General features: G+C 65.0%; 44 protein-coding genes and 1 pseudogene. 25 read left to right on the top strand and 20 right to left on the bottom strand.

The annotated features are described in order from the left end of the window. Nucleotides 1-139 precede the first annotated feature (139 nt). Both BRC58_05925 and BRC58_05920 read right to left on the bottom strand, forming a co-directional pair. Entirely contained in the window at nucleotides 140-556 is a 417-nt protein-coding gene (locus BRC58_05925) for a hypothetical protein (protein PSP17609.1), read from the bottom strand. Then, nucleotides 553-4,224 carry a 5-oxoprolinase gene (locus BRC58_05920; protein PSP17608.1) on the bottom strand — a complete coding sequence of 1,224 codons (3,672 nt, stop codon included), beginning with the start codon at nucleotides 4,222-4,224 and terminating at the stop codon, nucleotides 553-555. Before BRC58_05920 ends, BRC58_05925 begins: the two co-directional genes overlap by 4 nt. 122 nt (nucleotides 4,225-4,346) lie before the next feature. Between BRC58_05920 and BRC58_05915 the strand changes: the two genes are divergently transcribed. Both BRC58_05915 and BRC58_05910 read left to right on the top strand, forming a co-directional pair. After that, nucleotides 4,347-4,811 (top strand): hypothetical protein, encoded by a 465-nt coding sequence (locus BRC58_05915; protein PSP17607.1) that lies wholly within the window; start codon nucleotides 4,347-4,349, stop codon nucleotides 4,809-4,811. A 50-nt stretch (nucleotides 4,812-4,861) separates the two neighbouring features. Continuing rightward, on the top strand, nucleotides 4,862-6,145 hold the full coding sequence (locus BRC58_05910) for a hypothetical protein (GenBank protein ID PSP17614.1): 1,284 nt from the start codon (nucleotides 4,862-4,864) through the stop codon (nucleotides 6,143-6,145). A gap of 44 nt (nucleotides 6,146-6,189) precedes the next feature. Here BRC58_05910 and psbC read toward each other — a convergent pair whose 3' ends face one another. Next, entirely contained in the window at nucleotides 6,190-7,578 is a 1,389-nt protein-coding gene (gene psbC / locus BRC58_05905; protein PSP17606.1) for a photosystem II 44 kDa subunit reaction center protein, read from the bottom strand. Nucleotides 7,579-7,855: 277 nt separating this feature from the next. Between psbC and BRC58_05900 the strand changes: the two genes are divergently transcribed. The 5 genes from BRC58_05900 to purH all read left to right on the top strand — a co-directional run bounded on the left by BRC58_05900 (nucleotide 7,856) and on the right by purH (nucleotide 13,493). Next, nucleotides 7,856-8,422, top strand: a complete 567-nt coding sequence (locus BRC58_05900; protein ID PSP17605.1) for a photosystem I assembly protein Ycf4 — start codon at nucleotides 7,856-7,858, stop codon at nucleotides 8,420-8,422. Between the two features lie 82 nt (nucleotides 8,423-8,504). Next, complete coding sequence (locus BRC58_05895; protein PSP17613.1) at nucleotides 8,505-9,164, top strand: peptidylprolyl isomerase; 660 nt, start codon at nucleotides 8,505-8,507, stop codon at nucleotides 9,162-9,164. Between the two features lie 7 nt (nucleotides 9,165-9,171). Then, nucleotides 9,172-10,305, top strand: coding sequence for a 3-oxoacyl-ACP synthase (locus BRC58_05890; protein PSP17604.1), 1,134 nt, complete (start codon nucleotides 9,172-9,174; stop codon nucleotides 10,303-10,305). Nucleotides 10,306-10,332: 27 nt separating this feature from the next. Next, entirely contained in the window at nucleotides 10,333-11,886 is a 1,554-nt protein-coding gene (locus tag BRC58_05885) for an FAD-dependent oxidoreductase (GenBank protein PSP17603.1), read from the top strand. A 56-nt stretch (nucleotides 11,887-11,942) separates the two neighbouring features. Beyond that, nucleotides 11,943-13,493: a bifunctional phosphoribosylaminoimidazolecarboxamide formyltransferase/inosine monophosphate cyclohydrolase gene (purH, locus tag BRC58_05880; protein ID PSP17612.1), complete on the top strand. Its 1,551-nt coding sequence runs from the start codon at nucleotides 11,943-11,945 to the stop codon at nucleotides 13,491-13,493. Here purH and BRC58_05875 read toward each other — a convergent pair. The 3 genes from BRC58_05875 to BRC58_05865 form a co-directional block, all read right to left on the bottom strand. After that, on the bottom strand, nucleotides 13,490-14,269 hold the full coding sequence (locus BRC58_05875) for a glutathione S-transferase (GenBank protein PSP17602.1): 780 nt from the start codon (nucleotides 14,267-14,269) through the stop codon (nucleotides 13,490-13,492). The two genes, purH and BRC58_05875, sit on opposite strands and share 4 nt — an antisense overlap. A gap of 228 nt (nucleotides 14,270-14,497) precedes the next feature. Further along, nucleotides 14,498-14,791 carry a hypothetical protein gene (locus tag BRC58_05870; GenBank protein ID PSP17601.1) on the bottom strand — a complete coding sequence of 98 codons (294 nt, stop codon included), beginning with the start codon at nucleotides 14,789-14,791 and terminating at the stop codon, nucleotides 14,498-14,500. An 87-nt stretch (nucleotides 14,792-14,878) separates the two neighbouring features. Continuing rightward, the gene (locus BRC58_05865; protein ID PSP17600.1) at nucleotides 14,879-15,370 is read right to left on the bottom strand and encodes a crossover junction endodeoxyribonuclease RuvC; all 492 of its coding nucleotides are present in this window, start codon (nucleotides 15,368-15,370) and stop codon (nucleotides 14,879-14,881) included. Between the two features lie 130 nt (nucleotides 15,371-15,500). Here BRC58_05865 and BRC58_05860 point away from each other — a divergent pair, with 130 nt between their 5' ends. From BRC58_05860 to BRC58_05840, 5 genes are all read left to right on the top strand, one after another. Then, nucleotides 15,501-16,913, top strand: a complete 1,413-nt coding sequence (locus BRC58_05860; protein PSP17599.1) for a hypothetical protein — start codon at nucleotides 15,501-15,503, stop codon at nucleotides 16,911-16,913. After that, nucleotides 16,882-17,358, top strand: coding sequence for a tRNA (adenosine(37)-N6)-threonylcarbamoyltransferase complex ATPase subunit type 1 TsaE (locus BRC58_05855; protein PSP17598.1), 477 nt, complete (start codon nucleotides 16,882-16,884; stop codon nucleotides 17,356-17,358). The genes BRC58_05860 and BRC58_05855 overlap by 32 nt, the downstream gene beginning before the upstream one ends. Nucleotides 17,359-17,469: 111 nt before the next feature. Continuing rightward, complete coding sequence (locus tag BRC58_05850) at nucleotides 17,470-18,666, top strand: hypothetical protein (GenBank protein PSP17597.1); 1,197 nt, start codon at nucleotides 17,470-17,472, stop codon at nucleotides 18,664-18,666. Nucleotides 18,667-18,687: 21 nt separating this feature from the next. Next, nucleotides 18,688-21,408, top strand: coding sequence for a glycoside hydrolase (locus BRC58_05845; protein ID PSP17596.1), 2,721 nt, complete (start codon nucleotides 18,688-18,690; stop codon nucleotides 21,406-21,408). A 149-nt stretch (nucleotides 21,409-21,557) separates the two neighbouring features. Next, on the top strand, nucleotides 21,558-24,464 hold the full coding sequence (locus tag BRC58_05840) for a DNA polymerase I (GenBank protein PSP17595.1): 2,907 nt from the start codon (nucleotides 21,558-21,560) through the stop codon (nucleotides 24,462-24,464). 14 nt (nucleotides 24,465-24,478) lie between these two features. Here the strand turns inward: BRC58_05840 and BRC58_05835 are convergent, their stop codons facing one another. Together BRC58_05835 and BRC58_05830 are read right to left on the bottom strand one after the other, a co-directional pair. Next, entirely contained in the window at nucleotides 24,479-25,522 is a 1,044-nt protein-coding gene (locus BRC58_05835; protein PSP17594.1) for a rod shape-determining protein, read from the bottom strand. Between the two features lie 97 nt (nucleotides 25,523-25,619). Then, nucleotides 25,620-26,930, bottom strand: a complete 1,311-nt coding sequence (locus BRC58_05830; GenBank protein ID PSP17593.1) for a peptidase S41 — start codon at nucleotides 26,928-26,930, stop codon at nucleotides 25,620-25,622. 209 nt (nucleotides 26,931-27,139) lie between these two features. Here BRC58_05830 and BRC58_05825 point away from each other — a divergent pair, with 209 nt between their 5' ends. The 4 genes from BRC58_05825 (at nucleotide 27,140) to BRC58_05810 (ending at nucleotide 31,189) form a co-directional block, all read left to right on the top strand. Further along, the gene (locus BRC58_05825; protein PSP17592.1) at nucleotides 27,140-27,946 is read left to right on the top strand and encodes a cell division protein FtsQ; all 807 of its coding nucleotides are present in this window, start codon (nucleotides 27,140-27,142) and stop codon (nucleotides 27,944-27,946) included. Between the two features lie 136 nt (nucleotides 27,947-28,082). Then, nucleotides 28,083-29,342, top strand: a complete 1,260-nt coding sequence (locus tag BRC58_05820) for a cell division protein FtsZ (GenBank protein PSP17591.1) — start codon at nucleotides 28,083-28,085, stop codon at nucleotides 29,340-29,342. Nucleotides 29,343-29,378: 36 nt separating this feature from the next. Next, nucleotides 29,379-29,855 (top strand): hypothetical protein, encoded by a 477-nt coding sequence (locus BRC58_05815; GenBank protein PSP17590.1) that lies wholly within the window; start codon nucleotides 29,379-29,381, stop codon nucleotides 29,853-29,855. A gap of 59 nt (nucleotides 29,856-29,914) precedes the next feature. After that, nucleotides 29,915-31,189 (top strand): histidine--tRNA ligase, encoded by a 1,275-nt coding sequence (locus tag BRC58_05810; GenBank protein PSP17611.1) that lies wholly within the window; start codon nucleotides 29,915-29,917, stop codon nucleotides 31,187-31,189. Nucleotides 31,190-31,224: 35 nt separating this feature from the next. Here the strand turns inward: BRC58_05810 and BRC58_05805 are convergent, their stop codons facing one another. From BRC58_05805 to BRC58_05780, 6 genes are all read right to left on the bottom strand, one after another. Next, on the bottom strand, nucleotides 31,225-31,341 hold the full coding sequence (locus tag BRC58_05805) for a photosystem II reaction center protein J (GenBank protein ID PSP17589.1): 117 nt from the start codon (nucleotides 31,339-31,341) through the stop codon (nucleotides 31,225-31,227). A 42-nt stretch (nucleotides 31,342-31,383) separates the two neighbouring features. Beyond that, entirely contained in the window at nucleotides 31,384-31,509 is a 126-nt protein-coding gene (locus BRC58_05800; protein ID PSP17588.1) for a photosystem II reaction center protein L, read from the bottom strand. Nucleotides 31,510-31,517: 8 nt separating this feature from the next. Continuing rightward, nucleotides 31,518-31,655 (bottom strand): cytochrome b559 subunit beta, encoded by a 138-nt coding sequence (locus tag BRC58_05795; protein PSP17587.1) that lies wholly within the window; start codon nucleotides 31,653-31,655, stop codon nucleotides 31,518-31,520. 21 nt (nucleotides 31,656-31,676) lie between these two features. Further along, nucleotides 31,677-31,919, bottom strand: coding sequence for a cytochrome b559 subunit alpha (gene psbE, locus BRC58_05790; GenBank protein ID PSP17586.1), 243 nt, complete (start codon nucleotides 31,917-31,919; stop codon nucleotides 31,677-31,679). Nucleotides 31,920-32,006: 87 nt separating this feature from the next. Further along, nucleotides 32,007-33,020, bottom strand: a complete 1,014-nt coding sequence (locus tag BRC58_05785) for a photosystem II assembly protein (protein ID PSP17585.1) — start codon at nucleotides 33,018-33,020, stop codon at nucleotides 32,007-32,009. Nucleotides 33,021-33,055: 35 nt separating this feature from the next. Beyond that, the gene (locus tag BRC58_05780) at nucleotides 33,056-33,403 is read right to left on the bottom strand and encodes a rubredoxin (GenBank protein PSP17584.1); all 348 of its coding nucleotides are present in this window, start codon (nucleotides 33,401-33,403) and stop codon (nucleotides 33,056-33,058) included. Nucleotides 33,404-33,545: 142 nt separating this feature from the next. On the opposite strand from BRC58_05780, the gene BRC58_05775 reads away from it, so the two are divergent. From BRC58_05775 to BRC58_05765, 3 genes are read left to right on the top strand one after another with little or no spacing between them, the layout of a single operon-like run. Beyond that, entirely contained in the window at nucleotides 33,546-33,908 is a 363-nt protein-coding gene (locus BRC58_05775) for an NAD(P)H-quinone oxidoreductase subunit 3 (GenBank protein ID PSP17583.1), read from the top strand. After that, the gene (locus tag BRC58_05770; protein ID PSP17582.1) at nucleotides 33,899-34,660 is read left to right on the top strand and encodes an NADH-quinone oxidoreductase subunit B; all 762 of its coding nucleotides are present in this window, start codon (nucleotides 33,899-33,901) and stop codon (nucleotides 34,658-34,660) included. Before BRC58_05775 ends, BRC58_05770 begins: the two co-directional genes overlap by 10 nt. Then, a complete protein-coding gene (locus BRC58_05765; protein PSP17581.1) occupies nucleotides 34,653-35,210 on the top strand; it encodes an NADH-quinone oxidoreductase subunit C in 558 nt (185 codons plus the stop codon). Before BRC58_05770 ends, BRC58_05765 begins: the two co-directional genes overlap by 8 nt. On the opposite strand, the pseudogene cax reads toward BRC58_05765, so the two are convergent. Further along, a pseudogene (gene cax, locus BRC58_05760) lies at nucleotides 35,207-36,272 on the bottom strand (calcium/proton exchanger). The gene BRC58_05765 and the pseudogene cax sit on opposite strands and share 4 nt — an antisense overlap. A gap of 36 nt (nucleotides 36,273-36,308) precedes the next feature. On the opposite strand from cax, the gene BRC58_05755 reads away from it, so the two are divergent. Continuing rightward, entirely contained in the window at nucleotides 36,309-38,123 is a 1,815-nt protein-coding gene (locus BRC58_05755; protein PSP17580.1) for a LuxR family transcriptional regulator, read from the top strand. A gap of 4 nt (nucleotides 38,124-38,127) precedes the next feature. Here the strand turns inward: BRC58_05755 and BRC58_05750 are convergent, their stop codons facing one another. After that, on the bottom strand, nucleotides 38,128-38,508 hold the full coding sequence (locus BRC58_05750; GenBank protein PSP17579.1) for a hypothetical protein: 381 nt from the start codon (nucleotides 38,506-38,508) through the stop codon (nucleotides 38,128-38,130). Nucleotides 38,509-38,620: 112 nt separating this feature from the next. Between BRC58_05750 and BRC58_05745 the strand changes: the two genes are divergently transcribed. Together BRC58_05745 and BRC58_05740 are read left to right on the top strand one after the other, a co-directional pair. After that, on the top strand, nucleotides 38,621-39,520 hold the full coding sequence (locus BRC58_05745) for an Hsp33 family molecular chaperone HslO (GenBank protein PSP17578.1): 900 nt from the start codon (nucleotides 38,621-38,623) through the stop codon (nucleotides 39,518-39,520). Nucleotides 39,521-39,569: 49 nt separating this feature from the next. Beyond that, the gene (locus BRC58_05740) at nucleotides 39,570-41,528 is read left to right on the top strand and encodes a hypothetical protein (GenBank protein PSP17577.1); all 1,959 of its coding nucleotides are present in this window, start codon (nucleotides 39,570-39,572) and stop codon (nucleotides 41,526-41,528) included. Here BRC58_05740 and ppnK read toward each other — a convergent pair. After that, on the bottom strand, nucleotides 41,525-42,445 hold the full coding sequence (ppnK, locus tag BRC58_05735; GenBank protein ID PSP17576.1) for an NAD(+) kinase: 921 nt from the start codon (nucleotides 42,443-42,445) through the stop codon (nucleotides 41,525-41,527). The genes BRC58_05740 and ppnK overlap by 4 nt on opposite strands. A gap of 49 nt (nucleotides 42,446-42,494) precedes the next feature. Then, complete coding sequence (locus BRC58_05730; GenBank protein PSP17575.1) at nucleotides 42,495-43,244, bottom strand: DNA/RNA nuclease SfsA; 750 nt, start codon at nucleotides 43,242-43,244, stop codon at nucleotides 42,495-42,497. A 43-nt stretch (nucleotides 43,245-43,287) separates the two neighbouring features. Between BRC58_05730 and mviN the strand changes: the two genes are divergently transcribed. Next, nucleotides 43,288-44,907: a murein biosynthesis integral membrane protein MurJ gene (gene mviN / locus BRC58_05725; protein PSP17574.1), complete on the top strand. Its 1,620-nt coding sequence runs from the start codon at nucleotides 43,288-43,290 to the stop codon at nucleotides 44,905-44,907. A 204-nt stretch (nucleotides 44,908-45,111) separates the two neighbouring features. Then, a complete protein-coding gene (locus BRC58_05720; GenBank protein ID PSP17573.1) occupies nucleotides 45,112-49,131 on the top strand; it encodes a magnesium chelatase subunit H in 4,020 nt (1,339 codons plus the stop codon). Between the two features lie 15 nt (nucleotides 49,132-49,146). Here the strand turns inward: BRC58_05720 and BRC58_05715 are convergent, their stop codons facing one another. Continuing rightward, a complete protein-coding gene (locus BRC58_05715) occupies nucleotides 49,147-49,611 on the bottom strand; it encodes a RecX family transcriptional regulator (protein ID PSP17572.1) in 465 nt (154 codons plus the stop codon). Between the two features lie 184 nt (nucleotides 49,612-49,795). On the opposite strand from BRC58_05715, the gene BRC58_05710 reads away from it, so the two are divergent. Next, nucleotides 49,796-50,479 (top strand): transcriptional regulator, encoded by a 684-nt coding sequence (locus tag BRC58_05710; GenBank protein PSP17610.1) that lies wholly within the window; start codon nucleotides 49,796-49,798, stop codon nucleotides 50,477-50,479. On the opposite strand, the gene BRC58_05705 is transcribed toward BRC58_05710, so the two are convergent. Continuing rightward, complete coding sequence (locus BRC58_05705) at nucleotides 50,476-51,663, bottom strand: hypothetical protein (protein ID PSP17571.1); 1,188 nt, start codon at nucleotides 51,661-51,663, stop codon at nucleotides 50,476-50,478. The genes BRC58_05710 and BRC58_05705 overlap by 4 nt on opposite strands. Between the last annotated feature and the right edge of the window lie 531 nt (nucleotides 51,664-52,194).

The raw sequence follows: 52,194 nt of genomic DNA, 5'->3' as shown, positions 1-52,194 counted from the left end.
GGGTAGGCTGGGGTGGTAGCTTCCATGGCTTGTCCTCCTTGTTCTCCAGTAGGACAGCCTATGCCATGGAGGCTCCCTGACTTTTAAAACACCCTCTGAGAAGTACGCCGCGGCCGGCATCTGATCGAGCTAGCGATCACTAGGTCTCCACCGAATTGGCATTCATCATGCCTAGCATCAGCACTTGCAAGGCTTGGTTGATGGCTTGCTGGTCTAGCGCCTCGCAGTCATTGAGCAGCTGCTGGGGAACTCCTGGGGGCAAGTCAGCGTACTCGGCTAGGACAAAATACAGCGTCTGGGCCCCTTCGCGGCCTAGGTAGCAGTGGTAGAGCAGCAGCGAGGCATAGAAGTAGCTGTCAACGAGTTCCTCGCTTTGGCCGTCTGCGCTCTTGCGGACCTTGATATAGGCCTCGGCCGAGGGATGGATGAACTTGCCGGCGTCGAGGTCGCTATCAAAGCTTTCCTCAGCCAGCCCGCCCACGCGCCGGTCGAGTTTGTCGAGGCGCATGGCGGCGCCGGATAGTTCTGCGTTGGGGTCGAGCTCGTAGCGTTTCACGGTTGCGCTCCTTGGGACGTTGCCTCGGATGGGTCACCGTAGCCGCCGCCACCGGGGGTTGCAATGATGATGGCATCGCCAGGGGCCACGGCTACAGTAGCCGTACTGCCCAGAATCGCGCTCGTGCCGTCGCTACGCTCGAGGCGGTTTTGACCGGTGGCGCCAGCTTCGCCACCGTACAATCCAAACGGTGCAATCTGGCGCCGCCCAGAGAGGATCCCAGCTTCCATTGCTTCCAGGAACTGGATGCGGCGAATGGCCCCGTTGCCCCCGCAATGCCGCCCGCGGCCGCCGCTCTGGGGCCGAATGCCAAAGTGCTCCAGCAGCACAGGAAAGCGCCACTCCAGCACTTCGGGATCGGTGAGGCGCGAGTTCGTCATGTGGGTCTGCACGGCATCCGTCCCGTCAAAATCGGGCCCGGCGCCCGAACCGCCGCCAATGGTTTCGTAGTACTGGTAGCGCGCGCTGCCAAAGGTGAGGTTGTTCATGGTGCCTTGGGCGGCTGCCATGACCCCCAGTGCCCCGTAGAGCGCATCGACCACGGTCTGCGAAGTCTCGACATTGCCGGCAACTACGGCTGCCGGCGGATCGGGATTGAGCAGCGAACCGGCGGGAATGGCGATCTCGAGCGGCTTGAGGCAGCCTTCGTTGAGCGGAATGTCGTCTTCGACCAGGGTGCGGAAGACGTACAGCACCGCTGCCTGGCAAACGGCGGCCGGCGCATTGAAGTTGCTGGCCTGCTGCGCCGATGTGCCGGCGAAGTCAATGCGGGCGCTACGGCTGTGGCGATCGATGTCGATAGCAACTTCAATGCAAGCGCCACCATCCAGCTCGCAACGGAAGCGGCCCGGTCGGAGCGCCTCGATCGCGCGCCGCACTGAGGCCTCGGCATTGGCTTGCACGTGGCCCATGTAGGCCTGCACGGTAGCCAGCCCAAATTGCTCGACCAGCCGTTGCAGCTCGCGGATGCCGCGCTCGTTGGCAGCCAACTGCGCTTGCAAGTCAGCCAGGTTTTGCTGGGGGTTGCGGGCCGGATGCGCGCCAGCTGCCAGCAGCTCCCGAAACTCGCGCTCGCGCAAGCGCCCCTGCGCCAGCAGCCGAACGTTATCCAGCAGGATGCCTTCTTGCTCGACATGGGTGCTGTTGGGCGGCATGGAACCGGGGGTCATGCCGCCAATGTCGGCGTGGTGGCCGCGCGAGGCCAGATAGAACGCCGGCTGGTTCTGATTGAGGAAAACGGGCGTGACGACCGTGACATCGGGCAAGTGGGTTCCCCCGTTGTAGGGGTTGTTAAGCGCGTAGGCATCGCCCGGCTGGAGGCGATCGCCGCAGGCAGCGATCAGGCTGCGCACGCTGGCGCTCATCGAGCCCAAATGCACCGGAATGTGGGGGGCATTGGCCACCAGCTGCCCGTTGCCATCGAACAGGGCGCAGGAGAAATCCAGGCGCTCTTTAATGTTGACCGAGTAGCTGGTGTTGCGCAGCGTTGCGCCCATGCGCTCGGCGACCGAGCGGAAGGCGTTGTTGAAGATCTCCAGCGCCACCGGATCGGGGACTGTGCCAGGCTGAGCCTGTGCCAGCTGGGGTTGGCCGGCGCGCTCGCGCTGCCGCTTGAGCAGCAGGTGCGCCTGGGGGGTAACCTCAGCCACCCAGCCGGGTTCGATGACATTGGTGCCGGTGGCCTCGATCGCCAGCGCGGGGCCAACCAGGCGATCGCCGGGTTGCAAGCGATCGCGCGCGTAGAGCGGCGCCTGGTGCCATGCTCCGGCGGTATAAACCGGCACCGTTTTGAGTGGTTGCGGCGGCCCCTGGCGCTGCGGTGCCGCCGCTGCCTCCTCCGGTGTCTCGGTCGGGCAGACCAGCTCGATGGCGATGGCTTCGACCACCAGCGCTTTCTCGGGGGCGGCAAAGCCGTAGCGCTGCCGGTGTGCGGTCTCGAATTGCTGCCGCATGGCAGCGGCGCCATTGAAGGCCACGCTCAGCGGCGAGTTGGTCCCCTCGTAGCGCACGCGTACCTGGCGCCGGACGGTCGCAGCCGCCGAGTCGGCCGCTGCCTGGGCATCCAGCTCGGCGCGGCCGTCGGCGATTAGCGCCTCCAGCCGCTCCTCGAGCTGGGCAATAAGGCCTTCGTGCAGCGGCGCTTCGACCGCCTCTTCGCGCAGCACCCGGATGTCAGCCAGCCCAATGCCGTAGGCCGACAGGACGCCCGCATAGGGATGGATCAGCACGCGCTCGATGCCCAACGCATCCGCAATCGCGCAGGCATGCTGCCCGCCGGCCCCGCCAAAGCAGCACAGGGCGTATTGGGAAGCGTCGTAGCCGCGCGCCAGCGAAATTTGCTCGATTGCGCTGGCCATGGTCTCGACGGCAATGGCCAAAAACCCCGATGCGATCGCTTCAGGAGGGCGCCCGTCCCCAATTTGTTCGCGCAGTCGTGCAAAGCGCTCGCGCACGGCACCCGCATCGAGCGGGGCATCGCCGTTGGGGCCAAAGGCGTGCGGGAAAAACTCGGGGCGCAGCTTGCCCGCCATGACGTTGCAGTCCGTCACGGTGAGCGGACCGCCCTTGCCGTAGGCCGCCGGTCCCGGATCGGCCCCGGCCGATTGCGGCCCCACGCGGTAGCGCAGCCCGTCGAAGCGCGCGATGGACCCCCCGCCCGCGGCGACGGTGTGGATGGCCATCATGGGCGCTTGCAGCCGGACGCCGGCGATCTCGGTCTCATAGTCGCGCTCGTACTCGCCGGCGTAATGGGCGACATCGGTGGAGGTGCCGCCCATATCGAAGCTGATGATGCGATCGAAGCCGGCAATGGCACTGGTTTTAACCGCCCCAACGATGCCGCCGGCGGGGCCGGAGAGAATGCTGTCTTTGCCGCGAAAGGCGCGCGCGTCGGTGAGCCCCCCGTGGGACTGCATGAACAGGATGCGGATGGCCGCTGCCTCGCCCTCGCCGGCTGCTTCGCCGGCGCGATAGCCGGCCAGTTGGCTCGCCACGCGGTGGACGTAGCGCTGCAGCAGCGGCGACAGGTAGGCATCGACGACCGTGGTATCGGCGCGGCTGACCAGCTTCATCAGCGGGTTGACCGCGTGCGAGGCCGAGACGTGCTCGAAGCCCACTTGCCGGGCGATCTCGGCTACCGCCTGCTCGTGCTTCGGGTAGCGGTAGCCGTGAACCAGCGCGATCGCGCAGCTGCGAATGCCCGCATCGCGAGCGGCTTGCAGCGCCTGGCGCACGCTGTCGCGATCGAGCGGTACGCGCACGTTGCCAGCGGCATCCAAACGCTCGTCCACCTCGATGGTGCGCGCCTGCAGTTGCTCGGGCCGAGTGATGCGGCGGGCAAAAATATCGGGCCGGTGCTGGTAGCCGATGCGCAGTGCATCCCGGAACCCACGCGTAATGGCCAGCACCGTGCGCTCGCCGGTCCGCTCGAGCAGCGCGTTGGTGGCGATCGTGGTCCCCATTTTGATGGTGTCGATGTCCCGGGCGGACAGCGGCCGCTCGGGCGGGACGTCCATGAGCTGCCGAATGCCGCGCACTGGGGCGTCCTGAACGGCTCCGGCATCGTCCGAGAGCACTTTGCGGATGGCAAACTGCCCGTCCGGCCGCTTGGCGACAACGTCGGTAAACGTCCCGCCGCGATCGATCCAAAACTGCCACTTTGCCGCCATAGGGAGGCTGATGCCTGCTCGGCCGTTTTGTATTTTGGCACCCGCGCGCGCAGCGGCGATCGCCCTTGCAGCCCGTGTTAGCGTCTGGCTGCTACATCCATGCTTCCGGCAACAGGGACACCATGGCTGCACAGCAGTGGACCAACCGGCTATCGCTGGCATTTGCTGCCGGCAGCTTGGGCGGTCTGGCCAACAGCCTTATCGTTTGGGGCGCGGGTAAGGCGGGCCTGACGGCTGCCTTGGGGGTCAGTATTGTCCCCCAGTTCACCCCTGATTGGCTCTATCCCCGTCTGGTGTGGGGCGGCTTGTGGGGATTTTTGTTCCTGCTGCCTTGGCCGGGTCGCAATTTTCTGCCTTGGTTTCGGCGCAATCGCGCCCTGTTCCGCGGCCTGACCTACAGCCTGCTCCCCAGTGCCGTTCAGTTGTTTTACGTTTTCCCCATCCGAGCCGATCGCGGCATGCTGGGGGTGAGCTTGGGGGCACTGACGCCGCTGTTGGTCTTAGCATTTAATGCCGTTTGGGGCGTTGTGGCGGTTTGGTGGTGGCAAAAGGGCCAGAGTGCGGTCAGAAAGCGCTGGTTGAGGTGATGCCCCAGCCCGCGGATGGGCCTGAAGCCATCCCGCAGCGCGAGCGAGGCATGAAGCTACTTTGCCTCAGTAACGGTCACGGGGAAGACGCGATCGCGGCTCGAGTCCTGACGCAATTGCAGGCGCAAGCAGCGGCACCGGCGATCGCGGCGCTACCCATCGTTGGCGAAGGGGAAGCCTACCGCCGCGCGGGCATCTCCCGCATCGGCCCCATCCAACCCATGCCCTCGGGCGGATTTATCTATATGGACCAGCGGCAACTGTGGCGCGACTTGCGCGGTGGCCTGATCGGGCTGGCGCTGCGCCAGTACCGAGCCGTTCGCCGCTGGGCGCAGGGCGCGAGCGCTCGCGATCCCCGGGCCGTTTTGGCAGTGGGGGATGTGGTGCCGTTGCTGCTGGCCTGGTCGAGCGGGTTGCCCTACGCCTTTATCGGAACGGCAAAATCGGAGTACTACCTGCGGGACGAGGCCCAGTGGTTGCCGCAAACCTCGCGCCTGGAGCGATGCGTGGGGTCAGTGTACTGGCCGTGGGAGCGCTGGTTGATGCGCCACCGGCGCTGCCGGGGCACGTTCCCGCGCGATGCGCTGACGGCCGAGCGCCTGCAGCAGTACGGCGTTCCGGCATTCGATCTGGGTAACCCCATGATGGACGGCCTCGGCGCCGAGCGCGCGCCCGCAGCCCAACGGCGGGCGGCCCTCTGCGTGCTGCTGCTACCGGGCTCGCGAGCGCCAGAAGCCTATCGCAATTGGCAGTCGCTACTGCAGGCAGCAGCAGCCGTTGAAACAACGCTCGCGGACTGGCCGGTGCAGTTTCTGGCCGCGATCGCGCCTGGGTTGGCTGACGGGCCGCTGCACGACTGCCTGCGCGAGCAGGGCTGGCAGGCCCAATCGCAGCCAGCTGTCCCGGCCCCTATTGATGACCCCGAAGACCAACTGTTTGCCAGTCAGCACGCCACGCTGGTGCTATCGCGCAACGCCTACAGCCAATGTTTGCACGCTGCCGATTTGGCTTTGGCCACCGCCGGCACGGCAACCGAGCAGTTTGTCGGCTTGGGCAAGCCCGCGATCACCATTCCGGGCCAAGGGCCGCAGTTTACACCGGCGTTTGCCGAGGCGCAATCGCGCTTGCTGGGCCCCTCACTGCAAGTGGCAGCCGGCGCTCGCGAGGCTGCCGAGCGCGTCCGCTCGTTGCTGCAAGACCCGGACCGGCTGCACCTCATCGCCCAAAACGGACGGCGGCGCATGGGCGAGCCGGGCGCTGCCGCACGCATTGCCGGTTGCCTGCAACAACGGCTGCTGGCTTCTTGGCGTCCCACTAAAAAGCGGAGCGCCTAGCCACTCCGGCAGGCGCCCCAACTTAAACGCTCGCTAGGCTCGGCTCAGTCCAGATCGGGCATGGACATGGCCGGCTCGGTTTCGCGGTTGATGCCTTTTTCAAAGCCGGCAGCCGCCGCGCGGGCGCGACCGGCGTGCCAGAGGTGGCCCACCAGGAAGAAAAAGGCCAACACAAAGTGGGAGGTTGACAGCCAGGCGCGCGGCGAGACGTAGTTGAAGGAGTTGATCTCGGTTGCCACGCCGCCGACGGCGTTAATGGAGCCCAGCGGGGCGTGCGTCATGTACTCAGCCGCCCGGCGGGCTTGCCACGGCTGGATGTCGTTGCGGATCTTGTCCAGATCCAAGCCATTGGGACCGCGCAGCGGTTCCAGCCACGGACCGCGGAAGTCCCAGAAGCGCATGGTCTCGCCGCCGAAGATGATCTCACCAGTGGGCGAGCGCATCAGGTATTTGCCCAGACCGGTCGGCCCTTGTGCGGCACCGACGTTAGCGCCCAGGCGCTGGTCGCGAATCAAAAAGGTCAGGGCCTGAGCTTGCGAAGCTTCCGGCCCGGTCGGCCCGTAGAACTCGCTCGGGTAGGCGGTGTTGTTGAACCAGACCATGAACGAGGCCACAAAACCCATTAACGAGAGGGCACCCAAGCTGTAGGACAGATAGGCCTCGCCGGACCAGATGAAGGCACGCCGCACCCAGCCAAAGGGCTTGGTCAGGATGTGCCAGATACCGCCGGCAATGCAGAGAATGCCGACCCAGATGTGGCCGCCGATGATGTCTTCCATGTTGTCGACACCAACGATCCAGCCGCTGCCGCCAAAGGGCGATCCCACAACATAGCCAAAGATATCGACGGGATTGAGGGTGGGGTTATTGATAGCGCGCACGTCACCGCCCCCCGGCGCCCACGTGTCGTAGACGCCGCCAAAGAACATGGCTTTAAACACCAACAGCAGGGCTCCAATCCCCAGCACGATGAGGTGGAAGCCCAGGATGGTGGTCATTTTGTTTTTGTCCTTCCAGTCGTAGCCGAAGAAGGAATAGTATTCTTCCAGCGTCTCCGGGCCGCGCAGGGCGTGATAGAGACCGCCTATGCCCAGAACGGCGGACGAGATCAAATGCAGTACGCCAGTCACAAAGTAGGGGAAGGTATCCACCACTTCCCCACCCGGTCCGACACCCCAGCCGAGCGTCGCTAGGTGGGGCAGTAAGATGAGCCCCTGCTCGTACATGGGCTTTTCGGGGACAAAGTGGGCAACTTCAAACAGCGTCATTGCCCCAGCCCACAAGACAATCAGGCCGGCGTGAGCGACGTGAGCGCCCAAAAGCTTGCCGGAGAGGTTGATCAGGCGCGCGTTACCAGCCCACCAGGCAAAGCCCGAGGACTGTAAGTCGCGGCCGCTGCCTGCAACCATTGAGGTATTTGAGGCCGATACCACGGGATTTACCTCCTTACGTCAACGCTTGCCAACGCGTTATTGCCTCGCTTGCCTAAATTATCGCTATTGATGCGGTGACAATTCCAGCGCTACCGGCCGGTAGCTGCAAGCGGCCCCACTGCGGAACTCCCGCATGAGAGCCCTTTTACGTTTCTTAAAACTAGCACAGACGCTGCGTTTTTTCGAGCCCCGTTGGGACCCCAAGGTTAGTCTGGGTGCTTGCTAGCGTACCGCGTGGCAGAATGGAGCGGCAGTCCCTCTAGACCGGGCCGTTTCGATGGCAGCAGAGGCTAAAGCGCAACAGGACCGGGTTCTGCGGCAGAGCGTTCTGGGCTCGCGGCGCTTGAGCAACTACGTGTGGGCTGTGGTCTCGAGCATTGGGGGCGTGGGGTTTTTATTAGCCGGGCTCTCCAGCTACTTTAAGGTAAACTTGGTCGTTGTCAGCGACCCCACTGACCTGCAATTTATCCCGCAGGGCGTTGCGCTGGCATTTTATGGGGTTGCCGGGAGCCTAGTGGCTGCTTACCTTTGGCTGGCAGTCGCGCTGGATGTAGGCGGTGGCTACAACGAGTTCGACAAAGACAGCGGCTCGCTCAAGATCTTTCGCTGGGGCTTCCCTGGCAAAAACCGCCGCATCGAGATCGAGGGTAGCCTCGATGACGTCCAGTCCGTACGTGCCGAGATTAAAGAAGGCCTCAACCCCAAGCGCGCGCTTTATCTTCGCCTCAACGAGAGGCGCGACATCCCCCTGACGCGGGTGGGTGAGCCGCTATCGCTATCGGAGTTGGAAAATCAAGGGGCAGAGCTGGCTCGGTTTTTGCAAGTCCCGCTCGAAGGGCTGTAGGGCGCGCTCGCGCGTTGCGTTTTAATAGGGGCTGCACTGGCAGCTGAGGCATGCCATGCTGAGCCGCTACTGGGCCATCGGGATGTGTTGGGCTTTTGCCACCTTGGCCATCGCGTTGGGGGGGTGCGAGCGCATGGAGGCGCCCCAAATTGAGGCCGGCGAAAGACCGGCGGCAATGGGGGGCTCGCAAACGGAGATCAATGCGCTGCCCCAGCTCGATGGGGAAGCAACCGTGGTGCTGACCGTCGGCGGTCGGTCCATCACCATCCAGGTGAATGGCAACAAAGCGCCGGTCACGGCCGGGAACTTTGTCGATCTGGTCGATCGCGGTTTCTACGAGGGCTTGACCTTCCATCGGGTCGTGCGCGATCCCAGGCCGCTGCTGGTCCAGGGGGGCGAGCCTCCCAGTCAGGAGGCCATCCGGCGCCACGTTCCGCTTGAGCTGCTGCCCCAAGGCGCGGATGGCCCCATTTACGGCGAAACCTTCGAGCAAGCCGGCATCTCGGCCCCACCGGCGCTGCCCCACGAGCGCGGGACCGTCTCCATGGCACGCTCGCAAATGCCCAACTCGGCCTCCTCAGAGTTTTTCATTGCCTTGGCCGATCTGCCCTTTCTCGACGGTCACTACGCGGCCTTCGGTCGCGTCACCGAGGGGATGGCGGCTGTTGAGGCGATCGAGCCTGGCGATCACATTCAATCGAGCGAGGTCGTTCGGGGCTTGGAACGCTTGCAACGCCCGTAAGCGAGCTGTGGAGGTCGCCGTTACGGGGATGGGCTTGCAGAGCGCGCTCGGCGGGTTGGCGCGCGCCTGGCAGCGCTTGCTAGCCGGCCAAAGCGGGATTGCGCGGCGCCAACCCTTCGCTGCTTTGCCGCCGCGCCCCATGGGGCAAATCGGCGAGCGGCCGGCGCGCTTGGCGGCGCTCGCTCAAGAGGCAACCGCAGCCGCTCTCACCGATGCGGCGCTGGCGGCCCCACGCCCGGATAGCGGCGTCGCCTTGGGCTCCAGCCGCGGGCATCAGGGGGAGTGCGAGCAGCTCGCCCAAGCGCGAGCGCAGGGGCAGGCGCACGAGTTGGCGCACTGGCCGGCGCTGCTCCCCAATGCGGCCGCGACGGCCGCCGCGCAGCAGCTGGGAGCAACCGGCCCGGTGCTGGCGCCCATGGCCGCTTGCTCGAGCGGCCTCTGGGCGATCGCCCAGGGGGGCGAGCTCCTGCAAGCGCAGCAGTGCCAGCTGGCGATCGCGGGCGGGATGGAGGCCTCCCTGACGCCGCTAACCCTAGCCGGCTTCGAGCGCATGGGCGCTCTGGCAACGACCGGGTGCTATCCCTTCGACCGGCAGCGGGAGGGCTTGGTCCCAGCCGAAGGCGGCGCCGCGTTGGTGCTGGAGCCAGCCTCGGCCGCTCGAGCTCGCGGCACCGCACCCTACGGTTACCTGCTGGGCGCCGGGTTCAGCTGCGATGCGTACCATCCCAGCCATCCCCGCCCGGGGGGCGGCAGTGCTGCCCTCGCCATCGAGCAGTGCCTAGCGCGCAGCAGGCTGGCCCCAGCGGATATCGATGCCATTCACGCCCACGGCACGGGTACTCCCCTTAACGACTGGCACGAAGCCGAGCTCATCAGCACGCGGTTCCGCGATAGCGTTCCCGTCAGCGCGACCAAGGGGGCAACGGGCCACGCACTAGGCGGCTCGGGCGCCTTGAGCGTCGCTTTTAGCCTGCTTGCCCTGCAGCAGCAGACGCTACCACCCTGCGTGGGGCTAACCGATCCGGCCTTTGCACTCGATTGCGTCACGGCCGCACGGCCGGCCCGCTTGCGCTACTTGCTGTGCCTCAACTTTGGCTTTGGCGGGCAGAATGCGGCCCTTGTTCTGGCTGCGGCTCTTTAAGATAGAGCTGCCCCCAATAGCCCTACCATGCGCACCACCGAAGCGATCCTGTCGCAGCTGCCGGGGGACATCCTGGGTGGGCTGCGCCGCACCGACCGCCAGTGGCAAGCCCTGCGCGAGGGCACGCTGGCAGTTCCCCAACCCATTAGCGAGCGCCAGACCCGGCTGGGACAGCACGATTGCGATGTTGCCGTTGCGGGCGGCACCTTGGGCATTCTGGTGGCCGCTGCGCTGCAGCAGCGCGGCTGGCAAGTTGCGGTGCTCGAGCGCGGCCTCTTGCGCGGCCGGGAGCAAGAGTGGAATATCTCGCGCGAGGAGGTGCAAGCGCTGGTCGAGCTGGGCCTGCTCGAGCCATCAGAACTCGAAGCCGCGATCGCCACCGAATACAACCCGGCCCGCGTCACCTTCCGCGGTGGCCCCGAGTTGTGGGTGGAGAACGTGCTCAACATCGGCATCGACCCGGTCGTTTTGATCGCCACCCTCAAGCGCAAGTTCGTTGCCACCGGCGGCTGGCTGCTGGAGAATGCGCCGTTTGGCGGGGCCACCATCCATCCCGACGGTGCCTGCGTGGAGGCAGGCGGGCAACAGCTCAACGCGCGGCTGCTGGTCGATGCCATGGGACACTTTTCCCCCATCGCCCGGCAAGCGCGCAACGGGGCCAAACCGGATGGGGCCTGCGTCGTTGTGGGCGGCTGCGCCCGCGGCTTCCCCAACAACGCAACCGGCGACCTGCTGGCCTCGTTCACGCCCCTCCAAAACCAGTGCCAGTACTTTTGGGAGGCGTTTCCGGCCAAAGACGGCCGCACGACTTACCTGTTTAGCTATCTGGACGCGCATCCGCAGCGCCCCAGCCTGGAATTTTTCTTGGACGAATACTTTCGCCTGCTGCCGCAGTACCAGCAGGTCGCGCTCGAGCAGCTGCAGTTCCAGCGCGTGCTGTTTGGCGTGTTTCCGGCCTATCGCCAGAGCCCGCTGCGGGTTCCCTGGGATCGGGTGCTGCCGGTGGGCGATAGCAGCGGCATGCAATCGCCGCTGAGCTTTGGCGGCTTCGGGGCAGCCATCCGCCACCTCAAGCGGCTGAGCTGTGGCATTGACGAGGCGCTGCAAGCCGATGCCCTCGGGCAGCGCGATTTGGCGCTGCTGCAACCCTACCAGCCCAACATTGCCGTCACGTGGCTGTTCCAGCGCGCGATGCGCGCCGGCATCGACCAGCAGCTGCCGCCCGATCGCGTCAATGCGCTGCTCAATGGGGTCTTTGGGGCCATGGCCGAGCTGGGCGAGGACGTGCTGCGGCCGTTTTTGCAGGACGTGATTCAGTTTGGGGCGCTCACCCAAGCGCTGGCGCGCACGACGGTAACGCGCCCGGCGCTCATCCCCCCGGTTGTGTCTCAGGTCGGCCTGCAGCCGCTGCTGGCGTGGCTGCGGGATTACGCCAACTTGGGACTCTACAGCAGCCTCTCCCCCCTGGGCCGGTCGCTGGCACCGCTGGCCGAGCGCTTGCCGCCGGGGCAACGCTATGCCTACCGCCGCTGGTTGGAGGCTTGGCAGTACGGCGCCGGCCGAGACTACGGGGCAACTTGAGCGCTGCGCGATCGCTGCGGATAATGCTCTGGCCCACCGACGCAACGAGCGATCCCATGCAACGCTTGGCCCTACTGAGCGTCTCCGACAAAACCGGCATCGTCGAGCTGGCCCGCGCCCTGGCCAATGAGTTTGGCTTCGAGCTGGTGGCCAGCGGCGGAACGGCCCGCACCCTAGAGCAAGCCGGCCTAACCGTGACCCTAGTATCGGCGCATACCGGCGCCGCCGAAATCCTCAACGGGCGGGTCAAAACGCTCCATCCGGCCATTCACGGCGGCATTCTGGCGCGCCGCGACGATCCCCAGGACCGGCAAGAGCTAGAGACCCACGGCATTCGCCCCATCGATCTGGTTGCGGTCAACTTGTATCCGTTCGAGCGCGCGATCGCCCAACCGGGGGCCAGTGAGGAGCAGGCCATCGAGTACATCGACATTGGCGGCCCCACGCTGTTGCGCGCTGCGGCCAAAAACCATGCCCACCTCACGGTTTTGTGCGAGCCCGAGCGCTACGGCGCGTACTTGCAGGAGCTGCGCGCAACGGCCGGCAGCCCCTCGCATGCGTTTCGGCGCGCCCGAGCGGCCGAGGCCTTTGCTCAAACGGCCGCCTACGATCGCGCCATTGCGGCTTACTTCCAACAGCAGGCGGCGGATGGGACGGCCTTGCCGACCCAGTGGGGGTGGGCCGGAACGCAGCAACAAGCCCTGCGCTATGGAGAGAACCCGCACCAGTCGGCCGCTTGGTACCGCACGGGCGCAACGCAGGCGGGCTGGGCGGCTGCCACGCAGTTGCAGGGCAAGGCCCTGAGCTACAACAACTTGGTCGATCTGGAAGCCGCGCGCGGCGCCATCGCCGAATTCGCGCGCGCTAGCGAACCAGCCGCGGTGGTAGTCAAGCACACTAACCCCTGCGGCATCGCCTTGGGCGAGACCCTAGAGCAGGCCTACGAGCGCGCCTTCAATGCCGATTCGGTTTCGGCCTTTGGCGGCATTGTGGCGCTCAATCGCGCCATTGACGTTGCCACTGCCCGGCAGCTGACCGGCACGTTCCTCGAGTGCGTGGTGGCCCCCGGCTCCGAGCCGGCAGCCCGCGAGGTGCTGGCGCAAAAGTCCAAGCTGCGGGTGCTACTGCTGCCCGAGCTGGACTGCGGCCCGAGCCATACGGTCAAGGCCATTGCAGGGGGCTTTCTGGCCCAATCCGCCGATGCCCCCGGCCCCAACCCGGGCGATTGGCAGGCCGTTACCGAGCGCGCCCCGAGCGACAGCCAGTGGGCTGAGATGGCCTTTGCCTGGCGCGCGGTCAAGCACCTCAAATCCAACGCCATTGCCATTACCTGCAACCGGGTCACGCTGGGGATGGGCGCAGGCCAGATGAACCGCGTGGGCGCGGCCCGCCTCGCCCTGGAACAAGCCGGTGATCGCGCCCAGGGCGCAACCCTGGCCAGCGATGGCTTTTTCCCCTTCGACGATACGGTCCGGCTGGCGGCCGAAGCCGGGGTGGAGGCCATCATTCAACCGGGCGGCTCGCAACGCGATCGCGACGCCATTCAAGCGGCGGATGAGGGCGGTCTGGCCATGGTGCTAACGGGCGTGCGCCACTTTTTGCACTAGCACCACCCTCGCTGGTAGCGGTACAGGTTGAGCGCGAACTGACCGGCTGGGGTGGCCCGCCACTGCCGGACGGCAGTTGCCATTGCCGCAGGCAGCCGATCGGATAGCGGTGGCATCACGGGATGGCACTCGGGCAGCAGGACGGGTGCCGCGAGGGCGGCAAAGGTGAGATCGGCTGCCGATGGGGTCTCACCGCCCAGGTAGGGACCGCTGCCGTTGAGGCGCTCGCCGACCGTTTCGAACGTCGATTGGATGCAATCGCGGGCCGCGCTCGCGCCGGCTGGCGTGGGCCGATAGGCCCGGCGGACGAGCTCGCACATGAGCGGGAATCCTAACTCAAAGCCAACGCGCTCCCAGCGCGGTGTCCCCATGCACCACGCCTGCCGCAAGGTGGCGTGATCGCCCAATTGGTAGTAATATGCCCAGCGGCGCGCTGCCGGGCCCAGCTCGCGATCGAACCAGGCTTCGAGTGCTGCCACCTCGCGGGCCCGTTCGGGATCGCGCGGGTAAAGCGCTCGCTCGCTGCTGGCCCTGGCATCCAGATAGTGGAGGATGTCGCGCGAGTCGGTGAGGCTCCCTTCCGCAGCAACCAGTACCGGAACGCTCGTGCCGCCGCTTGCGCGCGTTGCCAGGCGGTGGAATAGCGGAACGTGCGGCCGCTCCTCGTAAGCGAGTCCCACCCAATCCAGCGCCCAGCGGGTTTTCTCGCAAAAATGGCTCACCGGAATGGTGAGCAGTTGCGGGCGCGATCGAGCGCGATCAGTTTGATTCGGCATGGTGGGCTAACGCTGTCCCTGGGTTGGCAATAGGTGAGATGGGCAAGAGTGGCGTTTCGATTGGGGCGAGCGGCTGGCATCCTCGGCTTGTTGGTTTGCCGCGCCAGTGTTGGCGCGTTCCGCTGGACGGACCGGCTCGGGCGCTTCCAACAGCGAGCGGTATCCCAGCCACTCTTGTTTGTGCCCTTCCTGCTCGGGTTTGCGACCGGCCAGATCCGGATGGCTGGCTCAAAACAACGCGTAGGCAACCTCAGCCAGCGTCCCGCTATAGCGGACGCTGCAATCGCTGCCAGACTCGAGGTTGGCCGCAACTACACAGCGGACGCCCCGAAACGCCTCGATTAGGTTTGGGGGGACATCGCGCGGTGCCAGGTGGTCCCAGGTGCGCTCGGGGTAGAGATCGCTCCAGAGCTGGGTGGTTAAGGCGTCGATCGCCCAAGCGCGTGCCTGCGGGCTCAACTGGCAATCGCTGCCAGCTTGAGCTTGGGCCGGAAGCGGGGCAGCGGCCAGCAAACACCCCATCGCGGCGAGGGCCCTGCGCATGCAATCCGACTCCTCAATCGTCGTGCCAGCTTGCCATCCAATTTAGCCTGTAGCGGCTTGGGGACCTCACGAACGTGCTTGCAAGCATGCGGTAAGCGCAACAGCGAGGGCATCGGCGGCATCGTCCGGTCGCGGGATTTGGCCCAAATTGAGCTCGCGCGCCACGGCCTGCTGCACCTCGGTTTTATCGGCGTTGCCGTGGCCCGTGAGCGCCTGCTTGACCTGGGCGGGCGTGAGCTCGATGTGCGGAATGTTGTGCTGGGCCAGCACTAGCAGGAGTACCCCGCGCGCTTGAGCGACGGTAATGGTGGTGCTCATGCGATAGAAAAACAGTTTTTCGATTGCGACCCGATCGGGCTGCATCTCCTGCAGCAGCGCATGCAAGTCGTCGTACACCGTGGCCAGGCGTTGGCCCATGGCCGTTCGGGCTGGGGTCTCGATAATGCCAAAATCCAGCAGTCGCGCCGCTGGAGTCGCCCGCTGCGCCGTCGGCATCTCAATGGCGCCAAAGCCCAAAATGGCCAGGCCGGGATCGAGTCCTAAAATCCGCTCGGACATCGCTGCGATTGCCATGGGGGAGCGCGCTGCGCCCTTAAGCTACAGTTAAAGCGAACGACGCGTCGCCTGCCCGCTGCAGGGCCGTGCCTTGCCAGGCTCCCAGCCACCTGCAACCGCCAGTTGAGCCGTCATGGCCCATCGCGACCGCCTGCATCCCCGCAATACCGCCCAAACGGGCCGTCGCCTCCGGCAGCGCCTCTCGTCTCGGACAGGGCACGCCATCAAGTGGTTGGTGCCGGGGCTGTTTGTCAAGCGCTGGCTGCTACTCAGCACGTTGGGGATCGTTTTGACGATCCTAGGGATTGCCATCTGGGTCGATCTGACCCCGATTTACTATTTGCTGCAGTTTGTCTCCGATACCCTAGGCGCGATCGCGACGGTCATTCCCAACCATGTCTCTGGCCCCATTGCCATTGCGCTCGGCCTACTTTTGATCGTCTGGGGACAAACGCGCACGGTGGGCTCGATCGCCGATGTCCTCAAACCCGAAGACGACGAAGAGCTCGTCGATGTGCTGCTGGCGCACCGCCGCCGCAACCGCGGCCCCAAGATCGTGGCGGTTGGCGGCGGAACGGGGCTGTCCGCGCTCCTGCGCGGGCTCAAAACCTACAGCGCCAACATTACCGCTATCGTCACGGTCGCCGACGACGGCGGTTCCTCCGGGCAACTGCGGCGCGAAAACAACATTCCCCCACCCGGCGACATCCGCAGCTGCTTGGCTGCCCTAGCGGATGAAGAGAAGTTGCTAACCGAGCTGTTTCAGTACCGCTTTAGCGCCGGAAGCAGCCTCACCGGCCACAGCTTCGGCAACTTGTTCCTGACCGCCATGAACGACATCGCCGGCGACCTGGAGCGCGCGATTGATGCTAGCTCGCGGGTTCTGGCGGTTCGCGGGCGCGTCGTGCCAGCCACATTCAGCGACATGACGCTGTGGGCGCGAATGGCCGACGGGCGCTACGTGGAAGGCGAATCCAATATTACCCACGCCCAGGGCACGATCGCGCGCTTTGGCTGCACCCCTAGCGACCCGCCAGCCCAACCGGCGGTCCTACGCGCGATCAAAGGGGCCGACTGCATTGCCATCGGGCCTGGAAGCCTCTATACTAGCGTTATCCCCAACCTGCTGGTGCCCGAGATCCGAACGGCCCTGGCGACAGCCTCAGCCCCGCGCGTCTACATCTGCAACATCATGACCCAACCCGGCGAGACGGATGGCTATAGCGTTGCCGACCACGTGCGCGCGATCGACTGCATTTGCGGCGAACGCCTCTTCGATGCGGTCTTGGTGCACCGGCAAACGCCCTCCCAGCAGAGCTTGCAGCGCTACGCCCAGCAGAATGCCTACCCCGTCGAGCTCGATCGCGAGGAGCTAGCCAAATTGGGGCGGTGGCTGGTGCTAGCCAATGTCATGGACGAAGATCCCCAAACCGGTTACGTGCGCCACAATCCGCAGCGCGTCGCGCGGGCCCTGCTGCGCTGGTACACGCGCGCGGCCAAAGCCAAACAGCCCCATGGCCGAGCGATCGCTAACGGTACCCGATGAAGGCGCGACCCAGCAGCTAGGCGAGCGGCTGGGGCGCGTGCTAGAGGCTGGCAGCGTTGTATTGCTGCGCGGCGACTTGGGAGCGGGCAAAACCACCCTTATCCGCGGCATTGGGGCAGCGCTGGGCGTCCGCGAGCCCATCGTGAGCCCCACCTTTACCCTCATCAACGAATACCCGCAGGGCCGGCTGCCGCTCTATCACCTGGATCTGTACCGCCTGCAGCCTGCCGAGGTCGCCGAGCTCGAGCCGGACCGCTACTGGGAGAGCACGGAAGTGCCGCCCGGAATTGCTGCCGTTGAGTGGGCGGAGCGGTTGCCCGAGCGTCCGCCTAGCTACCTCGAGATCTGGCTGACGCTGGCCTCGGGCGAGGCGCGCTGGGCGCGGTTGCAGGCAGCAGGCGCGATTGACGAGCGTGCCATCGTGCAAGTTGCCAGCGGGCTATAGGCAGTCGCGACCCTGGGGGGAGCGAAGCGGTCGATCGACCCGTGCCGTGCTTCGGCCCGTGCCGTGCTAGAGTCGATCCGTTTCGAGCTCGGTCATGGGGAATCAGCTGGCATGCGATTGAAGTTTCCGTTCTCGCGCCGGCAGCGGCGTTGGCTGGCCGGGTTGTTGGTGCCTGCGGTCGCCGCCGTGATCGTGGCGAGCGCCGCGCCTGCCACGTTGGGCCAGTCTGCCCCAGACACCGAAATCCGCGGCACCTGGCTGACCAACGTCGATAGCGATGTGCTGTTTTCCTCGCAAGCGCTGCGTAAGGGGCTCAACCGCCTCTCAGCAACCAACTTCAACACCATCTATCCCACGGTCTGGCAGGGCGGGCGCACCCTCTATCGCAGCGAGGTGGCCGAGCGCACCTTCGGCCTCGCCCTCGATCCCGAGCTGGACGGGCGCGATGCCCTGCGCGACGCAATCCAGCAAGGCCACCAGAAAGGCATGGCCGTCATTCCTTGGTTCGAGTTTGGCTTCATGGCCCCGCCCAACTCGCGCTTGGCGCAGCAGCACCCAGATTGGCTGACACAGCGCCGCGACGGCACCAAGGTAGAGGGCAGCGGCGATCGCGCCCGGGTTTGGCTCAACCCCTTCCATCCCCAACTCCAGCAGTTCATCCTGGATCTGGTCACCGAAGTTGTCGCGAACTACGACATCGATGGCATTCAGCTCGACGATCACTTCAGCTTGCCGGTCGAGTTTGGCTACGACGAGCGCACGGCCCGCGCCTACCGCCGCGACACGGGCAAACTTCCCCCCGCCGACCCCCATCGGCAACAGTGGGTGAGCTGGCGTGCGGACCGCATCACGGAGTTTGTCGGCCGCTTGGTCGATGAAGTCAAGCGCATCGACCCGGACTGCATCGTTTCGGTCTCGCCGGCGCCACAGGAATTCGCCCGCTCCAAGCACCTGCAAGACTGGTCGCGCTGGCGGGAGCGCGGCTATATCGACGAGCTAGTGCTGCAGCTCTACCGCTCGGATGTCAGTCGCTTTCGCTCAGAACTCGGGAGCGAGCCGCTCCAGCAGGCCAAAGCTGACATTCCGGTTGCCATCGGCATCATAAGCGGGCTCAAGCAGGATACGACCCCGCTTCCCAAGCTCCAAGCGCAAGCCAGCGCCGCCCGCCAAGAAGGCTTCGACGGAATCTCGTTTTTCTTTTACGAGAGCCTATGGGTATGGGGCAATGCCCCCGAGCTGTCGCGCATGCGGGCGTTGCACCAGTTGTTTCCGCAACCGGCCCAACGGCCGTCGCTGCCGGCTTCATAGCGCCGTTCCAAGTCCCACGCGATGGTTTCGCCCGCGCAATCCCCACCGAGCCAGGCTGCCAACGCGCCCTACCGCGGCATTGTGGTCTCGCACACGCACTGGGATCGGGCCTGGTACCTGCCCTTTCAGGCCTTTCGCTTGCGGCTCGTTCGCACCGTCGATCGCTTGATCGAGCTGCTCGAGCGCGACGAGCACTTTCGTGCTTTTACGCTAGATGGGCAAACCGTGCTGCTAGAGGACTACCTCGAGATTCGGCCCGAGCGGCAGGAGCGGCTGCGCGCCCTAACGCAATCGGGGCGCTTGGCCCTGGGGCCGTGGTACGTCCTGCCGGATCTGTTTTTAGTCAGCGGCGAAGCGATCGTGCGCAACTTGCAGCTGGGGCGCGAGCAGGGGGAGGCGTTTGGCAACTACACGCCGGTGGGCTACGTGCCCGATCCCTTCGGTCACTGTGCCCAGCTGCCCCAGCTCCTGCGCAGCTTTGGGATCGATAGCTACATTTTTATGCGCGGGCTGGATGCCCAGACCAAAAAGACCCACGGCGCCGTCTTCGACTGGCAAGCGCCGGATGGGTCCGAGGTGCTGGCGGTCTACCAGCGCGAGGGCTACTTTCCGGTAGCGGCACTGGGCCATCCCCACGTTATCGGCCGCTTTGAAGGCCGCGAGCCGGATGGGGGGCTAGCCCGGGAGCGCCTTCAGGCAGCAGTGTCCTCGCTGGGCGCGCTCCAGCAGGAGCGCACGCTGCTGCTGGGCAACGGTTTCGATCACATGCCCGCTCAGCCCGAGCTGCCCGAGCTGCTGGCCCAACTAGAGGGGGAACTAGAAGAAGTCCAGCTCGAGCACGGCACGCTGCCCGAGTTCGTGGCTGCCCTCCAAGCCGAGCAGCAGCCGCACCACCGCTATCGAGGCGATCTGCTCGGCAACGCCGACCACCCCATCCTTTCCAGCGTTTACTCGACTCGGCTCTATCTCAAGCAGCAAAACCACGGCGCGCAAGCATGGTTGGCGCGCTACGCCGAGCCGCTCAGCGCCTGGCTGGAGGCCTGCGGGCGCGGCGAAGACACCCGCCCGTTCCTGCGCTACGCCTGGCGCCTGCTGCTGCGCAATCACCCCCACGACGACATCTGCGGCTGCAGCGCGGATGCCGTGCATCGGGACAACGAAGCCCGCTTTCGGCAGGTGGACCAGATTGCCGAGGCGATCACGACCGAGGGCTTGGAGCACCTGGTGCAAGCGGGCTTTGAAGCAGCGGCCGATCCCAGCGGCCACGGCACGGAGGTGTGGGCGTTCAACCCCCATCCGTGGCCGCAGGCGTACCGCCTGGAGGCCCGCCTTCACTTGCCACACCCGTATGGCGAAGGCGGCGAGCCCCTGCCGCAGCGATCGCTGCTGGGTTGCGATGCCGGGGGCCGCGAGGTCCCGGTTGCCGTCCGGCGCAGCGAGCCCAATGCCGTGCGCTCGCGCTTTCTGCAAACGACCTGGGCGCGGCAGTACGATGTTGCCTTCGAGCTCACCCTGCCACCGCTGGGGTACCAGCTAGTGCGCATCCGCGAAGGCGGCGAGCCCGAAGCCGCGCCCGAGCGAGTGCCGCTGGCGCTCGAGAACGAGCACTATCGCGCGGAAGTGGCCGACGGCGGGTTGACCTTGACGGAAAAGGCAACCGGCGTCCGGTTTGAGTCGGTGCTGCGCTTGGAGTACCAGCTCGATGCCGGCGATACCTATACCTTTGGCCCCGTCCCCAATTGGGGCCCGTGGTGGGCCGAGCTTGCCGTCGCCGAGCGGCATCCCGAGCGCCGCGAGGCGCTGCGCCTGCACTATCGGCTGCAAGTGCCGGCTGGCTACGATCGCGCGCGCGGTCCCTACGGCGAAGCAACGCTGCTCGTCACGGCCGATGTCTCGCTCGATCCGAGCCGCGCGCTGGCCATCGAGCTCCGCTACGACAACACGGCCCGCAACGGGCGCCTGCGCGCCGTGCTGCCGGTCGGTTTTGCCGCGCGCCACGCGCTGGCGGACGGCCACTTCCGCCTGGCGCCGCGCACCAAGCCGCACCTGCGCACCCCCGAGAGCGATCCCGAGCGCTACGGGACCTACCCCGGCGAGCTGGATTACCCCACGCACCATCAAGGCGATTTTGTCCTGCTCGAGGGCGAGGCCTATCGGGTCTGGATAGCCAACCGCGGACTGCCGGAGTACGAGTTGCTCGAGCCAGAGGGCGATACGGCCGTTGCCGTAACGCTGCACCGCGCTGTGGATTATCTGTCGGTGAGCGGCGGACGCATTCGCCCCTGTCAGGCCGGGCCATCCGTGCCCACCCCCGAGGCACAGTGCCAGCGGCCCATCCGGGCGGAGCTAGCCTATGGCCTAGGGGCGCTCTCGCGCACCGCGATCGCGCGCTGTGCCTACGCCTTCGCCCATCCCGGCTGGGCGCAAGAGCTACCCGATTTGCCCTACGCCCATGGCCGAGCCGAGCTGCCCCGCCAAGCCAGCTTGCTAAGCATCAACAATCCGGCTGTGGTCCTGTCGGCCCTCAAACCGGGGCGCGAGGCCGGCACGCGCGCGCTGCGCCTCTACAACCTCACCGGCGAGCCCCAACCGGCCCAGCTCGAGCTGGGGCTACCGGCCGAGCGGTGGTGTCCGGCAAAGCTGTGGGAGGCCTGGGACGAGGGCGCTGCCCAGGCAATCGAGGATGGCGCGATCGCCGTGACGCTCGCACCGCACCAAATCCGCACGTTGCTGCTGCGCTAGCCGCCCATGGGGATAGCCCACTGCCACCTGCACGGGCAGCGCTTCGCGCTCGACAGCGAGCCTACCCTAGGAGATGTCCTGCCCGCCATTTGGCAAGCTATCCGGCGGTTTTGTCGCTTGCCCGCGCGCGAGTCCCGCGCGCCCTCGCCATGAGCGCCGATGCTGCCCCCCTGTTGTTGTTGGTCGATGGCCATTCGCTGGCCTTTCGGGCCTACTACGCCTTTGCCAACAGTCGGGAAGGGGGATTGCGCAACTCAGCAGGCACGCCCACCAGCATCTGCTTTGGGTTCCTCCACTCCCTGCTGCAGGTCATTGAGGCCCAGCAACCGCAGCTGGTGGCAGTCGCCTTTGACCTGGCCATGCCCACCTTCCGCCACGAAGCGGATGAGGCCTACAAAGCCGATCGCGAGGAACCGCCGGACGACTTTGCCCCCGATCTGGAGAACCTGAAAGCGCTGCTAGCTGCGCTCAACTTGCAGGTGGTGACGGCCGCTGGCTACGAGGCCGATGACCTGCTGGCAACGCTGGCACACCGCGGCAGCAACGCTGGTTACCGCGTCCGGATCCTGACCGGCGATCGGGATCTGTTTCAGCTGGTCGATGCCGAGCGCCAAATCGCGGTTTTGTACTCGGATCGCAGCGCCCTGCGGGGCAACTCAGAAGCCACTATCTCAGAAGTTGGCCCTGAGGCAGTGCGCGAGCAGCTCCAGATCGCGCCCGAGCAGGTGGTCGACTACAAAGCCCTTTGCGGCGACAAATCCGACAACGTTCCCGGGGTTGAGGGCATTGGTCCCAAAACCGTGGTCAAGCTGCTGCAGGCCTATGGCGACCTGGACGGCATCTACCAGAACCTCGAGCGCATCAAAGGCACAACCCGCACCAAGCTCGAGGCCGGGCAACAGGCCGCACAGCACTCGCGCTACATGGTCCAACTCCAGGCCGATGCCCCCTGCGAGCTACCGCTGGCGGCGTTTCGCTTGCAGGGCTTCGAGGCGAGCGAGCTGCGCCCGCTGTTGGCCGAGCTCGAGCTCAATACGTTCTTGCGGCGCCTCGACCGGCTCCAGCAGCAGTTAGGGGGGCCACCCAGCGCGGATGCCGATGGCAGCGCCAGTGCCGATGCTGAGGATCTGGCCTTTTTTAGCCCGGAAGAGACTGATCGACACCAACAGGCCCAAGCGCAGTACGCCCCCAATCCCCACATCATCGACACGCCCGAGCGACTGGAAGCGCTAGTGGCCCACCTCCAGACCTTGACCGAGGGCGATTCGCCCGTGGCTTGGGATACCGAGACCACTGCGCTCAAGCCCCGCAAGGCCCAACTGGTGGGATTGGGCTGCTGCTGGGGCCCTCAGCCAGATCAGATTGCCTACATCCCGCTCGGGCACAGTCAGGGCGGCAACCTCGACTGCGCCCGCGCCCTGGAGCAGCTGCGCCCCCTGCTCGAGAGTCGCGAGTATCCCAAAGCCCTCCAGCACGCCAAATTCGACCGGCTGGTGTTGTGGCATCACGGCATTGCGCTGCGCGGCGTCACCTTCGACACGCTGCTGGCTAGCTATCTGCTCCGGCCCGAGACGACCCACAACCTCAAAGATTTGGTAGCGCGCCACTTGCCGGCAGCGCTCGTCCCCGACAGCTACCAAGATTTGGCCATTCCCAAAGGGCAAACCATCGCCGATCTCGAGGTGGCTGCAGTCGCCCACTACTGCGGCATGGATGCCTATGCCACGTTTTTGCTCGTGCCGCCATTGCGCGATGCCCTAGCGGCCAATCCCGCGCTCCAAACGCTGTTCGAGACCGTGGAGCTGCCGCTGGAGTCGGTTTTGGCGGATATGGAGTACTGCGGCATCCGCATCGATACCGACTACCTCAACCAACTCTCGCGCGAGCTGGCCGAGCAACTGCAGCAGATCGAGCAGGCAGCGTTTGAAGCGGCCGGGGAGCAGTTCAATCTGGACTCGCCCAAGCAGCTCAGTGCCCTGCTGTTCGAGCGGCTCAACCTCGACCGGCGCAAGGCGCGCAAAACCAAAACCGGTCGCTCCACCGACCATGCGACGCTGGAGCGCTTGCAAGGGGACCACCCGGTAATCGATGCCATTCTGCGCTACCGCAGCTTGGCCAAGCTCAAATCCACCTACATCGACACCCTCCCGTCGCTCGCCGATCCGCAGACGCAGCGCGTCTACGCCGATTTCAATCAAACCATTACCACCACCGGCCGGCTCTCCTCCTCCAATCCCAACCTGCAAAACATCCCGGTCCGGACCGAGTTCTCGCGCCAAATCCGCAAGGCCTTCGTGCCGGCGCCAGGGTGGCTGCTGGTCTCGGCAGACTACTCCCAGATCGAGCTGCGCATTCTGGCCCACTTCAGCCAGGACCCCATCCTGGTGGAGGCTTACCGCAACAACCGTGACGTCCATACGGTCACTGCCCAACTGCTGTTCGATAAGGAACCGGGCGAGGTGACAGCCGAAGAGCGCCGGCTGGGTAAGGTCATCAACTTTGGCGTCATCTATGGCATGGGCGCGCAGCGCTTTGCCCGCGAAGCCGGGGTGAGCGCCGAGCGCGGGCAAGCTTTTATCGATCGCTACCGGGAGCGCTACCCGCAGGTCTTTGCCTTTTTGGACGGCTGCAAACAAGCCGCGATCGCGCGCGGTTACGTCGAAACAGTGCTGGGGCGGCAGCGCTACTTTGACTGGCGCGGCGATCGCCTGCGCCAGCTGCGAGGGGCTGCCGAGGAAACCATCGATCTGGCGGCGTTGCGCCCCGCGCGCGAGGACGCCGAGACCTTGCGCGCTGCGGCCAATGCCCCCATCCAGGGCTCAAGCGCCGACATTATCAAAGTGGCCATGGTGCAGCTATCCGACTGGCTGCAAGCTCACCAGTACCGGGCGCGCTTGCTGCTGCAGGTCCACGACGAGCTCGTATTGGAGGTGCCGCGCGAGGAGTGGGCGGAGCTGCAGCCCCACATCCAGGCCATTATGGAGGGGGCCGTTGAGCTGAGCGTTCCGCTGTCGGTTGAGGCCTGCGCCGGCCCCAATTGGCTGGAGGCCAAATAGGGCCGAGGGGCCGGCTAGCCCTCGCGGACGCGCTCGCTAAAGAGGCGGTTGAGCTGGGCCTCGCCGAAGCGATCGAGCACCCGAGAGGTCCCCAGGACAACGCAGCGCAGCGGATCGCTGGCAACGTGGGTGACGACGCCGGTTTCGTGGCTGATGAGCGTATCCAGGCCATCCAGGAGCGCGCCGCCGCCAGTCAGGACGATGCCGTGGTTGATGATGTCGGCTGAGAGCTCGGGCGGGATTCGCTCTAGGGTGCGCTTGACGGCCTCGACGATCGCGGTCAGCGGCTCCGACAGGCTCTCGCGGATCTCGGGGGCCTTGAGGGTGACATTGCGCGGCAACCCCGAGAGCAGATGCAATCCCCGAACGGCCATCTCCCGCTCGCTGTCGCCGTCGCTGGGATAGGCCGACCCGAGCTGGATCTTGATGTCCTCGGCAGTGCGCTCGCCCACCACCAAGTTGTGGACTTTTTTCAAGTACTGCGCGATCGCTTCGCTCAGATCGTCGCCTGCTACCCGGACCGACTCGCTCAGGACGGTCCCCTGCAGGCTCAAGACGGTGACCTCGGTGGTCCCGCCGCCAATATCGACTACCAAGTGCCCCACGGGCTCCTCCACGGGCAAGCCAGCGCCGATCGCGGCAGCCACCGGTTCGTCGATTGCATAAACCTCGCGGGCGCCCGCTTGTGAAGCTGCTTCCAGGATCGCGCGCCGCTCCACGCCGGTAACCCCTGATGGGATGCCGATGACCAAGCGCGGCCTCACCAGCGAGCGGCCGCCCAACGCTTGCCGCAGGAACTGCTGCAGCATGAGCTCGGCACTGTCGAAATCAGCAATGACGCCATCGCGCAGCGGCCGCAGGGCGGTGATGCTGTCCGGCGTCCGGCCCAGCATGGCTTTAGCTTGCTGGCCGGTTGCCAAAACCTCCTGCGTGTTTTTATCGATTGCCACCACGGACGGTTCGTCGAGGATGGCTTCGCCGTTGGAGACAAACACCAACGTATTGGCGGTCCCCAGGTCAATGCCCATGTCTCGGGAGAAGCGGTCGATGAGCCCCACGCTTGGCTATCCCTCTGCGTTGCAATCGTTCGGATCGAGCTTAACCGCAACCCGCGCTAGCGGCCAGGCCTGACGGGCGCTGGGCGCGCGAGTACCGTTAGGGGGCTGCCGTTTCCAGCTGCTGCCGCTCGGCGGCAATGCGCTGCTGCAGCACCGATAGGGCTTTGGCAAACTGCGGATCGGTTGGCGAACCAATGCGATCGCGGTTTTGGCGCAGGGCTTTTTGCTGCTGCTCGCTGAGCTCGCGCACGACGTCGGGTTTGATGCCGTTTTGGCTGATGTTGCGCCCGCTGGGGGTGAGGTGTTTGGCCACCGTGACCGCCAGGCCGGAGCCATCGCCTAGAGCGCGTACCGACTGCACCGAGCCCTTGCCAAAGGTGCGGGCGCCCACCAGCGTGGCGCGGCTGTTGTCTTGCAAGGCCCCGGCCAGGATCTCGCTGGCGCTCGCCGAGCCGCCGTTGACGAGCACGACCACGGGCTCGTCGGTGAGCGCGCTTCCGCTGGCCTGCTTGCGATCGCGCTCGCCGTTGCGATCGACGATCAACACGATGGTGCCCTCATCCAGCCACATGCGCGCAATCTCGACGCTCGCCGAGAGCAACCCGCCTGGATTGGAGCGCAAATCGAGCACGTACCCCCCAACATCCTTGCCTTCCAGTTTTTGGATGGCTTGGCGCATCTCGCCTGATGCCTTGGTACTGAACTGCCGCAGGCGGATGTAGCCCACTGGTTCGGGCTGGGCCTCAACCACCCGCGATTTGACCGGATGGACCTCAATTTGGGCCCGGGTGATGGTGTAAGTCTGGCTGCGCTCGTCGCGGCGCACGGTCAGCTCGACGTCAGTGCCCACCTTGCCGCGGATGCGCTGGACGGCCTCGCTCAACGCCATGCCCTGGGTGCTCTCGCCATCGATTTGGGTAATAATATCGCCGCTTGCGATCCCGGCTTGGGCGGCCGGCGTTCCTTCGATGGGCGAGATGACCTTGATGCGATCGCTGCTCTCATCTTTGGCAACCTGGATGCCGACGCCGGTCAGCTCGCCAGAGGTATCGATTTTGAGGTTTTTGAACTCCTGCGGTTTCATGAACCGCGTGTAGGGCGAGTCAAGCTTATCCACCATCTCGCTGATGGCTTGGTAAGCTTGCTGCTTGCTGTCGTAGGAGCGGTTGAGGTACTCGGTGCGAACGGCTTCCCAGTCGATCCCATCGAAGGTCGCATCGACGTAGTTTTGATTGACAATTTGCCAAGCTTCATCGACCAGCTCTTTCGGGCTATTGCGCAAAAGGGACTGCCCCTGCGATAGGTTGAGCCCCATCCCGTTGAGCTGCATCCCAGCCCCCGTAACGGCAGCGGTGGTCGCTGCTGCTGCCGTGGCGCCGAGCACAAGTTTGTTTTTGCCAGCAACCATAAGTGCAGTGCCCGTCAGAGTCCGGTGCTTGTGCGTTTTTTAGGCTTAGCCTAGCACAGGGGGGCGCTGGCAAGCGGCCCGCTTGCCAGCCCGTTGGCGCGATTGGCTAGACTGAGGCATCGATCACTGGGCCCTTGACAGCCAGCAACCGGTTGGGGTTCCGCGCTGGCCTAGGGGCGCCCAGCAGCTAAGGACTGAGGAACGCCGCCATGACGGCAGTGGGCTCGACATCGGCAAAGGCGATCGCGCGCCGGCGGCAGCGCTTGCAACGCCGCCGCCGGCGGAAAACGCTACAGGCACTCTGGCGCTCGCTGCTGCTAGGCGGGCTGACTGGGGCATTGGCCTGGAGCGCCACCTTGCCTCAATGGCATCTGCGCCAGCCCAGCCAAATCCACATCCGCGGCAACCAGCGGTTGAGCGACGCGGCCATCCGCCGGCTCGCTGCTGCCCACACCGAATCGTCCTTTCTGTTGGGGATGGAGGTGCGGACCCTGAGCGAGCGCCTGGAAGCACAACTCCCCATTGCCGAGGCCACCGTATCGCGCCAGCTCCTGCCGCCGCGCCTGATCGTCACCGTGGCAGAGCGCGATCCAGTAGCCGTAGCAGTACCGGCACAACAGCCGCAAGCGGCGGTCCCCATTGACGCGCGCGGCCGGGCGTTTCCGGCTTCTAGCGATCGCGGCGGTGGTGAGCACCCCGAGCTCAAGGTGTTGGGCTTTCGCGATCGGTACCGCTCGCAGTGGCCTCAGCTCTACCGAACGCTCGCTCGCTCGCGGGTTGAGGTCTCGGCCCTCGACTGGCGCCAACCTGGCAACCTGATCCTAAAAACGGCGTTGGGTGAAGTTCATCTGGGGCCTTATCGGCCGCAGCGCTTTCGCGCGCAGCTGGCCGCCCTCGCCCGCCTGCAGGCGCTCCCCGAGCGCATCGACTACATCGATCTCCAAGTTCCCGAGGCGCCTACCGTTCGCGTTCGAGCTAGTGCCAATGCCCCGCCGCCATCGAGCGGGCCAAATTGACAAACCCGGCCAATCTCTATAGTCTAAGGGCGTAATCCCAGGCTCGGATTCATCATATTGGCGTTGCCATTGCTCGCCATCATTACAAAGCCGCGCCAGACTAGCCCGAGTGCGCCCCAACCACCATTCCCCAGTGATGACAGTAGACCGCCCTTTCTCCACGCACGCGCATTACAGTAACGCCAGTCGCGGCGTCCATCCCAGCAATAACAGCGATCGGGCCAGCCATTCGGGCTCCTCAACCGAGCTGGCAGCCGCGTCGCCGCAAGCGGCGGCTCAGGACGAGGACATCGTGCCGGGGAACTTTGCCCGCATCAAGGTGATTGGCGTGGGCGGCGGCGGTTGCAACGCGGTCAACCGCATGATTGCCAGCGAAGTCTCGGGGGTGGAGTTTTGGGGCATCAATACGGACGCGCAAGCCCTATCGCAATCCACTGCGACCCAGCGCATGCAGATCGGTCAAAAACTGACCCGCGGTCTGGGAGCAGGGGGCAACCCGCAAATCGGCCAAAAAGCCGCCGAAGAATCGCGCGACGAGTTAGCCAGCTCGCTGGAGAATACCGACCTCGCCTTTATCACCGCTGGCATGGGGGGCGGGACCGGCACCGGAGCGGCTCCCATCGTGGCGGAGGTCGCCAAAGAGGTGGGGTGCCTGACCGTGGCGGTGGTCACGCGGCCATTCACCTTTGAAGGGCGGCGCCGCACGCAACAAGCTGAGGAGGGGATTGCCGCGCTGCGCTCGCGGGTGGATACCCTCATCGTTATTCCCAACAACCAGCTGCTATCGGCGATCTCGGAGCAGACGCCCATGCAGGAGGCATTCCGTATGGCGGATGACGTGCTGCGCCAGGGCGTGCAGGGCATCTCCGATATCATTACCATTCCGGGGCTGATCAATGTGGATTTTGCCGACATCCGCGCGGTCATGGCAGATGCCGGTTCCGCCCTGATGGGAACGGGCTCGGGCTCGGGTAAGTCCCGAGCGCAGGAGGCGGCCATGGCGGCCATCTCCTCGCCCTTGCTCGAGACCTCCATTGACGGCGCGCAGGGAGCGGTGCTCAACGTTACCGGTGGCAGCGATCTGACGCTGCACGAGGTCAACGCCGCTGCTGAGGCCATCTACGATGCCGCTTCGCCCGAAGCGAACATTATTTTTGGGGCCGTCGTTGACGAACGCATGGAGGGTGAGGTTCGCGTGACGGTGATTGCCACTGGCTTTACCGCAGATGAAGCGGCGCCCAGTACCCCCGATACCGCAGCCCGACGATCGAGCGCACCACCGGCCCAACCGCTGCAATCGCCGGCCGAGAGCAACAATGCCAACGAAGTTGCCTCAGGCGGTCTCGACATTCCCGAGTTCTTGCAGCGGCGCCGCTCCTCGGGCAGTCGCTCCTAACCGATCGCGACGGCAGTAGCGCCACCCAGGCGAACCATGAGCGCTCAAACGCGTCCCCCCCAACCGACTCCGCACGACGCAGCAAGCGACGCTAGCCGCTCCACGGTCCCTCTATCGGTCTACCGCGAGCTAACCGGCGAGCTGCGCGCCACGCGCGCCAAGCTCGACTCGCTCAAGCAATACAATCAGCAACTGGTCGAGCGCAACCGCCGCCTCCAACAGGAACTCGCGGCCTGGCGCGAAGGCGAGCCTTCCGCCGCCGAGGATACTGAAGCGGGCGCAGCGAACGCGACCCCACCCTCGCCACAACCCCCGGCATTTGCCCAACCCTCGCTACCGGCAGAGCAGTGGGTGGCGGCCGAACCGCCGAGTGCCCCATCGAGCGCCCCAAGCGAAGGGCGCACGGCAGGCATGAGCGTCTGGGGGATCGCCATCACTGTCTCGCTGATCGCGCTGACGTGCTTTGGGCTGGGCTTTGCCATCGTGTACCCGCTGCTGGGCGATCGCGACTAGCCCAGCCCGCGCTGCGCTATCGTGTGGGCCTGGCAGTTGCCCGAGGAACTGGGATCGCCATGGGATCGCTACAGGCCCTGCGCGGAACGCGCGACATTCTGCCCGATGAGGCTCCCTACTGGCAGCGGGTCGAGGACGCCGCTCGGCGCGTGTTGGGGCGGGCCTGCTACCGCGAGATTCGCCCGCCCGTGCTGGAGCAAGCCGTCTTGTTCGAGCGCAGCATCGGCGAAGCCACCGATGTTGTCAGCAAGGAAATGTATGCCTTTCAGGACCGCGGCGATCGCACCGTCGCGCTGCGGCCGGAAGGAACGGCAGGAGTGGTGCGTGCCTACATTGAAAACGGCTTGCACTCCGCCGGCGTGCAGCGCTTGTGGTACGGCGGTCCCATGTTTCGCTACGAGCGCCCGCAAGCGGGCCGCCAGCGACAGTTCCACCAAATTGGGGTGGAGCTGATCGGCAGCGCCGATCCCCGCGCCGATGTCGAGACGATCACGATCGCGACCGAGCTGCTGCGCGCGCTGGGTTTAAAGCAGCTTCGCCTCGATCTCAACTCCATCGGCGACCCTGAGGATCGCCAGCGCTACCGGGCCGTGCTGAGCGAGCGTTTGGCCCCCTACCAGGCGGAACTCGATGCCGACTCCCAACAGCGGCTGCATCGCAATCCGCTGCGGATTTTGGATAGCAAAGACGAGCGCACCCAGCAGCTCGTCCGGGAGCTGCCGCCCATTACGGACTACCTCAAGCCCGAATCCCAGGCGCACTTCGAGAGCGTGCAGCAGTCCCTAAGCGATCTGGGGATCGCCTACCGCCTCAACCCGCGCCTGGTACGCGGCTTAGATTACTACACCCACACCGCCTTCGAGATCCAATCCGACGATCTGGGCGCGCAAGCCACCGTGTGCGGTGGCGGCCGCTACGATGGCCTGGTGGCCCAGCTAGGCGGTCCCGATACCCCGGCCGTGGGGTGGGCCATCGGCATGGAGCGCCTCACCTTACTGCTGCAGCAACTGGAGGCGCCTGCCTCGGGCGCTGCCCCCATCTATTTGGCCTCACGCGGCGAGCGCGCCCAGGCCCAAGCCTTGACCCTAGCCCAGCAGCTGCGCCAGCAGGCGTTTGCAGTCGAGCTGGATCTGGGCGGCAGTGCCTTTAGCAAGCAGCTCAAGCGCGCCGATCGCGCCGGCGCCCACGTTTGCCTGCTGCTCGGCGATCACGAAGCCGAGGCTGGGACCGTCCAACTGAAGTGGCTGGCGTCTCAGGAACAGCAAACCTGCTTGCAGAGCGAGCTGCCCGCACGCTTGGCAGCTTTGCAGGCGCAGCCCGAGTCAGCCTGCTAGAGCCGCGCTCGCCCGGCTCCAGAGGCGCTAGTGCGCTAGAACGAGGAGCCTACCCCCGCATAGGCGCCGTAAAAGTAGATGCCGACAACAGCCAGTACCCCCGTTCCGGCTACTGTGGCAACAATCCAGAGCGGAATCCGACCGTTGCTCATTTTACCTGCCCCTCCTCGAGGCGCGCGCGAGTTGACTGCGGGTTAGTTGAAAAAGTAACTGGAGAACAGGATCCCCAACACAAAGATTAAAAGCAGCCCTAGAAAAAGCGAGGTGCGGTTGAAATCGACAGGCTGCTTGTTGGGATTGGGCGTGCGCTGTTGTGGCATGGGGGCTCCTACCGCTGGATGAACTGCATGGCCGCGATCGAACCGAGGAAAAACACGGTAGGGATAGCCAGCACGTGAACCGCTAGCCACCGGATGGTGAAAATGGGATAGGAAACAGGTTGTTGGTTGGGCGTGTTGCTAGTCATGGTGCGCTCGCCTTGCCTGCATTACTTGTTGAGTTCCTCAATTTCGCGGCTGGCATCGAAGCGATCCGTCACGATGGGCAGCTCTTGGCGCTGCTGCGTAAAGTACTCATCGGGACGCGGCGTGCCAAAGACATCGTAGGCCAAACCGGTACTGACAAACAGCCAGCCGGCAATGAAGAGCATGGGGATCGTAATGCTGTGAATCACCCAGTAGCGGACGCTGGTGATGATATCGGAAAACGGGCGCTCTCCGGTGCTTGGCATAAAGCGGACTCCCAGCTATCGGACTTGACTTGATCTCTACAAATGAGTTTACTAAATGCGCGACTGACCGGGCAAACGCGTTGGTCGCTAGCTGGCAGCCGCTTGAGGGCGGTATTTGAGCAGGACGCCATCGTTGCCCAAGATAAAGCCGCGCTCGGGACTCAAAAAGACAATGCGGTAGAAATTGGCGGGGATGTCCTCCACTTGGCGGTCCTTTTGCCACGAGGCGCCATCGTCAAAGCTGCAGAGCAAGTTGGCGCTACCGCCGGCAACCCAGAGCTCCTCCGGGGTGCGATAGCCAACATCCAACAGGCCCCAGCTCGCTGAGAACTCCGGATATTGCGGTTCGTTCCAGCTCTCAAAATCGCCCGGCTCGCTGAACTGGATCTGACCGCCGCGTGCCAGCAGCCACATGCGGCTGTCCTTGCCGTAGCCCATGTTTTGGATGCGCCGCGAGCTGGTGCGCTCGTGGGCTTGCCACTCCGTTTGGCCGGGCGCCCAGGTGGAGTAGAAGTTGCCGCGAGCCGAGATGGCAACGTAGCGCCCCTCGGGCGAGCGGGAGATGTTGCGAACCACCCCGACGGTTTCTTCGACCCGCGCTTGCCAATTGCGCCCGCCGTCCTGGGTTTGGTAAATCGCCCCCACATCGGTCACTATCTCGGCTTGGCCCGGGCCCAGGGCAGTGACGCTGTAGGGCGAGCCCGGCAGCTTCTCGCTCAGCGGGATGCGGAACCAGGTGTCGCCACCATCCTCGGTGTGGAGCAGAATGGAGGGCGAGCCGGCGATCCAGCCCTCATTGCCGCTAAAGCTGACCGCCGTAAAGCTAAATTGCTGCTCCTCGAGCTCGAGTTCGCGCAGCTGCCAGCTATCGCCGCCGTCTCGGGTCTCCAAAATGGCGGAGCTGTTGCCCACGGCCCAGCCGCGATCGGCATCGCGCGTAAAGGCCAAATCGACCAGGGCGGCATCGGTTGGCATGTCGATGCGCTGCCAGGGATTCTCGCCCACCTCAGACAGGGAGGGCAGATCGCTGCAACCAGCGCACAGCACCACTGCTACTAGTGCGGCCAGCGTTCGCCGCAGGGCGGCCATTGCTATTGCCATGGGGACCCTCGTTTACCACCTCGGGCGAGCCCAGCCTAGCCCAAGCGGTACAGGCTGAGGAAAAACAGAAACGCGAGCGTCAGGCTACCAAAGATGAGCAGGTTTTTCTGCCGCGGCGTTAGGCGGTTGACCCCCAAGCCGTAGTTGAGGTTTTCGGCAAAGCCCGAGGGCGCCTCGACGGCGCCAACATCGTGGAAGGTGGCGCGGCTGGTGCCGCAAACCGGACAGCGCCAATCGCTGGGGAGCTGTTCGAAGGGCGTTCCCGGCGCAATGTTGCGGTTGCTATCGCCTTTGTTGGGCTCGTAGACGTAGCCGCAGTTGCGGCACTCGTAGCGCGAGGGGGCCTGCTCGGCCAGGGTGCGCTCGTCGGCCGGATCGCGCATGGCAAATCGAGCGGAGCTCTCGCTCCAATCATAGCGTGCCTGGGGACAAGCACCCGGCCTGTGGGCGCGGGCGCAGTGCCGCTCAAAGCTATAATGTTACGCGAGCTTAACCGACGATAGCGAACCGGAGCGCCCAGCGAACGTGTTTGTCCTCAGCGGTTACGAGTACTTTCTGGCCTTTCTGCTGCTCTGCAGCCTGGTACCGGTTGTGGCGCTAGCGGCCTCCAAGCTGCTGCGACCCAGCCGCGGCGGCCCCGAGCGGCGCACGACCTACGAATCAGGCATGGAACTGTTCGGTGGTGCCTGGATCCAGTTCAACATCCGCTATTACATGTTTGCCCTGGTCTTTGTCATTTTCGATGTAGAGACGGTTTTTCTCTACCCGTGGGCGATCGCGTTTAGCAAGCTCGGGCTGCTTGCGTTCGTTGAGGCGCTCATTTTCATCGGCATTTTGATCGTCGCGCTCGTGTACGCATGGCGCAAAGGAGCACTGGAATGGTCGTAAGCTCGGAGAACACCCCCCAAAGCGAAGCCGAGATCGAGCAGCAGCAACGCGAGAAGATCCTCAACCCCGTCTCGCGCACCCAGGTCACCCAGGATCTCTCCGAAAACGTCGTCATGACGACGGTGGACGATCTCTACAACTGGGCGCGGCTCTCGAGCTTGTGGCCCATGATGTACGGGACGGCCTGCTGCTTTATTGAATTTGCCGCCCTGATCGGCTCGCGGTTCGATTTCGACCGCTTCGGGCTGCTGCCGCGCGCCAGCCCCCGGCAAGCCGACCTCATCATCACCGCCGGCACCATCAACATGAAAATGGCCCCGGCATTGGTGCGCCTCTATGAAGAGATGCCCGAGCCCAAATACGTCATGGCCATGGGGGCCTGCACCATCACCGGCGGGATGTTCAGCATGGACTCCACCACTGCTGTTAAAGGGGTAGACAAGCTCATTCCGGTGGATGTCTACATCCCGGGGTGCCCGCCGCGACCGGAGGCCATCATCGATGCGATCGTCAAGCTGCGCAAAAAGATCGCCAACCAGTCCATTCAGGAGCGGGATTACAGCATGCAGCAGACGCATCGCTACTACACCATCCCGCACAACATGAAGCCGGTGGAGGTGGTTCACGACGGGCGCTACCTGCAGAGCGAGGCTCGGCAAGCGCCCCCGCAGGAGCTGACCGAAGCCATGGGGACCCCCGTACCGCCGGCCCTACAGCAATCGCAGACCGCTCAGGAGACCGACCGTGGCTGAACGGCAATCCGCCAACGAGAACGAACAATCCCAAGCGCCGGAGGCCGCTGAAGGCGAGGGCGGTGCCATCGTCGAGCCCGGACCGACCTCGCAGTGGCTGATCGACAATGGCTTCGCGCACGAGCTGCTACCGCCCGACCATCGCGGCGTCGAGCTCATCAAGGTCGAGCCTGCTTACCTGCTGCCCATCGCCACGGCGCTGTACGCCTACGGGTTCAATTACCTGCAGTGCCAGGGGGGCTACGATGTCGGCCCCGGTCGGGAGCTGGTCAGCTTTTACCACCTCGTCAAGCTCGCCGACGGGGCTGATCGCCCACCCGAGGTGCGGCTCAAGGTCTATCTGCCGCGCGAAGATCCGCGCGTTCCCTCGGTCTACTGGATCTGGAAGGGGGCGGACTGGCAGGAGCGCGAGACCTACGATATGTTCGGCATCGCGTTTGAGGGGCACCCCAACCTCAAGCGGCTGCTCATGAACGAAGATTGGCAGGGCTGGCCCCTGCGCAAGGACTACGTCTCGCCCGATTTCTACGAGCTGCAGCACGCCTACTAATCCGGCGGGTGGAAGAAAAAAGCCAGCCCGATGATGGCGTAGGTAGCCAGCAGCAAGCCCCTCTCAAACCAGTTGGAGCGGCCGTCAGAGGCGATGGAGTTGGCCACCAGCACCGCGACCGCCACCAACTCAAAAGGATTGAAATCCAGGTCCATGGGCTGGCCCAGCCACCACCCGGCAATGACCAGCACGGGCGCGACAAACAGGGCAATTTGCAGGCTCGATCCCACCGCCACCGACAGGGCCAAATCCATTTTGTCCTTGAGGGCCACCGTGACGGCAGCGGCATGCTCGGCCGCGTTGCCGATAACCGGCAGCACGATGACGCCCACAAACAGCGGCGTCAGGCCCAATTGGGCGGTTGCGGCCTCTAGCGAGCCCACCAGCAACTCCGACGATGGCGATCGCCACGACCAGCAGGGCACTCCCCCAGGGCAGCAAGGCCGGCCGCGCTGCCGCCTCGCTCGCTGAAGCGTGCTCGGTGGTGCTGACCTCGTAGAGGTAGGCGTGGGTTTTGAGCGAAAACAGCAGCGTCAGCCCGTAAACGGCGATCAGCACCAGCGCCACTGCCACCGACAGCGGCTGCAGGGTCGCCTCGCTGATGCCGCTGGAGGTGCGATCCACGGCCGTAGGCAGCAAGATGGCCACCACAGCCAGGTTCATGGCCGAGGCGTTGGCGCGCGCCGCCGCCGGTTGAAAGGTCTGCTCGGGGTAGCGCAAGCCGCCCAGCAGCATGGCCAAGCCCATCACCAGCAGCAGATTGCTGAGGATAGAGCCGGTAATGGAGGCTTTGACGACGCCAATCAAGCCGCTTTTGAGGGCCAAAAACGCCACGATCAGCTCCGTCGCGTTGCCCAAGGTGGCATTGAGCAAGCCGCCGGCGTTAGGCCCCACTACCAGGGCAATTTTTTCGGTCGCTTGGCTCAACAATCCCGATAGCGGGACGAGGGCCAACCCGGCCGTGACGAACACCGCCGTTGCCCCCCACTGCTGCCACTCGGCCACCAGCGATAAGGGCACAAGCGGCAGCAATCCCAGCAAGATTCCGTTGCGAATGCCCATGCCTGCTTTGCTCGCTCGCCGCCTATCAAACTTTGCATGGGGCGCCGGCAGTGGCAACCGCCGGCTGCGCTGGGGTTGGTAGCTTGGAGACCGCGACCGTCACCGGAGCGCCCCTTGGTCCGTTTGCCCGCATCCCATGCCCTAACGCTTTGGGGGTACCTGCGCCCCCAGCGCCGCACGTTCGTCCAGGCGCTGGCCTGCACGCTAGCGTTCGTCGCGCTCTGGCCGGTGCTGGCCTGGCTGGCCGATCCGTTTGCGCAAGCGGTCGGTCAAGGCAACATTGCGCGCAGCGCGCAACTGCTGGGCGTGGCGCTGGGGTTGTTCCTGGTGCAAAAAATCGCCCAGTACGGGCAAGACAGCCTGGCGGCTCGGGCGTCTTTGGCGATCGCGCGCCAGCTGCGCCAAGACACCTACACCCACCTCCAACACCTGAGCCTGGACTGGTTTGAGTCGGCACGCATCGGCGATTTGAGCTACCGCCTGACCGAAGATGTCGATCGCGTGGGCGCGGCCATTAACAAAATCGCCAGCCAACTGCTGCCCAGCAGCCTGCAGTTGGTAGCCGTGTTTGGCTACATTGTCTATCTCAACTGGCAGCTTACCGCCGCCATCTCGGTGCTAGCGCCGCTGATGGGCACGCTCATTGGTTGGTTTGGCGAGCGCATCAAGCAGTACTCGCGCCGCAGCCAGAATCGCGTTGCCGACCTCTCGGCCATGCTGTCGGAGTTTTTCCAAGGCATCCGCCCGATCAAGGCTTTTGTGGCCGAGGGCTATGCGGCCGAGCGGTTCGCGCAGGCGGCCGAGCGCAATCGCCGCGCCCAGTACGCCGCCGAGCGCCTCAAAGCCATCCAGTACCCGGTGGTGGGCTTTTTGGAGGCCAGCGCCATCCTGCTGCTGTTTTTGCTCGGGGCCTGGCAGATCGCGCAGGGCAATCTCACCAGCAGCGAGTTCGTTAGCTTCGGCGCAGGGGTCTTGATGCTGATTGACCCCATCGCCATCGTCACGGCCAACTACAACGACATCAAGCAGAGCGAGGCCTCCCTCGATCGCATCGGGGAACTGCTGGCGCTGCAGCCCACCGTGCTCGAGCGGCCGGAGGCGATCGCGCTTCCCCCCATGGCGGGGCGGCTGGAGTGCCGGCAGCTGCGCTTTGCCTACGCCGCGGATCGGGCGCCCGTGCTGGATGGGTTGAACCTGAGCGTCCGGCCGGGCGAAACCGTGGCGCTGGTGGGCAGCTCGGGTGCTGGTAAAAGCACGCTGGTCAATTTGCTGCCGCGCTTCTACGACCCCCAAGCCGGCTGCGTTCGCATCGACGGCACCGACATTCGGACTGTGACGCTAGCCAGCTTGCGCCGCCAGATTGGCATCGTGCCGCAGGATACGATGCTGTTCTCGGGCACCGTGGCCCAAAACATTGCCTTCGGACATCACGCGTTCGATCGCCAAACGGTCGAGGCGGCAGCCCGCACTGCCAACGCCCATCCCTTCATCGAGCAGCTGCCGCAGGGCTATCAGACCCCCATCGGCGAGTGCGGCACCAACTTTTCGGGCGGGCAGCGACAGCGCCTGGCGATCGCGCGCGCTATCTGGCCCGATCCGCGCCTGCTGGTGCTGGATGAAGCCACCTCGGCGCTGGATGCCGAATCGGAAGCGCTAGTCCAACAGGCGCTAGCCCGCGTCACCCGCGATCGCACCGTGGTAGTCATTGCGCACCGCCTGGCAACCGTGCGTAGCGCGGATCGCATCCTGGTGTTGGAAGGCGGGCGCATTGTGGAGTCGGGCTCCCACTACAGCTTGGTGGCCCAAAACGGGCGCTACGCGCGCTTCTACGCCCATCAATTTAGCGAGTGACTCCTCAATGCCCGGCTGCTGCTTGCCGCAGCCGCAGGAGGCTGTAGGTCTGTAGAGCGGCCAGCGGCAGTAGCGAGACGCCCTCAAGGCAGGACTGCACCCATCCTTCACCCCAACGCCACTCCTGATAGCCATCGATGGCTTGGCTCAGCCGCAACTGCAAGCCCCCCGGGTGGGCGAGGCGCACCTCGTGCTGAATGGCGAGGGGACCCAGGCCGCTGGCAAACGTCGTGCCTTGTTGCAACCGAGGTGGCAAGCCAGCCGGCAAGCGCTGCGGCCAGAGCCACTGCTGCAGCTTCTGCGGGACCAACAACCGCTCGCCGATGGCCTGTGCCGATGCATCGAGCTCGATGCGGAGGTGGCTGCTTTGAAACGTGCCTTGCATGGCAGGTGGGGGAACGGACGCCGGGCCAACCAACCCAAAACCGGCGCGCTGGAAGCCCTACCTAAAATAATAAAAATAGTAGTGCAGAGCCCAGCGATTCGGTGGCGAGGTCATGGCCGATAAGTTGATCCGCGCGACGGCAGCGCAAGGCGGGATTCGAGCAGTGGGAACCATTACCACCCAACTCACCGCCCAAGCCCAGCATCGGCACGCGCTCTCTTACGTTGCCACGGCTGCCCTAGGGCGCGCCATGTCGGCCGGCCTGCTGCTAGCTTCCAACATGAAGCAGCCCGAGGCGCGCGTCAACTTGCGCATCAAAGGGAGCGGGCCGTTGGGCGGTCTGCTGGTGGATGCCGGTCCCGACGGGACCGTGCGCGGCTACGTTGACAATCCTGCCATCGAGCTACCGCCCAACGCGCAGGGCAAGCTCGATGTCAGCGGTGCCATCGGTCCGCCGGGCTACCTCTACGTCGTGCGCGATGTGGGATACGGCTATCCCTACGCCAGTACCGTCGAGCTGGTCTCGGGGGAGGTGGGCGAAGACATTACCTACTATCTAACCCACTCCGAGCAAACCCCGTCAGCCCTATCGGTTGGGGTCTTTGTCAGCGCCGAGGGCGTCATCGCCTCAGGCGGCATCCTACTGCAAGTGTTGCCCCAGGCCGCTCGCGACGAAACCTTGGTGCAAACCCTGGAGTCGCGCGTTGCCGAGCTATCCAGCTTTAGCGGGCTGTTGCGGGCCGGGCGATCACTAAACGATATCTTGGAGGCCCTGTTGGGCGATTGGGACCTCACCATTCTGCCCGAGGTGCATATGGTGCGCTTCTACTGCGGTTGCAACTTCGAGCGGTTCCTGCGCGCGCTTAAAATGCTGGGGCGCGACGAGTTGCAGGATATGATCGATAAGAATGAGGGAGCTGAGGCAACGTGCCACTTCTGCGGTTCGGTTTTCCACGCTAGCAATGACCGCTTGGCGGGCTTGATTGCCGAGCTACAAGCCGAATCGGGCTGAGAGCAGCCCGAGGCATCCGGTGCTTTAGCAGCCCGCCCCAGGAAACCCTATGGCAAGCGAACGCAAGCGCCAAGAGCGAATCAATCGCATCCGTCAGTCGCTGTCGCAACAGCAAGCGGGGACTGACAGCCCTGCCGAGCCGGCGGCCGGCTCGGCAGTAGCGGCCCGCAGCTGGATGCGCTGGCTGAGCTGGCCCTTGCTGGGAACTACCGTAATCCTTGTCTCGGCCGGTTTGGGGTTCACGGCAACCCAACGCCTGCTCAGCCCGCAGCAGACCAATTGCAGCGTGGTCTTTTGGCCGCTTGCCTCGGCCTCGCAGCGCCTCTATTGCGCGCAGGAGGCAGCGCAGCAAGGCACCGCTGATGGGCTCAGGCGAGCCTTTTCGCTCGTGGAGCCGCTCCCGGCCAACCACCCGCTCCAGAGCGAGATCCAGCAGAACTACCAGCGCTGGGCGCAGCAGATGCTGGCGCTGGCCGAGGAAAAATTCCAGGCCGGCAAGCTCGAGCGGGCGATCACGATCGCCCGCTCGAGCTTGCCGGATGAGGCCAATGTTGATGGCATCATGACAGAGCGGATCGAGCGCTGGCGCTCGATCTGGTCGCGCGGCGAGGAGCTGATAGCCCAAATCGAGCGCCGGGTGCAACAGCGGCAGTGGAATTCAGCCTTTGACTCGGCCGCTCAACTGGCCCAAATCGACAATACGTATTGGTCGCAGACGCGCTACGAGCAGGCCCTCGAGAGTATCAACACTGCCCGCGAGCACAGCAAAAAGCTGGCCCAGGCCGAGTCCCAACTGGAGGAAGGCGGCGTCCAAAACCTGCTGGCTGCCATCCGCGGGGCGCGCGAGCTGGTCTCGGATAGCTACTTTCACCAGGAGGCCCAGCAGCTGATCGCGCGCGCCACCGACCAGCTCATCAACGAAGCCCGCTACGCCCTCAAGCAGTACAACTGGCAGCAAGCTGCCGAAATTGCTCGGGCGCTGCCCGAGGCAGCCGACGCCCAGGCCCAGGTTGCCGACATCAAGCAACTGGCCGAGGCCGGCACGGACGCGGCCCGCAACACTGTCTCGAGCCTGGAGTCGGCCATTGACAAGGCCAAGCAGCTGGGGCCCGATCGCCCGCTCCACGATCGCGCGCAAGCCCTCATCGGGCGCTGGCAAGCCGCCATTGAGGGGGTCAAAATCCTCTCGCAAGCCCGAGAAACGGCCAGCGAGGGCGGCATCGATGCCTGGCAAGCCGCCATTAGCAAGGCCGACTCGGTTCCCCAAGCCAATCCGCGCTACCAGCAGGCCCAGCAGGCAATCCAGAAGTGGCGGCGCAAGATCCAAATTGCCCAGGATCGGCCCATTCTCAACAAAGCCCAATCCGTGGCCCAAGGCGGCACGGTGGATGCCTGGCAGCAGGCTATTAACATTGCCAGCCAGATCGAGGCCGGTCGTCCCCTCTACTCGCAAGCCCAAGACAAAATTGGCGAGTGGCGCTACCAGATCCAGCTGGTGCGCAACCGGCCCATCCTCAACCGAGCGACCTCAGTGGCCCAAGGCGGCAATGTCGGTGCCTGGCAGCGCGCGATCGACATTGCTAGCGATATTGGGTCAGGAGAGGCCCTGCATCAAGAGGCGCAGGCCAACATCCGCCAGTGGCGTGCCAAAATTCAGCGCGTCAAAAACCGCGGTCGCCTCAATCGCGCCAAGCGCCTCGCCAATGCGGGCAAATACCAGCAGGCTATCAATGTTGCCCAACAGATCGGGCGCGGCCAGCCCCTCCACGGCCAGGCCAGCGCCCGGATTCAAGACTGGCAGCAGCGCCTGAGTGCCATTCGGGCGCGGCAGCAGCGCCAGCAGCGACAACAGCGCCGGCAACGGCGCCAGCAGCAGCAGCAACAACAGCGCCAGCAGCAGCAATCCTCACAAGGGCAATCCCAACAATCCCAATCGGAGCCGCGCGATATGCCAGAGCCCCCCGGTCCCGAACCGGTTCGCCCGTCGGAGATAGGCTCATCGCCTTAATCCGAGCTGCGTTCCTCGCCGCCGAGGCGGGCGCTGCCCCATTGCAGCTTGTCGCGCAGGGTCTGGTAGAACGAGGGCCGATCGCGCAGCAGCAGGAGTTGGGCCGAGCAATCCGTGCGTCGGATGGCGATCCACTGGCCGGGTTGGATCCCGCTGGCCAGCACGCCATCGCTCCAGAGCTTGGTGTACTGCGCGCCTTCCCCAATCGGCCAGACGCAAACGGTCGAGTTGGGCGGGATGACCACGGGACGGCTCGATAAGCTCAGCGGACAGATGGGCGTGACGGCAATCGCCTCCATGGCCGGGTGCAAGATGGGGCCGTTGGCCGCGGCCGTATAGCAGGTGGAGCCAGTGGGCGTGGCGACGAGCAAGCCATCGCCCTGGTAGCGGTCGACGGCCTCGCCATCGACGGTCATGGCCAGCGTTGCAGTGGGCATGCGGTCCAGGCCGGCGGGTTTGATCCCCATCTCGTTGAGGCAGAGAAAGCGCTCGCTAGCTGCCTGGGGCTGGTGGCGATCGCCTTCGAGCAAGCGCGCTTCCAGCATCATCCGCTGCTGGCAGGTGTAGGCATCCGCTGCCAAGCGCTCCAAAGCCTGCTCGGGGGGTTGCAGCACCTCGCAGGGGTCGGTCAAAAACCCCAAGTGACCGCCCACATTAACCGCCAGGATGGGAACGCGCGCCAGGGCCAGTTGCCGCGCGGCCGTCAGGACTGTGCCATCGCCGCCCAACACGATGGCCAGATCGATGGGGGCGCTCGCCTGGGCTAAAAACGCAGGGTAGGGGTTGGCCTCGGGGCCGCTCGCGCCCAGCCAGACCTGACAGTGGCGCTGCTCCAGGGCCTGCTTGCAGGCTTGCGCCCAAGCCTGGCTGCTGGAATCGCCTGCTTTGTAAGCCACGATGGCTTGCCGGAGTCGCACGGCCGTTTACCTCTCGACGCTCGGCTCGATGCCGCGCCGCCCGGCGCGGTTAGCGCTTTTGGGGCAATGGGGGCTGGCTGGGTTGGAAGCTGGCGCGGCCCAGATAGCGGATCCCCTCAGGCGCAATGTCGAAGCGGTAGGGCAGCACCCAAACCCCACGCTCGTGGGCTGCCCGCAAGAGCTCGCCGTAGGCCGGATCGGCGCGATCACCGGGGGCAAACTTCGGGCAGTCGCCGCGGTTGATAAAGTACAGGATTGCAGCTTGCGCTCCCGACCCCACCGCCATGAGCTCGCGCAAGTGCTTTTGCCCGCGCTGGGTCACAGTATCGGGGAACAGCGCAACGTCCTGTTGGGTCCAAGTGGTGCTTTTGACCTCTAGATAGAGCGGTGCGTCCCCATCCCCGCCCAGTACAAAATCCGCGCGGCTTTGGCGGCCGTAGGCAACCTCGCTGCGGATGCGATCACTGTAGGGGGCCAGCTTCGGTAGGCATCCCTGCTGCAGCGCCAGCTTGACGATGCGATTGGGCAAGCTGGTGTTGACCCCAACCCAGGTGGGCTGCGCGTCGGCCACCCAGATCAGCTCCCAGGTGTAGGCGAGCTTGCGCCGGGGATTGGTGCTGTAGGAGAGGCGAACGGGTTGCCCGGGCGTGCTGATGCCGGTCATGGGACCGGTATTGGGGCAGTGCGCCACCACCGTTTCGCCCGACTCCAGCGCGACCTCGGCCAGAAAGCGCTTGTAGCGGCGCACTAGGGTGCCAGCGACCAGCGGCGGATAGCGGTAGATGGGCTCGTTTGCCATGGCGCAGAATGTCAGGATGCCGCTGTCGGCGCCGTGCCGGGGTATGGCCGATCGCTCTCCACCCAAGCGCTCCATCGCCGGTATTGCCGGAATTGTGGCAGTTGCGACTGCCCTGAGTAAAGCTTCCGGCCTGCTGCGCGAGGTCGCCATTGCTGCCGCGTTTGGCGTTGGCCCGGTGGTCAATGCCTACGCGTATGCCTACATCATCCCCGGCTTTTTGCTGATTCTGCTGGGCGGGATCAACGGCCCGTTCCACAGCGCCCTGGTGAGCGTGCTCTCGCGTCGCGATCGCGCCCAGGCCGCGCCGCTGGTGGAGAGCGTCACCACCTTGGTCAGCCTCCTGCTGCTGGTGGTGGTGGTCGTGCTGATTGCCTTTGCCGACGCTTTTATCGATCTGGTGGCGCCCGGGCTCAGTGCCGACCCCGAGCGCGCGCAGGTGCGCGCCATCGCCGTGCAGCAGCTGCGCATCATGGCGCCCATGGCCCTGCTGGCCGGGCTGATCGGCATTGGCTTTGGCACCCTCAATGCCGCCAATCGCTACTGGCTGCCCAGCATCAGTCCGCTGTTTTCCAACCTGGCGATTGGGCTGGGCTTGGGCGGTTTGGCGTTTGTATTGGGCGAGCAGGTGGCCGAGCCCGAGTACGCCCGCCTGGGCGGGATGGTGCTGGCCGGCGGCACCCTGGCCGGGGCGTTTTGGCAGTGGCTGATGCAGGTGATCGCCCAATGGCGCGCCGGGCTGGGGAAGCTGCGCCCGCGGTTGAACTGGCGCCATTCTGGAGTGCGCGAGGTGCTGCGCATCATGGGGCCGGCAGCGCTATCGGCCGGCATGCTGCAAATTAATGTCTACACCGACATGTTTTTTGCCTCCTACATCAGCCATGCCGCCGCTGCCATGAAATACGCCAACCTGATCGTGCTCACCCCGCTGGGCATCTTATCCAATGCCATCCTGGTGCCGCTCCTGCCAGTGTTTTCGCGGCTGGCTGCCCCCGAGAACTGGGGCGAGCTCAAAACCCGCATCCGCCAGGGACTGCTGCTGACGGCCCTGACAATGCTGCCGCTCAGTGCCGTGTTTGTGGTGCTGGCCGAGCCAGTAGTGGGCATTGTCTACCAGCGCTATGCCTTTGATGCCCAAGCCCTGGCCATTGTGGCCCCCGTCATGGCGGCCTACGGGCTGGGGATGTTTTTCTATCTGGGGCGCGATGTGCTGGTGCGCGTGTTTTATGCCCTAGGGGATGGCACCACGCCGTTTCGCATCAGCGCTGCCAACATTGGCGTCAATGCCGCGCTCGACTACGGGCTAGTGCAAGTGCTGGAGACGCCGGGGCTGGTGCTGGCCACCCTGGGCGTCAACCTGATCTCGATGGGGCTGCTGCTGGCCGTGCTGCACCGCAAAATTGGCGGACTGCCGCTGCTGGCTTGGGGGCGGCTGCTGCTGGCACTCGCTGGCAGTGCCCTGGCGGCCGGCCTGGTGGGGGGCGCCGTGCGCTGGGGCTGGGCCAGCCAGCTCGGCAGTGACGGTTTGGGGCTGCAGCTGGTGCAGCTTGCCACGGGATCGGCGGCCATCCTGGCGGTTTTTGTGGTGCTAGCCAAACGGTTGGGACTGCCCGAGCTGGCGCAGCTGGAGGCGCGCCTGCGCCAGCGCCTGTCGCGCGGCCATTGACCGAGCGGCCGCGCCGGCCGTCAAGCCTGTTTATCGAAATGTTGCAAACGCCAGGGCTGGCGCTGGCTCTGCCCGCAACCGTTTGCTAAAAGTAAATAAATGTAACGAACGGATCTGGACCGGCGCCAGCTAGTTTGGAAGCGAGCGCCGTCGCACTTTGCACCCCACGCACGCAGCGATTGCCGAGGCAAGGAGAAACACCGCATGTTTACCCAGGTCAAGTCCGCCATCCGCCACATCGAGCCCGAGCAGCTCAACGGGCGCGTGCTGGTCAAAGTGGTCTACGTCGTGCTCGAGCCCCAGTACCAGAGCGCAATCTCCAGCGCGGTCCGCTCCATCGATCGCAACAACCCCAACGTGGCAGTGGAGGTCAGCGGCTACCTGATCGAGGAGCTGCGCGATCCCGACAACTACGAACGCTTCCAGCAGGACATTGCCGAGGCCAACATCTTCATCGGCTCGCTGATTTTCATCGAGGACTTGGCCGAGAAAGTGGTTGAGGCCGTCTCGCCCTACCGCGACTCGCTCGATGCGGCCATCGTTTTCCCCTCCATGCCGGAGGTCATGCGCCTCAACAAGCTGGGCAGCTTCTCCATGGCGCAACTGGGCCAGTCCAAAAATGCCATCGCCCAGTTCATGCGCAAGCGCAAGGAGAAGCAGGGGGCCTCCTTTCAGGAGGGCATGCTGAAAATGCTGCAGACCCTGCCCAAGGTCCTCAAGTACTTGCCTGTGGACAAAGCGCAGGACGCGCGCAACTTCATGCTGGCGTTCCAGTACTGGCTGGGCGGATCGCCCCAGAACCTGGAGAACTTTCTGCTCATGCTGGCGGATAAATACGTCCTCTCCAATGAAAGCGAGAGCGACGCGGAAGGTGCCAGTAAGAGCGAGCCGGTGGTGGCTTACCAGGAGCCGGTGGTCTATCCCGACATGGGCATCTGGCACCCGCTCGCGCCCCGCATGTTCGAGGATCTCGACGAGTACCGCCAGTGGTACAACAGCCGCCAGGATATTGGCGACGACCTCAAAGATCCGCTCACGCCCTGCATTGGGCTGGTGGTGCAGCGCACCCACCTGGTCACGGGCGACGATGCCCACTACGTGGCGGTGGTCTCGGAGCTGGAAGCGCGCGGCGCGCGCGTGCTGCCTATCTTTGCCGGCGGGCTGGATTTCTCCAAGCCGGTCGATAGCTATTTCTGGGACCACTCCGCCAACAGCGTCAAGCCCATGCCGGCGGTGGATGCGGTCGTCTCGCTGACCGGCTTTGCCCTGGTGGGCGGCCCGGCCCGACAGGACCATCCCAAAGCCATCGAGTCGCTGCGGCAGCTCAATCGGCCCTACATGGTGACGCTGCCGCTGGTGTTTCAAACCACCGAGGAGTGGGAAGAGAGCGAGCTGGGCGTTCACCCGGTGCAAGTGGCGCTCCAGATCGCCATCCCCGAGCTGGATGGCGGCATTGAGCCCATTGTGGTCTCGGGCCGCGACGGCAATACCGGCCGGGCGATCGCGCTGCAAGATCGCGTCGAGGCCATTGCCAAGCGCGCCCTCAAATGGGCCAACCTGCGCCGAAAGCCCAAGCACCAGAAGCGGGTGGCCATCACCGTCTTTAGCTTCCCGCCCGACAAGGGCAACGTGGGCACTGCTGCCTACCTCGATGTCTTTAGCAGCATCTACGAGGTCATGAAGGCCCTCCAGCACAACGGCTACACCATCGAGGGCATGCCCGACTCGCCGCAGGAGCTGATGCAGGCAGTCATCCACGACCTGCAGGCCCAGTACCAGAGCCCCGAGCTCAACGTGGCTTACCGCATGCCCACCACCGAGTACGAGCGGCTGACGCCCTACGCCGAGCGCCTGGAGCAAAACTGGGGGCCGCCGCCCGGCGAGATCAACAGCGACGGCCAGAACCTGCTGGTCTACGGCAAGCACTTTGGCAACGTCTTCATCGGCGTTCAGCCCACCTTCGGCTACGAAGGGGACCCCATGCGGCTGCTGTTCTCCAACTCGGCCAGCCCCCACCACGGCTTCGCCGCCTACTACACCTACCTGGAAAACATCTGGGAAGCCGACGCCGTGCTGCACTTTGGCACCCACGGCTCGCTGGAGTTCATGCCCGGCAAGCAGATGGGCATGTCGGGCGAGTGCTACCCCGACAACCTCATTGGCTCCATCCCCAACCTCTACTACTACGCCGCCAACAACCCCAGCGAGGCGACCATCGCCAAGCGCCGCAGCTATGCCGAGACCATCTCCTACCTGACTCCGCCGGCCGAAAATGCCGGCCTCTACAAAGGGCTCCAGGAGCTGGAGGAGCTGGTGGGCTCCTACCAATCGCTCAAAGACAGCGAGCAAGGCACCCAAATCGTTAACACCATCGCCGACAAGTGCCGGCAGGTAAACCTGGACAAAGACATCGAGCTGCCCGAGACCGATGCCGAGCACCTGAGCGCCGAAGCGCGCGATGCCTTCATCGGCAAGGTCTACAAGCAGCTGATGGAGATCGCCTCGCGGTTGCTGCCCTGCGGGCTGCACGTCATCGGCAAGCCCCCAACGGCCGAGGAAGCGATCGCCAGCCTGGTCAACATCGCCAGCTTGGACCGCGAGGAAGACGGCATCCAGGGCCTGCCGCGCACGATCGCCGAGAGCCTGGGGCGCGACATCGACGAGGTGTACAAAAACAGCAACCGCGGCCAGCTCGACGACGTCCAGCTGCTGCGCGATATCGAGCGCGCCACCAACGAGGCCGTCGGGGCGCTGGTGCGCGCGCAAGCAGACAGCGAGGGCCGCATGAGCCGCCGCCTGGGCCTCGAGTGGCTCAAGCCGGGCAAAAAGGCCCCTTGGCTGGAAGCGCTGCACCAGCAGGGCTACACCCAAGTGGATGCCGACAAGCTCGAGCCGCTGTTCGAGTACCTGGAGTACTGCCTGCAGCAGATTGTGGCGGACAACGAGCTGGGCGCGCTGCTCAAAGGCCTCGAAGGCGAATACATCCTGCCCGGGCCGGGCGGCGATCCCATCCGCAACCCCAACGTGCTGCCCACTGGCAAAAACATCCACGCCCTCGATCCCCAATCCATCCCCACCGCCGCCGCCGTCCGCTCGGCCAAAACCGTGGTGGAGCGGCTGATCGAGCGCCACTGGCACGATAACGGCGGCCAGTACCCCGAAACCATCGCCTGCACCCTCTGGGGCACCGACAACATCAAAACCTACGGCGAATCCCTGGCTCAAATGCTGTGGCTGGTGGGGGTCAAACCCGTACCGGACAACCTAGGCCGGGTCAACAAGCTCGAGCTCATCACGCTGGAGGAGCTGGGCCGCCCCCGCATTGATGTCGTCATCACCTGCTCGGGGGTATTCCGCGATCTGTTCCTCAACCAGATGAGCTTGCTGGATCGGGCGGTCAAAATGGCCGCCGAAGCCCCCGAGCCACTGGCATGGAACTTCGTGCGAAAGCACGCTCAGGAGCAAGCCGAGCAAATGGGGGTCAACATTCGCGAGGCCGCCACGCGGGTCTTTTCCAATGCCTCGGGCTCGTACTCAGCCAACGTCAGCTTGGCGGTGGAAAACAGCAGCTGGGAGGACGAATCGGAGCTGCGCGAGATGTTCCTCAAGCGCAAGTCGTTCGCCTTCTCCGCTGACAGCCCGGGCACGGCCCAGCAGAACCGCGAGCTCTACGAATCGGCGCTCAAAACGGCCGATGTCTCCTTCCAGAACCTCGATTCCTCTGAGATCAGCCTCAGCGACGTCTCCCACTACTTCGACTCTGACCCTACCAAGGCCATCAGCAGCCTGCGCGACGATGGCAAAGCCCCGGCGTCCTACATCGCCGATACCACGACCGCCAACGCGCAGGTGCGCACGCTCTCCGAGACCGTGCGCCTGGATTCCCGCACCAAGATGCTCAATCCCAAGTGGTACGAAGGCATGCTCAGCCACGGCTACGAAGGCGTGCGCGAGCTCTCCAAGCGGCTGGTTCACACCATGGGGTGGTCGGCGACCTCGGATGCGGTGGATAACTGGATCTACGAGGACGCCAACGCCACTTTCATTGCCGACGAGCAAATGCAGCAGCGGCTGATGGAGCTCAACCCGCACTCGTTCCGCCGCATGGTGGAGACCTTTTTAGAGCTCAACGGCCGCGGCTATTGGGAGACCAGCGAGGAAAACCTGGAGCGCCTGCGCGAGCTCTACCAGCAAGCCGAAGATCGCATCGAAGGCATCGAATAGCGGTGCGCCCGGGGCTCAGTCGGGCTCGCGCTCGGCCTGCGCTTGCCACTGCGCCAGGACAGTACCGGGGTTAAAGCCCCGGTACTGCAGGAAACGGGCTAGCTTAGCCTTGGTCTTGCGGTCCAGGTAACGAAAGTCGCGGATGCCGTACTTGCGCTGTACCTGCGCTTTGAGGCCCAATAGGGGCTCGGCCGCCATCGCATCAGCCAGCTCGGCCCAGGCGCGCTCGAAAGTCTCGGCGTCGATGCCTTTGGCCCGGCACTTGTGCCGCAGGGCCGGCTTGCCGTAGCGGCCCTGACCGTGGCGGATGATAGCCTCGGCCACCTCAGCATCCCATTGCTCGCCCTGCTGCTGCAAGTGCGCCAGGGCCGCGGCAATGTCGCTGGCGTCAAAGCCGCGCTGGCGGGCTTTGCGCTCCAGCTCGCGGGCGCTGTACTCGCGCCGCGCTAGCAAGCGGAGCAGGTAAGCATGGCACTCCATCGCCAATCGCAGAAGGCACCAACAGCAGCCCGAGGGGCGGGCAGCACTCTATAATGACAGCACGGAGATACGAATCGCTGATGGAACCCGCCAGCTGTCCTGTCCGAGCGCGCCGCTATCCCGACTCGATGCCGTCCCCAGCAACCGCGACGGCCAGAGCGCTCAAGCGATGCCGCGGGCTTTGATGGACGCTAGCGCGTTTAGCGAAATTTTTCCGCTGTTCAACGCGGCCAGTTCGGAAACGCTGGAGTGGTTTCTCGCCGTTGCGGAGGAGCAGCAGTACGCGGCGGGCGAGGCCATTGTGGCCGAGGAAGATTGGGGCAATGCCGTCCACTTTATTGCCTCGGGTTGGGTCGAGATTCGGCGCCGCTCGGAACAAGGCAACGTGACGCTGGCCCTGCTGGGGCGCAGTGACTTCTTTGGCGAAAGTGCCATTTTGGATGAGCCCCTGCGCGGTAGCGACGCGATCGCGCTGTACGATACCTGCGTGCTAAGCGTTTCGGCCCAGCGCTTCATCCAGACTCTATTTAGAGACATCCAGCTCCATCACAAACTGCTGCAGCTGATGGTGCGGCGGCTGCGCGAGTGCCATACCCAGGCCCAGCTAAACCACCAGCCCCCCACCGTCAAGCTCGCTTACCTCTTAACGACCCTGGCCGAGCGCTGCGGCATTCCCACTGAGGAAGGGACAGCCATTTTCCACGCCAGCGACAAGGCCTTTGCCGATCTCGCCGATATTGACTGCGACGAGACCCGCAAGGCATTCGCCAAGTTTCAGCAAAAGGGCTGGGTGGAGCTCGATGGCAGCACGCACACGCTCTATCTGACCAACCTCAAGCAGCTCTCGCACTTGGCGGGCGGTCTCTAGCGAGCGCGCTTGTGCCTGAGGCACTGGCGCAGCGATCGCAGCTCGCGGGCTAGCACCGATGGCGCAGGCTTGCGATGGCCGTAGCGCCAGTGCCCGTAAGCGCGCGCGAGGGCCTCAAAGTGGCGGGCCACCGCCGGTAGGTGCTGCCGCAGCTGCTGCTCGTACTCCAGCGGCGTTTGGGCCGGCCGCTTGGGATGACCCCGACGGGCGAGCGCTGCCAGCGCCTGTCGGTAATAGCGCTCGGCCGGCGGATGCTGAGCCAGCCAGCGGTCGTGGCCCCAAGCGTGCAACTGCTGCCATCCCCATCGGCCGCCTACCCCCAGCGCGATCGCGGTGCCCAAGCCGGCTGCGAGGTGCCACCCGCTGCGCGCGAGCCACTCGCCCGCGTCGCTCGCGCGCGCCCAGAGCGCCGCCGCCACCCCCTTGAGCGGCGACGGCAGCCAACCGGCGATCGCGTGCCAGAGCTGCTGCAGCACGCTAAAAGTGCGCGCATCGTCAACCGAGGGCGGCACCAGCGGGTGGCCGGGAATGGGGTCGAAGGCGAACCAGCCTTGGCCAGGGAAATAGACCTCTGTCAAGGCATGGGCATCCGTGTTGCGGATGAGGTAGAAGCCAGTGAGCGGGTTGAACCGATCACTGCTAAAGCCTGTGGCCAAGCGGGCCGGGATCCCCAGCGAGCGCAGCATGACGGTCAGGACCGTGGCGAAGTGGTCCGGGCGGCCGCCCTCGCGGCGAAACAAGAATGCCTCGACCAAATCGGCCTCGGGGGGCAGCGGCGGCTGCTCGGCCTGAAGGCGGTAGGTTTGCTTGAGCGCCTGCGCCGGGAAAAGCGCCCGTTCGTAGGCCGATTCCAGCGGCCGGTCGGCCTCGGCCAGCAGCGACTGGGCGCGCGCCCGCACCCGTTCGCGGATACCGGCCGGCAGCTGCAAATAGCGCTTGGCAATGCCATCGGGGTGGCGCTCGGGGGCCGCGCGCAAGCGGGCGCGATCGCGCAGCGGCACGCGCGAGATGGCAGTGTAGGTCAGGCCCTCGCTTAGCGGCGCTGGCGATTGCAGGTTGCCCAGCGCATCGCGGGCGATGGCCTTGCTGGGAAAGAACAGCTCCTGGGGGGGGGCCAAACGCCGGAATGAAGGCAGGCAGTGCCGCCGTGATACCAATTTGAGCAGCAGATGCACGCTTGCCAAACAGCATGACTCCCATATTGAGGGAGTTCCAGAGATCGGAATCTAGTGCACAAGCCACGAGAATTGGTATGACGGTATAGGTCTGGACGATCTCGCGCGTTGGCGCCGTCGTGGCAGGCGGCGCCAGGCGAAAGCGGTAGGAGCTCGCCGGCCGCCGCAATCGCCGGCCGGGCCGCTCGGCGGTGACCTCCCAGCCCCGCCCCGTGTAGCGATCGAAGGCCAACACGCGCGCCCAGCCGGGCGCCTGCGCGCGCAGCCGCATGACCAGCTGGGGGTCGGGGGCCGAGCGCTGGGCCTGGCTTTGATCGAACTCGGTCTGGAAGCCCCGGTAGCCGGCCGATGCGGCCTCGCCGCGATCACTACCGCGGCTGATGCGATCGCCGCCGGGCGCGGAGCCGGCATCGGCGTCGCTCGACGGCCCACGACCGGGACTGATACCAATTTGAGCAGCAGATGCACGCCCACCAAAGAACATGACTCCCATATTGAGGGAGTTTCGGGGATCGCGATCTAGTGCATAAACTACGAGGA

It is taken from the genome of Cyanobacteria bacterium QS_8_64_29, from assembly GCA_003022125.1.
GTDB lineage: Bacteria > Cyanobacteriota > Cyanobacteriia > Cyanobacteriales > Rubidibacteraceae > QS-8-64-29.
The sequence above is the reverse complement of the archived record's forward strand: the minus strand, read 5'-3'. Positions and strand labels throughout refer to the sequence as shown.

What these genes read in the sequence shown, in the direction of transcription:
- BRC58_05920 (PSP17608.1), bottom strand. Translation starts at nt 4,224, where the DNA reads ATGGCGGCAAAGTGGCAGTTTTGGATCGATCGCGGCGGGACGTTTACC.
- BRC58_05915 (PSP17607.1), top strand. Translation starts at nt 4,347, where the DNA reads ATGGCTGCACAGCAGTGGACCAACCGGCTATCGCTGGCATTTGCTGCC.
- BRC58_05910 (PSP17614.1), top strand. Translation starts at nt 4,862, where the DNA reads ATGAAGCTACTTTGCCTCAGTAACGGTCACGGGGAAGACGCGATCGCG.
- BRC58_05900 (PSP17605.1), top strand. Translation starts at nt 7,856, where the DNA reads ATGGCAGCAGAGGCTAAAGCGCAACAGGACCGGGTTCTGCGGCAGAGC.
- BRC58_05895 (PSP17613.1), top strand. Translation starts at nt 8,505, where the DNA reads ATGTGTTGGGCTTTTGCCACCTTGGCCATCGCGTTGGGGGGGTGCGAG.
- BRC58_05885 (PSP17603.1), top strand. Translation starts at nt 10,333, where the DNA reads ATGCGCACCACCGAAGCGATCCTGTCGCAGCTGCCGGGGGACATCCTG.
- purH (PSP17612.1), top strand. Translation starts at nt 11,943, where the DNA reads ATGCAACGCTTGGCCCTACTGAGCGTCTCCGACAAAACCGGCATCGTC.
- BRC58_05875 (PSP17602.1), bottom strand. Translation starts at nt 14,269, where the DNA reads ATGCCGAATCAAACTGATCGCGCTCGATCGCGCCCGCAACTGCTCACC.
- BRC58_05870 (PSP17601.1), bottom strand. Translation starts at nt 14,791, where the DNA reads ATGGGGTGTTTGCTGGCCGCTGCCCCGCTTCCGGCCCAAGCTCAAGCT.
- BRC58_05865 (PSP17600.1), bottom strand. Translation starts at nt 15,370, where the DNA reads ATGTCCGAGCGGATTTTAGGACTCGATCCCGGCCTGGCCATTTTGGGC.
- BRC58_05860 (PSP17599.1), top strand. Translation starts at nt 15,501, where the DNA reads ATGGCCCATCGCGACCGCCTGCATCCCCGCAATACCGCCCAAACGGGC.
- BRC58_05855 (PSP17598.1), top strand. Translation starts at nt 16,882, where the DNA reads ATGGCCGAGCGATCGCTAACGGTACCCGATGAAGGCGCGACCCAGCAG.
- BRC58_05850 (PSP17597.1), top strand. Translation starts at nt 17,470, where the DNA reads ATGCGATTGAAGTTTCCGTTCTCGCGCCGGCAGCGGCGTTGGCTGGCC.
- BRC58_05845 (PSP17596.1), top strand. Translation starts at nt 18,688, where the DNA reads ATGGTTTCGCCCGCGCAATCCCCACCGAGCCAGGCTGCCAACGCGCCC.
- BRC58_05840 (PSP17595.1), top strand. Translation starts at nt 21,558, where the DNA reads ATGAGCGCCGATGCTGCCCCCCTGTTGTTGTTGGTCGATGGCCATTCG.
- BRC58_05830 (PSP17593.1), bottom strand. Translation starts at nt 26,930, where the DNA reads ATGGTTGCTGGCAAAAACAAACTTGTGCTCGGCGCCACGGCAGCAGCA.
- BRC58_05825 (PSP17592.1), top strand. Translation starts at nt 27,140, where the DNA reads ATGACGGCAGTGGGCTCGACATCGGCAAAGGCGATCGCGCGCCGGCGG.
- BRC58_05820 (PSP17591.1), top strand. Translation starts at nt 28,083, where the DNA reads ATGACAGTAGACCGCCCTTTCTCCACGCACGCGCATTACAGTAACGCC.
- BRC58_05815 (PSP17590.1), top strand. Translation starts at nt 29,379, where the DNA reads ATGAGCGCTCAAACGCGTCCCCCCCAACCGACTCCGCACGACGCAGCA.
- BRC58_05810 (PSP17611.1), top strand. Translation starts at nt 29,915, where the DNA reads ATGGGATCGCTACAGGCCCTGCGCGGAACGCGCGACATTCTGCCCGAT.
- BRC58_05805 (PSP17589.1), bottom strand. Translation starts at nt 31,341, where the DNA reads ATGAGCAACGGTCGGATTCCGCTCTGGATTGTTGCCACAGTAGCCGGA.
- BRC58_05800 (PSP17588.1), bottom strand. Translation starts at nt 31,509, where the DNA reads ATGCCACAACAGCGCACGCCCAATCCCAACAAGCAGCCTGTCGATTTC.
- BRC58_05795 (PSP17587.1), bottom strand. Translation starts at nt 31,655, where the DNA reads ATGACTAGCAACACGCCCAACCAACAACCTGTTTCCTATCCCATTTTC.
- psbE (PSP17586.1), bottom strand. Translation starts at nt 31,919, where the DNA reads ATGCCAAGCACCGGAGAGCGCCCGTTTTCCGATATCATCACCAGCGTC.
- BRC58_05785 (PSP17585.1), bottom strand. Translation starts at nt 33,020, where the DNA reads ATGGCAATAGCAATGGCCGCCCTGCGGCGAACGCTGGCCGCACTAGTA.
- BRC58_05780 (PSP17584.1), bottom strand. Translation starts at nt 33,403, where the DNA reads ATGCGCGATCCGGCCGACGAGCGCACCCTGGCCGAGCAGGCCCCCTCG.
- BRC58_05770 (PSP17582.1), top strand. Translation starts at nt 33,899, where the DNA reads ATGGTCGTAAGCTCGGAGAACACCCCCCAAAGCGAAGCCGAGATCGAG.
- BRC58_05755 (PSP17580.1), top strand. Translation starts at nt 36,309, where the DNA reads ATGGGGCGCCGGCAGTGGCAACCGCCGGCTGCGCTGGGGTTGGTAGCT.
- BRC58_05750 (PSP17579.1), bottom strand. Translation starts at nt 38,508, where the DNA reads ATGCAAGGCACGTTTCAAAGCAGCCACCTCCGCATCGAGCTCGATGCA.
- BRC58_05745 (PSP17578.1), top strand. Translation starts at nt 38,621, where the DNA reads ATGGCCGATAAGTTGATCCGCGCGACGGCAGCGCAAGGCGGGATTCGA.
- BRC58_05740 (PSP17577.1), top strand. Translation starts at nt 39,570, where the DNA reads ATGGCAAGCGAACGCAAGCGCCAAGAGCGAATCAATCGCATCCGTCAG.
- BRC58_05730 (PSP17575.1), bottom strand. Translation starts at nt 43,244, where the DNA reads ATGGCAAACGAGCCCATCTACCGCTATCCGCCGCTGGTCGCTGGCACC.
- mviN (PSP17574.1), top strand. Translation starts at nt 43,288, where the DNA reads ATGGCCGATCGCTCTCCACCCAAGCGCTCCATCGCCGGTATTGCCGGA.
- BRC58_05720 (PSP17573.1), top strand. Translation starts at nt 45,112, where the DNA reads ATGTTTACCCAGGTCAAGTCCGCCATCCGCCACATCGAGCCCGAGCAG.
- BRC58_05715 (PSP17572.1), bottom strand. Translation starts at nt 49,611, where the DNA reads ATGGAGTGCCATGCTTACCTGCTCCGCTTGCTAGCGCGGCGCGAGTAC.
- BRC58_05710 (PSP17610.1), top strand. Translation starts at nt 49,796, where the DNA reads ATGGACGCTAGCGCGTTTAGCGAAATTTTTCCGCTGTTCAACGCGGCC.